The organism is Corynebacterium amycolatum SK46, assembly GCF_000173655.1.
GTDB lineage: Bacteria > Actinomycetota > Actinomycetes > Mycobacteriales > Mycobacteriaceae > Corynebacterium > Corynebacterium amycolatum_A.
Genome location: NZ_ABZU01000010.1, coordinates 57,672 through 105,328 on the forward strand (window position 1 = coordinate 57,672; position 47,657 = coordinate 105,328).

Below are 47,657 nucleotides of genomic sequence, written 5' to 3' on the forward strand. Positions count from 1 at the left end.
GAATGCGTCGGCGCCATTTCCTGCCCTTTCGGCGAGGAGTGTTTCGCCGAACAAGCCCGCCGCGAGGCCTCCAACGTCGACATCGTCGTCACCAATCACGCACTGTTGGCCATCGATGCGCTCTCCGACGCCATGATCTTGCCGCAGCACGACTGCGTTGTCATTGACGAGGCTCACGAGCTCGACGGTCGAATCACCTCTGTTGCCACCGACGAGCTCTCCCCTGCCGGTATCACCATGATGGCCCGCCGCGCCCGCAAGTTCGGCGCCGCAGAGCAGGTCGATGATGTCACCGATGCCACGGATCTACTCGGCGAGACCGTCGCATTGCTTGCCGACGCCTACAGCGGCGCACTCGAAGAAATTCCCGGTGAGCTGGGAGCGGCGCTAGCTTCGCTCCGCGATAGCCTGTGGCAACTGCAGACCACGCTGGGCACCTCTGGCTCAGGCAGCTCCGGCGGGTCGGGCTCTGATGGTTCGGGCTCTGACTCTGACAACACTGAGCGCCAGACCGTCCGAGCTGCTGTGGAGAATATGCACGACACTGTCGTCCGGATTCTAGAGTTCAGTAGCGACGATGTCGTATGGCTTGGCGAGAACAAGACAGTTTATGTCGCTCCCCTGTCCATCGCAGCACTGCTTCGCGAACGCCTCTTCGGCGAATCCACCGTCGTTTTGACCTCAGCAACACTTGCTCTTGGCGGCAAGTTCGATGCTATGGCCGCCGCCTGGGGGCTTCCCTCCGTTGGGTGGGATGGCTTGGACGTCGGCACGCCCTTTGACCCGCAGAAATCTGGCATCCTCTACGTCGCACGCGACCTGCCACGACCTGGACGCGACGGCGCCACACCGGAGCAGTTCGCAATCATGGAACGCCTCATCCGCGCCGCTGGTGGGCGAACGCTGGGGCTGTTTTCCTCCCGCCGAGGTGCCGAGGCAGCGGCGGAGGAAATGCGCAAGCGCCTGCCTTACGACGTCCTGTGCCAAGGCGATGACTCTATCGGTGCTCTGGTTAATCGCTTCGCAGCTGATCCGCAGACGTGTTTGTTTGGCACGCTGACGCTGTGGCAAGGCGTCGATGTTCCTGGCCCATCGCTATCGTGTGTCATCATCGATCGCATCCCGTTCCCCCGCCCCGATGACCCGCTACTGTCCGCGCGCTCCGATGCGGCTAATGCTGCTGGCCGAAACGGTTTTATGGAGGTCTCAGCGACACATGCAGCGCTGCTGATGGCGCAGGGTTCTGGCCGTCTGCTACGTCAAGTCGATGACCGCGGGGTTGTTGCGGTGCTGGATTCACGGTTGGCGACTGCGCGCTATGGTTCCTGGATTGCCGCGTCGATGCCTGACTTCTGGCGGACGACCAACCTGGATATTGCGGCTGGAGCGTTACAGCGGCTGACCCAAAGCTGATTCAGAGGGGGCTGTCTGGCCTCACTAGGTGATGCTGGATTAGGCATAGTTTCTTGAAAAACCCACGCTTTTCTATCCAACACATTATTGTGATGTGAAACACAGCACTGCTACAGTGCCCGAGCTAATGAAGCAGGACACTTGGCAGCCGTGCACGAGATTAGAAAGGCGATTTCCTGCATGCCCCTTTCCAGCAACCTCCCCGACATCGACATCCCGGAGACCTCACTCTTTGAGTTCCTCTTCGGAGAAATTTCGCCACGTCACCAGGACAAGCTTGCAATCGTTGACTCAGGCTCCGAGGTCACCTTCGGTGATCTGAAGGCCAGCATTGAAAAGTTCGCGGGTGCGCTGGCAGCACGTGGGATTAAGAAGGGCGATGTGGTGGCACTCCACTGCCCCAACTCGACAACTTTCGCCGTCGCCCTTCACGGTGTCCTGCGCGCGGGGGCTGTCTGCACGACCGTTGCATCGCTGGCAACTGCCGAGGACGTTGAAAAGCAGCTGCGTATCTCTGACGCCAAGATGATGCTGACGACTTCGTCGATTGGCTGGGCCGGTGCTAACGGCGCTGAGGCCGCTGGCCTCCCGGAAGAGATGATTATCGGCCTGACGGGTCTCCACGGCATGGGCGAGCTGCTTGCGGAAGGCCACGCTGCCCCGGACGTAGTAGTTTCGCCCGACGATGTTGCTGTGATTCCTTTCTCTTCTGGTACCACTGGTGTACCGAAGGGCGTCCAGCTCACTCACCGCAACTTGGTGGCCAACGTCGCTCAGGCGGGTGGAGCTACAGTCAACGCGCTGACCGAGGACACCCCGGCTGTCACAATCCTGCCGTTTTTCCACATTTACGGCCTGACTGCGCTGCTGAATCTGTGCCTGTGGCGCCGCACGACGCAGTACACCATGGGCAAGTTCGACCTCGTCGATTTCCTGTCCATCATCGCCGAGAACAAGGTGAAGTTCGCGTTCATCGCACCGCCTGTAGCTGTGGGCCTGGCCAAGCACCCAGCTGTCGATTCCTTTGACCTGTCCAGCCTGGAGACAATCTTCTCGGGTGCCGCTTCTCTCCAACTTGACCTCGCGGAACAGGTGGAAAAGCGCCTTGACTGCGTGGTCGCACAGGGCTTCGGCATGACCGAGTCCTCGCCAGCAGCCCACATCCGCATCGGCCACGATAGTCCGCTGGACTCGATCGGTCGCGCAGTCCCCAACACTCAGTACAAGATTGTCAACCTCGACTCCGACAGCTTTGAGGAAATCCCGGTTCCCGCCGAGGGGCGCTCGGAGGCAGGTGAGCTATGGATTCATGGTCCACAGGTGATGAAGGGCTACCTCAACAACCCGAAGGCGACGGCAGAGACGCTTGTCGACGGTTGGCTGCGTACCGGCGACGTTGCGGAACTCGACGAACACGGGAATGTGTACATCGTCGACCGCTTCAAGGAACTGATTAAGTACAAGGGCTACCAAGTTCCACCGGCTGAGCTCGAGTCCGTGCTGCTCAGCCACCCGGATATTGCCGATGCCGCCTGCAGTGGTGTCGTTCGCTCCGACGGCGAGGAGATTCCTAAGGCCTACGTCGTCCTCAAGGCGGGCAAGCAGGTGACTGAAGACGAGATTATGGACTACGTCGCCGACCGCGTCGCACCGTACAAGAAGGTGCGAGCAGTCGAGTTCATGGATGAAATCCCGAAGTCGGCGACGGGCAAAATCCTGCGCAAGGACCTCAAGGCCATGGAGGCAGCACGCGCTCAGTCGTGAGTTACTGCCCCAGGGGTCACAGCGACAGTCACTGAACCGGGAGCAATCTCGGTAAACCCGGCATCCTGAACCTCGACCGCGCGAAGCTCTGGCGCTGGCCACTGCTCCCGCGGTACTTCTTTCACATCCAGCGCGTAGCCACTTTGTGCCCACGCCCAGGCATCCTCAACCGACAGGGTGGCCGCATAGAGCATCGACCCGTGTCCAACCTGCGCGGCCACCTTTCCTACGGACATATTCAGGTTTTTGTCCACCCAAATCACTGGCGGAGCAAAGGTATCAGCGCTCCCATGGCCGCCCGAGTTGTCGGAAGATGCGTTCTCCGGGTCGTCGTAAGGCAAATCGGTGCCGGAAATTTGTAGTTTGGCAATCTCCGGATAGGTTTCGTCGACAGGAGTTGGCACTAGTGCGCGAGCTTGCGCGCCGTCGACCTCCATGGTGACGCCCGGTGCAAGCTGAGCGCGTTGCCAGCCGATATTGCGAGCGCGACGTGTGAGCTTGCGGATGCGCGCCCCATACCAAGACGCCAGACCTTGTTGATAGGCAGAAGTGTCATCGCCTGCGCGTTCGTCCAGGCAACAAGCAACCACAGCCATCGCGGTGGCGCGGAGCAGCGCAGTGCGCGAGGGGCGTTCCTTCTTCGGAACCTCAAGCACAATAGCCATTGCCCACGGCACATCCTCACCACGATCTTCCCTATCGGGTTGTGGCAGGAGATTATGGGCGATGCGGAACCACTCCGGTACCGATGATGCGTCCGTGACAGCTGGATTCTTGTGATCCTCGCGTTGCACTACTGCTCCAACGGCACGCGGCGGAAGGTGCCATCTTCGCGGTCGGCATCGTCGATTTCATCGCGGGAAATGCCCAGCATGAACAGAATCGAGTCCATGAATGGAACGTTGACCGACGTGTCAGCGATTTCCTTCAGCGCTGGCTTGGCGTTGAAAGCAATACCAAGGCCTGCGACCGACAACATATCGATGTCATTGGCCCCATCGCCGACCGCGACGGTCTGATGCATCTGAAGCCCCGACTCTGCGGCGAACGCCTTGAGGCTGCGGGCCTTCTCCTGCCTATCGACGACATCGCCGACCACACCTCCAGTCAACTTTCCGTCCTCGACCTCAAGGGTATTGGCCTTGTAAAAGTCCAAACCGAGATCCTTTGCCAGCGGCTCCAAAATCTGGATAAAGCCACCGGAGACAGCACCACACTTGTAACCGAGGCGCTTCAGCGTGCGGATCGTGGTGCGGGCGCCTGGAGTCAGCTCGATGGAGTTAGTAACTTCCTCCAGGACGCTGACCGGCAGGCCAGCCAGAGCCTTAACTCGCTCGTGCAGTGACTCAGCGAAGTCCAGCTCACCGCGCATAGCGCGCTCTGTAACCGCTGCGACCTCCGCCTCGCGACCAGCGTGGGCGGCCAGCATCTCAATGACCTCACCGGTAATCAAGGTTGAGTCCACATCGAAGCAAATCAAGCGCTTGGAGCGGCGCTGCAAACCGGCGCGTTCAATTGCGATGTCGATGTCCTGGGCCTGTGCAAGCTCGGCCAGCGCCTTACGCAGCGGAATGCCCGCGCCCGGCTTCGGGTCCGGAATAGAGACCAGCAATTCCAGACCAGTAACTGGGTAGTCAGCAATACCGCGAATGGAATCGATGTTTGCACCGTAATCAGCAAGAGTGCGGCCGATACGGGAGATATCCTCAGCGTTGACCGGATTGCCCAACACGACAAGTGCGTGGGTAGATCCATCGCTGCGCTCAATCGGAGCATCCAGCTGGAAACTGACAGTCATGCCGTGAGGCTTCAGTGTTTCAATGAGCCCCTCACGGAGAACGCCTACCTTTTCTTCTGCGACACCAACAAGCGCACCGAGGCTCAGATTAGAGCGGAAAACCGACTGTTCCACATCCAGAATTTGAACTCCGTGGGCCGCGAGCACGCGAAAGAAAGCTGCGGAGACACCCGGGCGGTCTCGGCCAACAGCGGTAATAAGCACCGGAGCTAGTCCCGGTGCCAACGAAACCGACAGAGCATCGGTATCTACAGACTGACTGGGAGAGGTAATTACCTGTTCATTCACTAATCCAGTATCGCATGAAGCCCCGGCGAAGTGCTCATCGCATAGCGAGATTCCGCACTTCAGTGGGTGGCCAGTGGAGCCGCTAGCTCGCCCCCCCCTGCCCTCCCGCTGCCCATCCCCCAGGAAAGACTCTCAAAGACAAGACTACGGCCCCATCACGGGGAACCGTGATGGGGCCGTAGCTTCGCGTAGTTATTAACTCAGAGTTGCATCAGCCATGTAGCCACTAGCTCTTAGAGCTGACGACCAACGTGGGCCTCTGCGCGCTGACGCTCAACCATGTGCGGGTAGTGCAGCTCGAACGCCGGACGCTCCGAGCGGATGCGCGGCATCGAGGTGAAGTTGTGGCGCGGCGGCGGGCAAGAAGTAGCCCACTCGAGAGAGTTACCGTAACCCCACGGGTCATCAACAGTGACGACCTCACCGTAGCGCCAGGACTTGAAGACGTTCCAGACAAACGGGATAACGGACAGACCCAGGATGAACGCACCAACGGTGGAAATCATGTTCAGGGTAGTGAAACCGTCAGTCTCGAGGTAGTCGGCGTAACGACGTGGCATACCCTCGTTACCCAGCCAGTGCTGGACCAGGAAGGTCAGGTTGAAGCCGATGAAGGTCAGCCAGAAGTGAACCTTTGCCAGCTTCTCGTCGAGCATACGACCGGTCATCTTCGGGAACCAGAAGTAGACGCCCGAGTAGGAAGCGAAGACCAGGGTACCGAACAGGGTGTAGTGGAAGTGTGCAACGACGAAGTAGGTGTCGGAGACGTGGAAGTCCAGCGGCGGGGAAGCCAGCATAATACCGGTCAGACCACCGAACAGGAAGGTCACGATGAAGCCGAGAGCGAAGGTCATCGGAGCCTCGAAGGTCATGTGGCCACGCCACATGGTGCCCATCCAGTTGATGAACTTAACACCGGTCGGGACCGAAATCAGGAAGGTCATGAACGAGAAGAACGGAAGCAGAACGCCACCGGTCACGAACATGTGGTGTGCCCACACAGCCATGGACAGACCTGCAATAGACAGGGTTGCAAAGACCATACCTGCGTAGCCGAACAGCGGCTTACGGGAGAAGACCGGAACGACCTCGGTGATGATGCCCACGAACGGCAACAGCAGGACGTAGACCTCTGGGTGACCGAAGAACCAGAAGAGGTGCTGCCACAGCATTGCGCCACCGTTAGCCGGGTCGTAAATGTGGCCGCCCAGCTTACGGTCGTACAGAACACCAAGAGCAGCTGCAGTCAGAATCGGGAAGATCAACAGAGCCAGGATCGAGGTAACCAGGATGTTCCAGGTGAAGATCGGCATACGGAACATGGTCATGCCCGGTGCACGGAGGCACAGAACAGTAGTGGTCATGTTAATAGCGGAAGCGATGGTACCGACACCACCAACACCGACACCGACAATCCACAGGTCAGAACCGACACCCGGAGAGTGAATCGGGTCAGACAGCGGAGAGTACATGGTCCAACCGAAGTCAGCAGCACCACCCGGGGTCAGGAAGCCCGACAGCATCAGGATGCCACCAATGGTGGTCAGCCAGAAGCCGAAAGCGTTCAGGCGCGGGAAAGCCACGTCCGGAGCGCCAATCTGAAGCGGCAGAATATAGTTAGCAAAACCCCAAACGATCGGGGTACCGAACAGAAGCAACATCACCGTGCCGTGCATGGTGAACATCTGGTTGAACTGCTCGTTGGAAAGGAACTGGAGTCCTGGGGCGAAGAGCTCAGCACGGATCAGCAGAGCCATCAGACCGCCGACAAAGAAGAACGAGAAGGACATAATGATGTACATAATGCCCAGCTTCTTGTGGTCAGTCGTGGTCAGCATTTCCCACGCCCAGCTGCCCTTACGCTCATGTCCGAACGGCTGCGGCCGTTCCGGCGCTACAACGCCATGATCTGGACGAGGCGCTACTGCAGTCATTCTTCCTCCTTACTACGCGAAGATTTCCTGTAACTCACTACAGGGATTTCAAGTTTTGTCCTTGTGAGAATAGTGCAGGCGAGTACGCGACGGCGAACCCACCTACCGCTATGTGCCAGATTCTAGTCTGAACCTTGGAAAAAGTTAAGGCTAAGGGATTTTCCGGCTCACTTCCCCACTCAGCTAAGCACACTATTAGTTTCCTGAGAATTGTCTTAACCTGGGCTAACGCCTTTTTAGCAAGAACCGTCGAGGCTAGGACTACTACCCCCGTGTGTGCTGTTACCAGAGTAGGTCTCAGTGCGGAATGTTCCCTACACCTGTGCTTTTAGAAGTCCCAGTCCTCATCCTGGGTTACTTCAGCCTTACCCATAACGTAGGAAGAGCCGGAACCCGAGAAGAAGTCGTGGTTTTCGTCAGCATTCGGCGACAGGGCCGAAAGGATCGACGGCGAAACGCGAGTCTCGTCGGCCGGGAACATACCTTCATAACCCAAGTTATTCAGAGCCTTGTTGCCGTTGTAGCGCAGGAAACGCTTGACGTCCTCGGTCCAACCGAGTTCGTCGTACATCTCTTCGGTGTACTGAATCTCGTTGTCGTAGAGATCAAACATGAGATCGAAGGTGTAATCCTTCAGCTCGTCACGTTCGGCCTGGGTCAAACGCTCCAGGTTGCGCTGGTACTTGTAACCAATGTAGTAACCGTGAACTGCCTCATCACGAATAATCAGGCGAATAATGTCCGCGGTGTTGGTCAGCTTGGCGTGGCTGGACCAGTACATCGGCAGGTAGAAGCCCGAGTAGAACAGGAAGGACTCCAACAAGGTGGAAGCGACCTTCTTCTTCTGCGGATTATCACCCTCGTAGTAGTCGAGGATGATCTTGGCCTTCTTCTGCAGGTACTCATTCTCCTCGCCCCAACGGAACGCATCCTGGATTTCAGGGGTCGACGCCAGCGTCTGGAAGATCGACGAGTAACTCTTTGCGTGTACCGATTCCATAAAGGCGATATTGGTATACACAGCTTCCTCGTGCGGAGTCAGCGCATCCGGGATGAGCGATACTGCGCCAACTGTGCCCTGGATGGTGTCCAGCATGGTCAGACCAGTGAACACTCGCATCGTGGTGCGCTGCTCCAGTGCGTTGAGCGTATTCCAGCTCTTGATGTCATTCGACAGCGGCACCTTTTCCGGCAACCAGAAGTTACCGGTCAGACGATCCCAAACCTCGAGATCCTTGTCATCAGGAATCGTGTTCCAGTCAATAGCCGCAACTGGGCATGCACGCGACTCTGGATTCTTCTCACGGTGGGCCGGAGTCGAGGGTGGGCAATCATCGAAACTCACGTGGAAACCTCTCCCTTTTTTCATTGATATTGCCGTTTTTCGAACACACCTTATATATAAGGAACGCCCTTCACTCTTTACGAGTTCAAAACAGCGGCTGCAGCGGTGGCTATTCCAGCCTTGTCCCACTACAAAACGTCAGGCTCCCGATAAAAGGAGCCACTACCCTTAGCAGCTTACCCACACTGCCCTCTTTCAGCACACCGCTGTTGGCCAACTCTCCAATGAACGCCTTTTATTTGCACCCCTCCCCGTCAGGCGCCCACGTCATACAAAGAAAAAGGTGCTTGACGACGCAACGTCCGTCGTCAAGCACCAAGCGCAAAATGTTGCACGAACCTAGGCGTGGACCTTCTCTCGGTTTTCAGCGGTGTCGTTGATGATACGGTCGGAGATGACGTACACCAGCAAACCTACGACAGCCATGAGCGCCAGCAACCAAGCGATGGTAGCGGAGACCCCCTCTGCTTCAGACTGCGCGATGGAGAGAGCGCTGAAGAAGGCCGGTCGAGAATCAACAAGCATGGCCGTTAACGCAATACCAACCGGGACGGCGATGTTGATAGTCAGATTGTAGAAACCGATTGCGACACCGGACTTGGCCGCGGGAATGCTTTGCAGTGCGGTCGCGACCAACGGCGCATACATGAGCGCGAACCCTGATGGGAACAGAATCATGGAGACGATAACCGTGGCAACACCGGCCCCCGGCAGGACTGCGGGGATGAGCAACGCCACGATGATGATGCTGATAGCTACGACAATGGCCTGCTTCGAGGGCAGGAACTTCGCAACCTTGCCAGACATTACACCGACGATGACAGCGCAGAGATAGCCCGGCGCGAGAATATAGGCAGCACCGTCGAGATTGATGCCATAGAGCTCGTCGACCATATACGGCAACAGAATGGCCGAATACCCCAACTGGACCATGTAAACCACAAGCACAACAATCAGCGCGCAAACGTAGCGGGCATTGGTAAAGAACGACGGGCTGACCACGGCGTTGTCGTGCGCCCGGATATGCCAGACAAAGAGCGCGACACCCAGCGCAGCGACCACCAGCCACCACCATTGGAACTTCTGCATGAACAGCATCACCGCAGTGGCGATGACCGCGATGAGGAACAGGCCAAAGATATCCAGGTGGCTCTTCTGCTGCTGCTCCTCCGGAACTGTCTTGATCAGGAACGGAATGGCAACTATCAAAATGAGCGAAATCAGGAACATAGCCGGCCAGGAAACGTAGGTAGCCACAATTCCCGAGGTCAACGTTCCAATCAGCAGCGCAGCTTGGAAGGCCGCGGTGGAAAAGCCGAGGTAGGTTTTCTGATCTTCTGGGCTTAGGTACTTGGTGACATAGATGACGTAGAGTGTCTCAGCCGCCGCCAGACCGGCAGTTTGAATAATGCGGGCAGTAAGCACCATTGGCCATACTCCCTGGAAGAAATAACCCAGTAGAGAGCCCACGGCGACAAAGCCGATACCGACAATCATCAATTTGCGGATACTGATACTGTCCGCCAATGCGGCATACACCACCGCCCCGATGCCAATCAAAATACCGGCGAGTGTCGCCTGCAGACTGGCCGTGGAGACACTGAGATCCAGAGATTCCGCAATCGGCTTGGTCATGAACTTAAAGCCATTGTCCAAGACCAAACAGAATACAAAGGAAAACAGCAAGACCGGGACTGCGGCCTTAGGGTTTGGCGCGGCAGCCTTGGATGCTGCGCTTTCACGGGGATTCACGTTCAAGCTGGTATTGCTGGCGGGATTGCTCATCGCACTTTACCTATTTCACACTTCAAGCCAATTGATTGCGGACCAGGACACTAGAGTCGAGCCAGCGGCAATGCCAGCTCCATCATCGTCGTGAAGGCCTTCTCACGTTCTTCCGGAGTGGTCTTTCCACCGGTGACGATGTTGTCCGACACGGTGAAGATTCCCATGGCCTCCACACCGGCCTCGGCGGCTGTGGCATAAAGGCCAGCTGATTCCATCTCCACAGCCAGCACGCCCATGCGTGCCCAACGGTCGTTCACATCATCCTGGAAGTTGTAGAAAACATCGCTGGACAAGATGTTGCCGACGTGCGTAGTGATGCCCTGCTCGCGGGCACGATCGCGAACATCTTCAATCAGACGGAAAGATGCGGACGGGGCGAATGTTCCCGGCAAGTTGTACTGCGATAGAAAACTGGAGTCAGTCGACGCCGTCTGGCCGATAACCACGTCATACAGGTCCAGCTCCGGCTGCAACGCACCGCACGAACCGACGCGAATCAGCTTCTTGCAGCCGAAAACATGGATAAGTTCCCAGGAGTACAGCGAGATAGACGGAATACCCATACCGGAGCCCATGACGGACACTTCCTGCCCCTGGTAGGTGCCGGTAAAGCCCAACATGTTGCGAACTTCGTTGAACTGAACGACATCGTCCAAATAGGTCTCCGCAATGAACTTCGCACGCAGCGGGTCACCTGGCAACAAAATGGTTTCTGCAATCGGCGCACCCTTTGGGTTGATGTGTGGAGTGCTCTTACCAGTGGTATCGGACATGGCTTCCAGCCCCTTCTCCCACTAGCCGTGGGTGAAAATTATGCGAACATTGGTGTACCACCGCCAAGGTTAATTACCTGCATTACAACCGTCAATAGTAATATTTACATTTGTTCCCAATCGGGTGGAGTGACGAAAAAGGCGCGAGAACCTCCCGTCAAAACTCGGGGAAATTCTCGCGCCTTCCATGCGCTACAGCTGAAGCATCAGATGCCTAGCCCTCAAGCACGCTTGCTTAAAGCATGCAGGATACGCAACCCTCGACCTCAGTACCCTCCAGCGCAACCTGACGCAGGCGGATGTAGTACAGAGTCTTAATACCCTTGCGCCATGCGTAAATCTGCGCACGGTTGAGGTCACGAGTGCTCACCGTGTCCTTGAAGAACAAGGTCAGCGACAGTCCCTGGTCAACATACTTGGTAGCGACCGCGTAAGTGTCAATGATCTTCTCGTAGCCGATTTCGTAGGCATCCTGGAAGTATTCACGGTTGTCATTGTCCAAGTGCGGAGCCGGGTAGTAAACGCGACCAATCTTGCCCTCCTTGCGAATCTCAATCTGAGACGCAATCGGGTGAATCGACGAAGTCGAGTTGTTGATGTAGGAAATCGAACCGGTCGGCGGCACTGCCTGCAGGTTGCGGTTGAACAGGCCGTACTCCATGACGTCGGCCTTCAGCTGCGCCCAGTCCTCAGCGTCCGGAATGTGCGCGGTGGAGTTCTCGAAGATCTCCTTGACGTGCTGAGTCTTCGGTTGAAACTCTGCCGGATCGAAGTTATCGAAGTACTTGCCGCTGGCGTAGTCGGAGTTCTCAAAGTTGACGAACTTCTGACCGCGCTCGCGAGCAATCTTGTTGGATGCGCGCAGGACAGCGTAGAGCACTGCCGCGAAGTAGGCGTTGGTAAAGTCCAGGCCCTCTTCCGAGCCGTACATAATCTTCTCGCGGCCAAGGTAGCCGTGCAGATTCATCTGCCCCAGGCCGATCGCGTGAGATCCGTCGTTGCCCTTGCGAATCGATGGCACCGAGTCAATAGAAGTCTGCTCACTGACCGCCGTCAGGCCACGGATGGCAGTCTCTACAGTGCGACCGAAGTCCGGCGAGTCCATGGTCATCGCAATGTTCAGCGAACCGAGGTTACAGGAAATATCCTCGCCCACGTGCTCGTAGGACAGGTCCGCGTTGTAGGTCGACGGGGTGTTGACCTGCAGAATCTCCGAGCAGAGGTTCGACATGTTAATGCGGCCCTCAATCGGGTTCGCGCGGTTAACCGTGTCCTCGAACATGATGTACGGGTAGCCGGACTCAAACTGAATCTCAGCGATGGTCTGGAAGAACTGACGCGCGTTAATCTTCTGCTTACGAATACGCGGGTCCTCGACCATATCCGCGTAGTTCTCGGTGATGTTAATGTCCGCGAACGGCTTACCGTAGACGCGCTCGACATCGTACGGGCTGAAGAGGTACATGTCGTCGTTACGCTTGGCCAGCTCGAACGTAATGTCCGGAATGACAACGCCGAGCGACAGCGACTTGATGCGAATCTTCTCGTCCGCGTTCTCACGCTTAGTATCCAGGAAGCGCATGATGTCCGGGTGGTGCGCGTGCAGATACACAGCGCCAGCACCCTGGCGAGCACCCAGCTGGTTAGCGTAGGAGAAGGAGTCCTCCAGCAGCTTCATAACCGGGATGACACCGGAAGACTGGTTCTCGATGTGCTTAATCGGAGCGCCCTGTTCACGCAGGTTACTCAGCAGCAGCGCTACACCACCGCCGCGCTTGGACAGCTGCAGCGAGGAGTTGATGGCGCGGCCAATGGACTCCATGTTGTCCTCAATACGCAGCAGGAAGCAGCTCACCGGCTCGCCGCGCTGGGCCTTACCAGAGTTAAGGAATGTAGGAGTAGCAGGCTGAAAGCGTCCGGCGATGATCTCATCGACCAGGTGCTGCGCGAGCCCCAAGTCACCGTCGGCAAGCGTGAGGGCAACCATGCAGACACGGTCTTCGTAGCGCTCCAAGTAACGCTTGCCGTCGAAGGTCTTCAGCGTGTATGAGGTGTAGTACTTGTAAGCACCCAGGAAAGTCTGAAAACGGAACTTGTGGGCGTAGGCCTGCTTGAACAGTGCCTTGACGTCCTCAAATTCGTACTTCTCCAGAACCTCGGCCTCGTAGTAATGGTTCTCTACCAGGTAATCGAGCTTCTCCCGCAAGTTATGGAAGAACACAGTGTTCTGATTGACATGCTGCAAGAAGAACTGCCGCGCAGCCATGCGGTCCTTATCGAACTGAATCTTGCCGTCTTCACCGTACAGATTCAGCAGCGCATTGAGCGCGTGGTAATCCAGCTTGTCCTCGCCCACCGGCTCCGCGACCTGCTTGCCCATTTCCGACACGTTGACTCCTTTAATATTCATTTGCCTGCGCAGGGTCTGTTCAAACACTGCCCAGAGCAATCCAATCTAGCTATTTTCCTCGCGCACCGCTTTACGACGGCTTCCGCGAGCGTTCCCATTCGGTTGTCCTCAGTGCCCCTTCCCTCGACACTGAGGCTAGCCAACTTAAGCGCTGGCCCTACCGTGGAAGAACTCCTCTAGCCCTTCTCGGACTCGCTGCACATCGTGGTCGGTTCCCATCAGCTCGAAGCGATATAGATATGGAACCTTGCACTTGTAGGAGATCACATCCCCTGCTTTACAGAAGTCCTCACCGAAGTTGATATTGCCGGCAGCAATCACACCTCGGATGAAAGAGCGGTTGTGCTCGTTATTAAGAAATTTAATGACCTGCGGTGGAACTGGCCTTGAGTTACCACCGCTGATGGAAGCGCCGCCACCATAAGTCGGACAAATGAGGACATAGGGCTCATCGACGATAAGCTCCGGCTCATTACGACGGATGGGAATGCGGGCATTTTTGATACCTAGCTTTTCAACAAACTTGTGTGTATTCCCCGTCGCCGAGGAGAAATACACCACCAGCATGAGAGCTTCACCCTTTACATCGCAAAACCCCCGCAATCTTCGTTTCCCGGGTGGTCAACGAAATCTGCGGGGAGGTGTGTGAATCTTAAGCTGCCTGGAGAGCCTTAATGCGGTCCGGGCGGAAACCCGACCAGGTCTCAGTGCCAGTGTCAACGACCGGCGCCTGGAGGTGACCGAGAGCCATGACGTAATCCCGAGCCTCATCATCCATGGTGATGTCGACGATATCGTAGGCAATTCCAGCCTTATCGAGGGCACGAGTGGTAGCGCGGCACTGGACACATGCAGGCTTGCTGTAAACGGTAACCATGACTCTCACAAACTTTCTGGCTTTGGGTAAGACCAATGAATCAGATCGACTTCGTACAAACAACGGAAGCGGCCGAGGAATCAGCGGATTGATTGAATGACTGAAAGCTCCCGGAGGTTCATGAGAAACCGAGTACGGGTGGCCGACAGATCCTTTTAGCTATCCTTGGCTCGACATCGAAAACACTACACTTGGTGCCTAAAAAACTCTAGTCATACTAGATGTAGTACTCACAACCATGGTATTCCCTGTTCGGAGATCTCTGGCGCACAAGATGTTGTACACAGACGCACCACAACCTTGTAATTTCACGCTAAAAATTCTAGAAAATCGTAGAAAAACAACTATCGGTGCTTTTTGGTTAACCCAATTACTGCAAGACGACCCGAGGCCGAACCCACCAATGCCAGACACCGCAGCACCCCTCCCCTCCCTGCCCGCCCCTGCCCAACTTCGGATCCAGCAGCGAACTCAAAATCACGGTCTGCACATGTGAACACGGGCTGCACATGTGAAACTGTGCGAGTCTATGACACTTTCAAGCCATTTTTCGGGCAATTTTTGCCATAACCGTAGTCAGTAACTTCCATCGCCCCACCGCCGCCAGACATAAACGCTGTCACCGCCTGAACCTACCCCTCTAAAAACCAAAAACCGCAACCTTTAGCCACAGTAAAACTGCGGCTTCAGATTGCGGTTTTGGCAATAAATGAGGAAGCTATTTGCTTCGCGCTAGCCTGAATAAGGCTTAGCCCTGGCGGGCCTTGAAGCGCGGCTCCTTCTTGTTGATCACGTAGACCTTGCCACGACGGCGCACGACCTGAGCGCCCGGCTTGTTCTTCAGCGACCGAAGGGACTTGCGGACCTTCATTCGGGCGCTCCTTTCTACTCGGCTCCGAAACGGGAATGTGCACACTGCACTCTCCCCGGACAATCACCCCAGTGACTGCCTGGCAACGCACCCTTCCTGATAATCCGAAGAATTATCAAAGAGTATGCGTTACGACACGAGTTACCATACTACCTAATAAGCGGAATAACTCCAAAAATCCGGGGAAACATGTCCTTTGACGGTCAACCCCAAGATTGCGACTCCCCACGTTGCAACTGCCTCCGCTTCCCTACTTGGCAGCGGCAATCATGTACTCGCGGACCTCGGCAAGCGTTTTACCCGAGGTCTCCGGCACCGCCTTGATGGTAAATACCAGCGCAATTGCGCCCGTGATGGCAAAGAAGAAGAACGACCACGCACCACCGACAGCATCCACCATCGGAAGAAATGCCTGCGCCACAAACCAGTTCGCAACCCAGAGCGCGAGTCCTGCCAGCCCCATCCCCAGACCACGGGCCTCTGTCGGGACGATCTCGGAAATCAGGAGCCAGGTCGCCACTGACACAGCCGCCTGCTGAAACACGATAAATACAGTCATCAGCAGTAGCGACATCATGGCACCGGTCGATGAGTTACTCGACAGACCATAGACGGGCGCCAGCACGAGCAGCGAGCTTGCACAGCCCACCAAACCGATAATCAGCATTCGCCGGCGACCAACGCGGTCAATAATGCTCATACCAATTGCACACGAAATCACCGAGGCGATACCGATGATGATGGAGGTATAGACAGAACTTTCCGTCGACAAGCCAACCTTGTTCATCATCGTCGGCGCGAAATACATAATCGCGTTCGCGCCCGTGACCTGCTGCGTCACGCCAATAAGCATCGCAATGATGACGGTGCGTCGCACCCACGGGATTTTCACGGCCCGACGCTCTGCTGCACGCTGATCGGCGCTTGACGACGCCTCACCAACGGCAACCTCAGCCAACGTCGCCTCATCTCCCTGCATCTGACGCAGCACGTCCAGCGCCTTGCCCTCCTGCCCTCGACGGACGAGATAGGCCGGTGTGTCCGGCAGAACCAGCATGCCGATGAGCAGCACGATGCCGGGGACAGCGCCGAATCCAAGCATGAGTCGCCAGTTACCGGAGGAGGCTAGGGCGGAGTTGGTGAGGAACGCCACCAGCTGACCAATCACGATCATCAGCGAGTTCAGGCTGACCAGGCGTCCACGCACATGCGGTGGTGCCATTTCGGAGATGTACATCGGTACGACGATGGAAACACCACCGATACAGACGCCAAGCAAAGTACGCGCAGCACCCAGCGAAAACGCACTAGTAGCGAAAGCACACCAGATACTGCCGATGATGAAGCCGATCGCTCCGAGCAGGATGGTGCCACGGCGCCCCAGGGAGTCCGCTACGCGACCGCCCAGGAACGCACCGATAGCCGCACCAACCAAGAGCATGGCGGTGACAGTGGATTCCTGTCCTGGAGTCAGTTCAAACGAGCGCTGGATATACAGCAGCGCGCCCGAGATGACACCGGTGTCGTAACCAAAGAGGAGGCCGCCCAGAGCGGCGATGATAGCCACGGCTATCGACCGAGTTGTGGTGGTTTCCCGGTTCGGTCCAGTCTTATTCTGTTCGGTTATACTCACGCTGGAAATCTTGCCACCGTCCGGTCAAAGACCCCCTATCCGAACAGCACTTACTCGATAAAGATGAGAGTTTTGGCACTCTTAGGGGAGGAAAATCATCCCTTTTCCCGTCCGGAACTAACGGTAGAGTGAGGCTCATGACACCAGTAGGCACACAGGCTTTCCCACACCCCCTCCAGCCGGAGATTATTAACGACCTCCACGTCCAGCCCACCATCAATGCCGCCGAGGAAATCAGCCGCCGAGTCGATTTTCTCTGCGATTATTTCCACGCTGCGCACGCCAAAGGATTCGTGCTCGGAATTTCTGGCGGTCAAGATTCCACACTGGCCGGGCGTCTAGCGCAGTTGGCCGTCGAAAAGCTTCGCGACGGCGGTGAGGATGCCACTTTCATTGCCATTCGCCTCCCCCACGGCGTGCAAGCCGATGAGGACGACGCACAGGTGGCACTGCAATTCATTCAACCTGACCAAAGGCTAACTATCGATATCGAACCGGCCACTGCCGCGATGACCACCCAGGTCACCGATGCCCTGGCCGGCAGCGCTATCAGCGATTTCAACAAGGGAAATATTAAGGCCCGCATGCGAATGATTGCCCAGTACGCAGTGGCGGGTGTTGACGGCGCTTTGGTCATCGGCACAGATCACGCCGCGGAGGCAGTCACCGGCTTCTACACCAAACACGGCGACGGCGCATGCGACCTCGTTCCGCTGCAGGGGCTGAACAAGCGCCAGGGCGCGGCCTTACTCCGTCACCTCGGCGCACCAGCCAGTACGTGGGAGAAGGTGCCGACGGCCGACTTGGAAGAAGACCGCCCTGCGCTTCCCGACGAAGTTGCACTCGGGGTGACCTATACCGCCATCGACGACTACCTCGAAGGCAAGGCCGTCTCAGATGAGGATGCCGCGCGAATCGAGCACCTCTACTCCATTTCCCGGCACAAGCGAGCCGTCCCTCCCGGGCCGGTCGATTCCTGGTGGTGCTAGGTTACTGTCCAGGGCCACCGATCCAGCACTGTCATACTGCCCAAAAACTTCCTCGCCTGCTATCGCCCACCTGAGCGGGCTGGACCAACGTCCTGGGCAGAGCAGCAAAACCTCTAAAGACAAAACCCCTTAAGAGAAGGCTTCCGCGCCAGCGTCCCAAATAGCTCCAACTGCGGCCAAGCTGTCTGCCGCACCGGCTTCAGCGCTGGGTTCCAGCACAGGTGAACCATCCTGGACGAGCTCGGCGGTCACCAAACCATGGGCGAACGCCCACATGGCCAATCCCTTAGACTCATCGCCGGCAACCTTAATGAATGCATCGCGAATCCAGGCGTCCAACGACGAAGGCGAGGCGACATTCACGAAATTTGTGCGACTCATCAGCCGGTAACCATGCGGATCGTCGAGAACTGCCTGGCGGTACGCCTGCAGCAGAGATGCCGAAGTGCATTCCTCATCAATGGCAGCATGAATACGCTTGCCCAGGTTCTCGAGGCTCTCGGTCAGCAGCAGCTGGAGGAGCTCTTCTTTGCCACTGATGTGCTTGTACAGCGATGGCGCTTTCACATCGAGCCGCGCCGCTAGGCGGCGCATGCTGATAGCACTCCAGCCCGATTCGCGCAGCATCGCGCGCGCTTCATCTACGATCTTCTGCATACGTGGGGACTGCCTGCGCACATCGGGCTGCGCTGGCACCCCATCGGTCGATTCTATGGTGCACGTCACATTTGCGACTGTAACGGGTTGAATCTCGCTTAGGGCGCTTTTGGGTAATTTAACCCAACAATTTTTAAAAAAACAGCTAACGGCGGTGCTCAGTAACGAAAAGCTGCGTTTGCACGCCGCAAGCTTTGCTTTACGACGGAGCCCCCAACGTCGTAAAGCAAAAGTGCCGGATGTCGCCGCTACACTTCGTAGCGATTCGGCTCCTCACCGAGGTGGAAATGGCGACCCGAAACATCATTCGGGGTAATGCGCACGTAGTTGTACTTCAACGTCGGCAGCCAGGGCTTCAGCGGCAGCTCATCTGCAGCGTTAATATCCGCGCGGGAGGTGAGAACCTCTGCGTCACCCTTTACGATGACCGACCATGCCTTCTGAGCATCCTTGTCAACAAAGTCGGCCTCAAAAAGAACATCGTGGTTCAGAGAAACAGTAAAGAGCTTCGACCCCTCGGCAGTGCGGAAGTAAATGCTCCCCTCATGAACAACGTAGTTCAGCGGGAAAAGATCCATATCGTCTTTACGACGAACGACCAGGCGCCCAAAAGTCTGCGAAGCCAGCAGCTCAAGGGATTCTTCGGTGGACAGTTTCTGAATAATGGAGTCGTTGTGTGCCATACCCCCAGTATTCCACCGTTCAGACAAAGTTGCTACAGCCATACGGATTACCAATCATTGAGGTAAACGGCGAGCACCCCCAGGGGTAGATACAAGAAACCCCCCGGTCATAACGACCGAGGGATTTCATACTGGTGGAGCTAACGGGATTCGAACCCGTGACCCCCACACTGCCAGTGTGATGCGCTACCAGCTGCGCCATAGCCCCAGAATCAACATCGAAGTGGCTTTCACCCTCCGCTGTGGACTCCTCAAAGGCTACATGGCACTGTCATGTATCACCAAATCCGCATGTAGAACACTCTTTTACGTATTCGCCGAGTGCCCCAGAGCGAATCTGCCGAACATGAACTGAAGATGAATCGTGTGAGCGTGCACGGAACCTAGCGCAGGGCCACCTTGACCCACTGCCCCAGTCCGCCATCACCGGAAATGTTCTCCAGAATATCCTTGCCATCGACAAAGACGTGTGGCGAGGAAACCTTGCCCAGGCGCTTCTCAAGGTCATCGAAGTTGGCATTTGCACTTGCCTTGGCCTCGGTGGTGTCGATGCCGGAACGGACCTCGCTGACGATTTCGTCAGCAACACCGAGCTGCTCCAGGCGGTCAGCCAGCTCATCATTGCTCCACGTGACGGAGTTCTGCTGGTCAGCCATCATCATTGTGTGGAAGTTCCAATATGCGCGAGCATCGCCGGTCTCAGCAATCTTGCGGGCAATCGCGTAGACGCGAGTGGAGTGACCGTCACGCTGCTCCTTCTCCTGACCATCCAGGAAGTTCAGCGTGCGGTATTCAGCGACAAGCTTGCCGTCGTTTAGCGCCTTGAGCTCATCACCGTGGCCCTCTTCGCTCATCTGAGCACAGTAGTGGCACGAGAAGTCCTCAAAAATCGTGGCCGTTTTAGCCCCTTCGGCGCCGTCCTTGCTTAGTCGGATGACATCGCCGTCGAGTGCGACGGCGAAGTCGACGTCCTCATCTGGCAGTCCCTCAATCGGCTGCGACCGACCGATGTAAATAACGCCACCAATAACAACTGCAACGACAGCAAGAAGAGCAATCAGGCCGACGACGAAACCACTGCCCTTTTCATTTGGATTCTTAATCTTCTGACTCACACCGCTTACGATAGCGGTGTTTTCTTGCCAATGGCACAATTGCGCCTGAGAAAACGGAAATGGTTGTTAGGCTTCCCCTCTAGCCAGCGGACTAGGCGTAAATGGCAAACTTCTTCCACGGCCACACGTACACGAATACAGCCAAGGCCAGAAAACCAATATCTCGGGCGATTTCCGTCAGATACGTAGCGGGGCCAGCGTTCTCGTCGTAGCCACCGCCACCAAAGCAACCGCAGTCAATCTGCAGGCCGCGCGCCCACGCCGAGATAATGCCGCCTATAAACACCAGCAAGAGCGCGCAAGACAACACTGCTACCGGGCGCAGGAAAAGCCCCAATACCAGCAGGAGTCCAAGGATGACTTCGAAGGCGGGCAGCGCAACCGCTACCATCGGCACCAAATCGCTCGGCAGCAGCTCATAAGCTTGCACTGCCTGACGCGATTCCAGCGGGTTCAGCAGTTTGATAAGACCCGAGTACAACCAAACTGCAGCCAGGCCGAATCGTGCTACCACGCCTACGAAATTCTTCATACACAGAAATGTTAATACAGGCTAACTGTTTACAGCTAGCCCAACGGCTACCGATTACCCGTTCAGAACAGCCGAGACCACGTCCTGCGCCTCAGCCTGAACTTGCGCCAGGTGATCTGCGCCCTTGAAGGACTCCGCGTAGATCTTGTACTTATCTTCAGTGCCCGACGGACGTGCCGCGAACCAAGCGTTCTCCGTAACCACCTTGAGGCCGCCAATCGCAGCGCCGTTGCCCGGTGCTTCGGTCAGCTTGGCTGTGATGGTCTCCCCTGCCAGGGTGTCGGCCTTGACCTGCTCCGGCGAGAGCTTCTTCAGGATTGCCTTCTGCTCACGGGTTGCGTCCGCATCGGTGCGGGCGTAAGCCGGGGCACCGTACTTATCGGCGAGCTCTGCGTAGAGCTGCGATGGAGTCTTCTCGGTCACGGCCTTAATCTCGCTGGCCAGGAGGTCCAGGATGATGCCGTCCTTATCGGTAGACCACACAGTGCCGTCGTGACGCAGGAACGATGCACCAGCGGATTCTTCACCACCGAAACCGATGGTGCCGCCGAGCAGACCCGGGACGAACCACTTGAAGCCGACTGGAACCTCCACGAGCTTGCGGCCCAAATTGGCGACGACGCGGTCAATCATCGACGAAGACACCAGCGTCTTACCGACCGCGGTCTCCTGCGACCAGCCCGGACGATGCGCGAAGAGGTAATCAATGGCAACGGCCAGGTAGTGGTTCGGGTTCATCAGACCCGCGTCCGGTGTCACAATTCCGTGGCGATCGGAGTCCGCGTCATTGCCGGTGGAGATGTCGAACTTATCGCGGTTACCAATCAGGGACGCCATCGCATTCGGCGAGGAGCAGTCCATACGAATCTTGCCGTCTGTATCCAGCGTCATAAAACGCCAGGTCGCGTCAACCAGCGGATTGACCACAGTCAGATTGAGGTTATGCGCATCGCCAATTGCGCCCCAGTAATCCACCGACGCACCACCCATGGGGTCAGCGCCGATACGCACGCCGGCATCACGGATGGCGTCGAGGTTGACAACATTCGGCAGGTCCGACACGTATGCGTTGAGGTAGTCGTGCTTTACGACGAGGTCTCCGGCCTTGTCCACCAGCTGGCGCTTAACCCCATCCAAGCCCTTAGCCAGGTATTCATTGGCACGAGCTGCAATCCAGTCCGTCGCATCCGCGTCCGCCGGACCACCGGTCGGCGGGTTGTACTTAAAACCACCATCCCGTGGCGGATTGTGGGAAGGGGTAATCACGATACCGTCGGCACGCGCGGAACTACTCCCCGTCGGGCCTCCCTCCACGTCGCGGTTGTACGTCAGAATCGCGTGACTGACGGCCGGAGTCGGCGTGTAGCGATCCTGAGCGTCAACCATCACGGTGATGCCGTTGGCGGTGAGGACCTCGAGGGCGGAAATCATTGCCGGCTCGGACAGGCCGTGAGTATCGCGGCCCACGTAAAGCGGACCTTCAATGCCCTGGCCCTTGCGGTAATCCACGATGGCCTGAGTGGTGGCGTGAATGTGGTCTTCGTTGAAAGCGCCGTCGAGAGAGGAACCGCGGTGACCGGAAGTACCGAAGACGACCTTCTGGTCGGGGTTATTCGGGTCCGGGTGCTTTGTGTAGTAAGCAGTCACCAGTTCCGCGACATCGATAAGGTCGGATGGCTGGGCCAATTGCCCGGCGCGCTCATGAGCCATTGTGGGTATCCTCCTGCTGAATCGGCGAACTGCGCAACCACCGATTTCACCGCCGACGAGCCGGTCGGAATGGGGAAACCGGATTTAAATGCGCTTCCTCTTCCCCAGTGTCCCCGTTTTAGGGTCAGCGCGCATGGCAAGAACCACTCGGTAAGGCAAACTCGCCCCTGCAATAGGGTGCAGTAGGTAGATTTTCGCGTGCCGACGGAAACACCTTCTCGTGAAAGATTCCGAATTGTCGGCGCCTACCTCCCCTTTCGCCACTGTGCTAGCGTCTTCACCGTGAATGAGGAATCTGTCGCTGCGAAACTGCCATCAGCAGGACGAGCGCAGGTTCTCATGGCCCTGGTTGTGGCCGGCGGAGCCGCTATTGGCGCAGTGAGTCGCTTTCTGCTCGGCGCGGCAATTGATGCGATTGTGAGTTCGGGAATTAGCGCAGTTTCGACCACTGTCATCAACTTGTTGGGATGCCTTCTCTTTGGTCTGGTCAGCAGTATCGCGTTTGCTAATCCCCGGCTTGCCGCTTTCTGCGGTACCGGCTTTTGTGGTGGTTTCACCACTTTCTCCGCATTTGTCATTCTTTTGTTGGCGCAGGCGGACGCGTCAGTCATGCTGATTGTGAGCGTTGGACTTATTCACCTGCTGTGCTGCCCTCTCGCCTACTGGCTGGGCACCAAGTGCGTACGGGAGGTCGCGGAATGACCGGCGATCTCCTCAGTTCTTTTCCCTCGGCGCTCTCTGCCATCCTCGCTATCGCAGCTGGCGCCGCAGTAGGTGGAGCGCTGCGCTATGCGCTGGCCGAACTTGCGGTGAAGTGGGCTGATTCCAAACTGCCCGGAACGTGGACCGCGAATATGATTGCCTGCTTCGTCGCCGGTGTCGCTGCTGTGGTGTGGCCGCGGGGAACGTCGATAAGCGATGGCATGACGTCTGCCCTGGCCTATGCGGCGGTAATGATCGGCTTCGCCGGCGGCCTGTCGACGTGGTCGACGCTCGCTGGAGAGATCGTACGCCTTAAGAACCAACACTTTTGGAGGGCATGCGGGTACGTTGCTCTCACACTGATTGGCGGAATAATCTTTGCTTTCGCCGGAATGTGTTTACCCCCACTTGTGGCGAATTAGTAGCACATAATCGTTTTCTGAGAATTTAATGATCGGATTTAGGCTTTCTACCAGTAAAGTTCCACAGCATGGAAAGCTTCAGCGATTTTGCCTCAGCGGCGGATAGTTTTATTTGGAGTCCGTATCTCCTCATCCCCGCGCTGATCGGCACCGGAATCATTTTGACCATTCGCCTGGGTGCAATTCACCTGGTCAAACTCGGCCCGGCACTGCGCCTCGGACTCATCGACCGTAACGACGAAGATGCCGAGGGAGATATCACCAACTACCAGGCGCTTGCGACGGCTCTCGCGGCAACAGTCGGTGTCGGCAACATTGTCGGTGTCGCCACCGCGATCGGCCTGGGTGGACCCGGTGCGCTGTTTTGGATGTGGGTGACCGGCCTGCTAGGTATGGCATCGAAGTACTCCGAGGCATTCCTGGGTGTGAAGTACCGTCAGGTCGATGCGGCTGGCGAACAGTCCGGCGGTCCGCAGTACTACCTGCGCAAGGCCATCCCGAATGGTTTTGGTAAGACGCTGGGCATTCTCTTCGCCGTTTTCGCTGCGCTGGCAGCGTTTGGTATCGGCAACCTGACCCAGGGCAATGCCGTGGCCTCGAACCTGGAAAACAGCTTCGACATCGAACCGACGCTCTCCGGCATGATCATGTTCATCCTGGTAGGCGCAGCTCTGATGGGTGGCATTAAGTCGATTGGCCGCATCACCGCCGGCTTTGTGCCGATGATGATTGTGCTCTACATCGGAGCGGCAGTGTGGGTGCTCGTCGCCAATGTCTCGGCGCTGCCCGAGACCTTCAAGCTCATCTTCACCGATGCTTTCACCGGCACCGCGGCCGTTGGTGGGTTCGCAGGCTCCACGCTGATTCTCGCCCTGCAGATGGGTGTTGCCCGCGGTCTGTTCTCCAACGAGTCGGGCCTGGGTTCCGGCGCTATCGCCGCTGCCGCCGCATCGACCACTCACCCGGTTCGTCAGGGTCTGGTCTCCATGACTCAGACCTTCATTGACACCATCATCGTCGTGTCCTTCACCGGCCTGGTTATCATCAGCACCGGTGTTTGGCAGGATGGCAACGTCGACACTGGCGCTCTGACTGCTGAGGCATTCTCCCGCGGTCTGCCTGGCCACTGGGGTGGCACTATCGTCACGCTGTCGGTTGTCTTCTTCGCATTCTCCACCATGCTGGGCTGGTCCTACTACGGTGAGCGCGCCTTCGAGTCCCTGGTCGGTCGCCGCGGCACCGGCCTCTACCGCGCGGTCTTCACCTGCGTGGTCTTCGTCGGAGCTGTTACTCATCTGGAAACCGTCTGGTCCGTCGCCTCGGCACTCAACGGTCTGATGGCACTACCGAACCTCATCGGTCTGGTTGTCCTGTCCGGACTCATTGCACGCGAGACAAAGGCCTACCTCAGATTTGACCCGCAGCTGCGCGCAACGGCTGCGGAAATCGATAAATGGCAGGCTCAGCAAGACTTCGAGGCCTTCAGCAAGAACTAGCTGCAACTAGCAGCTGCCCGTAGGGGCTACGGCAAAACTACGAGCAGGTCTGCGCGGTCTCCGGCTTTTCGATTGCCGCAAGCGCGTCGTCAAGCACAGAGACCTTTACCAACTTCATATCGCCTCGGTCGGCAGTCACAGCCTCTGCGCAATTGCCTTCCGGCACGAAGAACATCTCGGCGCCCTCATCTCGGGCGGCCGAGATTTTGTGTGTAATGCCACCGATTTCGCCGACGTTCCCGGCAGCGTCAATAGTGCCGGTGCCAGCAAGGCGCTGCCCCTCGGTCAGATCGCCAGGACTCAGCTTGTCGATCACTCCGAGCGTCATCATGAGACCCGCCGACGGACCTCCAATGCCGCTGAGCTGGTACTCAACCTTGGTGTCGTCCGCGGATTGTGCCCCCATCCCAACGCCGAGCAGCGCGGTATTCTTCTGATGCGGGTTTTCCGCCAGTGTCACCGAGATATCGACGGCTTTCTCGGGGTCAGAGTCCTCGCCCTTAGCAGTCTTCTGCTTATCGACGGTCGCAGGTTTGACCCTCAACGTGACCGTATCGCCCGGGTTGCGTCCGGCAATAATCGCCTTGACCTGCTCGGGCTTGCTTACTGCCACCCCATCCACTGCGAGAATCACATCGTCTTCATGCAGTCGGCCATCGACGGGACTATCCGGCACTGTGTAGGCGACGGTGACTTCCATCGGCAACCCGAGATGTGCCAGCGCGGCGGACGTGGCGTTGGCCTCCGACTCGGTGAATGCAGCCTTGTTCTCCTCTTCCACCTCGTCCTGGCTCTGGCCCGGAGGGAAGACCGCCTCAATGGGGACGATATCGTTGTCACGATCGAACCACAGGCCAATGACCTGCGGCAATGTCAGGTTATGCCTGACTGCAACGGTTGTCATATCCAGCGTGCCCTTAGAACGTTCGGAGTCCGCAGCACTGCCACTGACCGAGATAATGTTCTTTCCTTCGACATCGCTGAGGACATCGAAGACCGGGCCAGGCCCCTGCGCTGCATAGGGCACTGTCAGCGTTGGCAGCGAAAGCACAGTTGCCAACGCGGCGATGGGCACAGCGCCCGCAACAAGAGTTTGGGTACGACGATTCACAAATAACACCCTACATTCTCGATATCTGCCTACTGGACACCTGATGAATCTTGTCCGTGTCTGTTCGCTGGGCGCGAAGTTGCCAATAAAGTGGTGCTTTTAAGTACTCACGCGGGTCATTGCCCGGTACGGTGGGAGCATGAGTTCTAACGGATTTGGCTTTGGTCCGAACGACAATGATGACGATCGCGACGACGCTGGCAACAATGACTCCGGCCAGGGCGGTCAGGGCGGCCAGGGCGGTCCTTTCGGTTTCTTCGGGTTTCCCTTCGGTGGCATGGGCGGCGCCGGTGGCTTCGGTTTCGGCGGCCCCGGGCAGCCCGGCAGCGGCGCCTCTGGCAAGGGAGACCAGCCGAACTTGGGCGATATTCTCAACCAGTTTGGCGAGATGTTCTCCGGCATGGGGCAGCGATTCCAGGAGTCTAACTCTGGCCCTGTCAACTACGACGCGGCCGAGCGCGTTGCGCGGACCCGTCTTGGTAACCCGGCTCCGGTGAAGGACTCGGCTCGCGAGGCGCTGACTGATTCCTTGCGCCTGGCCGAACTGTGGCTAGATGATGCCACCTCCCTGCCGGCTGGTGTCAACCGCGTGGAAGCGTGGAATAGCCTGCAGTGGTTGGAGAACACCAAGTCGACATGGACTCGCCTTGTCGATCCCGTCGCCAGCCGCATGAGTGATGCCTCCCTCGAAGGCGTTCCAGAGGAAGCTCGCGAGATGATGGGCCCGATGCTGGGCATCATGCGCCAGATGAACTCGATGAGCTTTGGTACTCAGCTAGGAAATGCGCTGGCTGAGTTGGCACAGACGAGCCTGACTGGTTCTGACCTCGGGCTGCCGCTACACACCACTGGTGCGGCGGTACTGCTGCCAACGCATCTCGTAGCTCTCGCGGAGGAACTCGAGGTTCCAGCGCGCGATCTGTTTATCTACGCCACTGCCCGCGAAGCTGCCCACCAGCGTCTCTTCGACCGCGTGCCATGGCTGGCTGAACGCATGATTTCCTCTGTCGAGGAATACGCTGCCGGCATCGTCATCGACTATTCCGCAATCGAAGAGGCCGCCCGCGGTCTGGATATTGAGAACATGCAGGATCCGCAGCGTATGCAGGAAGCTATGAGCGAGCTGCAGAATATGGATCTGAGCCCGAAAATTCGTTCTCGTAACGAGAATGCTCGTACTCGTTTCCAGACGCTGCTTGCACTGGTCGAAGGGTGGGTGGACATGGTTGTCACCGATGCCCTCGGTGAGCGTCTACCAGGTGCCGCACAGCTGGATGAAGCCTGGCGTCGTCGCCGCGCCACCGAAGGTGCTGAACAGGCGCTGGAGAAGGCCACCGGCATTGACCTCGGCTCCCCCAAGGTGCGTGAGGCAACCAACTTGTGGCACCGTCTGACCACCGCTGTGGGCATCGAGCGCCGCGACAAGGTCTGGGATCACCCGGACTTTCTGCCCGTGGCAGAGGATTTGGATGAACCCGCGGCCTTTATTGACTCGGTTCTTGGCGGCTCGGACAACGATGACTTCGACCCGATCGCAGAGCTTGAAGAGCAGCTGCGCAAAGAAGCCGAAAAGCGCGCGGCTGAGGGCAAGGACAGCGACACCGACGAGGACAATTCTGGCGACACCGACGACGATAAGTAGCGAGTTAGCTCTGGGTTCCCCAGCGCTGATACGCCTCTAGATAGCCCCGTGCCCGTTCGTGGTACGGGGCTTTTGCCGCCCAATACCAGAACTCTTCGGTATGACCACCGTCGACGAAGGTATGGACCAATTCGTGCACAATGACATCGTCGAGGACGTACCCCGGGACGTCGGCAAGCCGGTGTGAGATGCGAATGCGCCCTGGACTATCGACGCCGCCGGTGACCGATGCCCACCTGCGCGACATGTTCTTGACCCATTTGATTGACTCGAACCGCGGGCGATCTTCCAGCACCGTACGAGAGAGCAGCCGTGCGCGGCGCTCAAGGTCGGAATTATCCAGGTTGCTGCCAACTTTTTTCCGCACTCGTGCAACAATTTCATTGACCTGCTGTTTTTCCGCAGCGGCGCTGAGGTCGTCCGGAACCATGACAATGATCCGGTTTCCCTCTGCGCGGGCGGACACAGTACGGCGGCGGCGCTTCGAGCGCCGAACCTCAACATCCGGGCCGTACTCAGGTCGCTTGGTGCTCATGCTTTTTAAGCGTATATGCTCTGCCCTGCGATTGCGCAAAAGTTGGCCCCGGGGTAAAAGATATTTTCATGGGGGAATACAGGGATACGTCTCGGGGGCGGGATGGTACGGCTGGCGTAATGGGTTCGGACGCACCCGCGGCACAAACACTTTCCGCGCCTGCCACGGACTACGCGCTGCGACCGGAGATACCGATTGTCATGCGCCCAGGCGCGCGGATTCAGTTCGGCGTGGAACCGGAGCGCAGCATGGTTCTGCCGCTTTCCGACGGCACCCCGCCGGGGCCTGTCTTCTCGGCGCTTCTTGCAGCGCATAGAGGTAGCACCTTAGGCGAGGTCTTTGCTGACAGTCACGACAAGCTGTCACCGCAGTTCATTACCGCACTTATCTCCGACCTTCACCGAGCCGCACTGGTCCAAAAACCACCGACCCGGCGGAGGATTACGCTAATCGGTCGGGACAGTTTGCGCACCGGACTTTTAAAAGAGCTTCGTCGCACGGGCTGTGGTAGTTGGACGACGTCAATGTCACCCACTCGCAATGCGACGCTGAAAATATCTCAATCCACGCCGGAAGACATCGGACTCGCGGTGGTCACGGGCATGGAAGTACCGAGCATGCCCTTGGTTCGCGCTCTGTTTCATCGTGGAATTGAGCATCTGCACACACATTTCCGCGATGGGGCACTGATTCTTGGGCCGCTTGTTCGGTCAGGTCAAGGACCCTGCTCGATGTGTTTCGAAGCTTATCGACGAGACCGCGACCCCGTCCGGGCACTGATTGCGCTACAGCTTCGCACTTTTACGCCGGTGGCCGCACCGGAATGGCTGAACACAGCGGTGCCACTGTTGGTTGGGCAGCTACGGCGGCCGGATCTCTCAGATCTATGTGCAACGGAGGTGCGCATAGATTTGGAAAGCCTCGATATCACCCGCACTACTGTTGCTCCCCACCCGCAGTGCCCAGTGTGTGGTCATGGCAACTCGCAGATGCAGTTCATGTAATTCGAAGTGCCTTGAGCAGAATTTGACTAGGAATTCACAAAAGAATTGACGATTCCCAAGATTCCTTCGCCGAAATGATTGAGCTTCGCTTCTCCGATTCCGGGAATTTGCAGAAGTTCCTCCGGCGTAGTCGGCTGCTGCTCACCGATGGCCAGAAGAGTCGCGTCGGAGAAGATCACGAATGCGGGGACGGTCATTTCCCTCGACATTTCCAGACGCCATGCACGCAATGCTTCCAGTAGTGCAGGATCCGCACTGACTGGGCACTCTTCACAGCGCCCTGAGATCCGCTCCGCATCGGTGTGCAATGGCTTAGTGCAGCCCTTGCACTGTTTGGACTGCTGACGCTTACTGCGGGAGCTAGAGCTCCTTGAGCTTCGGTGTGCCGCAGCCGAGTAGTCAGAGACATCAATGTCGAGTTCATCGAGGAATCGTGTGCGGCGACGTGACCTGCGGCCGCCTTCTGTCCGCGACAATGACCAAGATAGCTCCAGATGTTCGCGGGCTCGCGTAATGCCGACATAGAACAGACGGCGCTCTTCTTCGATGGCTTCCGCCCCCTGCGCAGGAGAACGGTCGAATTTATTCAGCGCATGTTGGATAGGCAGCGAACCGTCGGTAAGCCCAACGAGGAACACCGCATCCCACTCCAGCCCCTTGGCTGCATGCAGGCTAGCCAGCGTCACCCCATCCAGCGTCGGTGGGTGTTTGGCCTGCTGCCGGGTGTGCAATTGACCGAGGAGCGCCTGGATATTGACCTCGGTGTTGGCATGAACGATGTCCTTACACAAGTCAAATAGGGCGCGGAGTGACTGCCAACGTTCCCTGGCACCAGCGCCTTCCGGCTCTTGGTCAGTCATGCCAAGCCCCGCGAAAACCTGCTTGACCAAATCCAATAGATTCGTGCCCTGCAATGTCGGAACAGTCCGTGAGGAACGGGAAACTCGCACAAGTGCTGCGATGGCATCGCGGATCTCGGGACGCTGGTAGAAACCGTCCCCGCCACGAACCTGGTAGGCGACTCCTACCTCGGACAAAGCCTGCTCAAAAACTGCGGACTGTGCGTTGATGCGGTACAAAACGGCAATCTCCGATGCCGGCGTACCCGCGTCAATAAGTCGCTTAATGCTTCGCGCGGTCGCGCGAGCTTCCATCGGCTCATCGTCGTACTGGTTGAAAGTCGGCTCCGGGCCGTCTTGACGCTGTCCAATTAGCTTCAGCCGCGAGCCGGCGATACGCCCCTGCGCACGGCCGATGACATTGTTGGCCAGCTCAACGACCTGTGGGGTCGATCGGTAGTCCCGCTGTAGGCGGACCACTGTGGCTTCGGGGTAGTCCCGAGAGAAGTTCATCAGGTATTGCGGAGTCGCACCTGTGAAAGAGTAAATCGTCTGGTTGGCGTCCCCGACAACTGTGAGGTTGTCACGGTCTCCCAGCCAGGCGTTGAGAACTCGCTGCTGCAACGGGGTGACATCCTGGTACTCATCGACGACGAAGCACCGATACTGGTTGCGGAATTCCTCCGCCACTGCACGGGAATTCTCCATCGCACCGGCGGTGTGAATGAGCAGGTCGTCGAAGTCAAGTAATAGCCCGTCAGGAGTGGTTTTGATGTCCTCGTAAGCGCGATAGCAATCGATAATTTTCTCCGCAGACAGAGGCGCCGTGCGCCCATGCTCCCGCAGCGCGGCTTGGTACTGATCCGCACCGGCCAGAGTGGCCTTCGCCCACTCAATCTCGCCCATGACATCGCGGATTGTTTCCTTGGAGGTGTCCAGGCCCACCCGACGTACTGCTTGGGCGACAACACGGAATTTCTTGTCATCCAACAGCTGCCAAGGCATATCACCGGCGACTTGGGGCCAGAAGTAGCGCAGCTGGCGGAGTGCTGCCGAGTGGAAAGTACGCGCCTGGACTCCAGGCGTGCCCATCTTTGCCAGGCGGTCGCGCATCTCCCCTGCTGCACGCGAGGTAAATGTCACCGCTAATACCTTCTGCGGCTGCACAAACCCCTGGTCAATGAGGTACTTGATGCGATGAGTAATTGTTCGGGTCTTACCTGTACCGGCTCCGGCAAGAATGCACACCGGCCCCATCGGAGCCGTGGCTGCCTCGCGCTGATCTGGATCCAGCCCAGCTAGATAATCCGGCTCGTTCACATCCGCCTCTGAGTAAGTCAAAAGTTGTTAGACCCCATTTTTAAACTGGTCGAGTGCTATTCGTCATTGCTGTAGACACGGCGGACGTACAGCAACCGGTCGCCTGGCTCCACCGACTCACACTCCGGTGAATCAATTCGGTACAGCTCACCAGAGCGCACCACGCCGAGTGCAATATCCGCGAGGTGCCGTGGGCTGGCACCGATTTCCTCTTCGGTGACCAGCCTCTCTGCAACAGAGAATCCTTCATCCGGGCTCAGGAGGTCTTCCATCATCTCCACCACCGAAGGAGTCACCGTGGCCAGCCCCAGCATTCGGCCGGCGGTTTCAGAAGAAATAACCACTTGGTCTGCACCTGACTGTGTCAACAAGTGGCGGTTTTCTGATTCACGCACTGAAGCCACAATGGAGGCACCCGGTGCCAGCTCACGGACAGACAACGTGACCAACACCGCTGTGTCATCTTTGTTCGGTGCAACGACAATAGAGCGAGCACGCTGAATACCAGCTAACTTCAGCACATCGGATTTAGTAGCCGACCCATGCACCGTCGCCAAGCCTTGATTCGAAGCGTGGTCGAGTGCTTCCTTGTCCGTATCAATGACAACGATTTCTGCCGGATCTACGCCGTCCGCGAGAAGCGCTGCAATGGCAGAACGCCCCTTGGTGCCGTATCCGATAACGACGGTGTGGTTGCGCAACTGTCTCCTCCAGCGCTGAATTTGCAAGGTTTTCCGAGACTCTTGGGTCAAAACGGTCAGAGTAGTACCGACCAAGAGAGCAAGGAAGGCCACACGCAGTGGCGTAATGATCAAAATATTGAGTAATCGAGCCCTCTGTGTCACCGGCGTGATGTCACCGTAGCCCGTCGTGGACAGGCTGACAGCCGAGTAATACACCGAATCGATGAAGGTAAGAGGCTCCGTATATCCGTTGCGGTCGTAGTAGACCACGACGGATGCAATCAGCAGCAAAAATACGGCGTAGTTCAAACGACGTATGATTAGCCGCCAAGGATTCTTCGGCGCGGACTCAGGCAGGCCAATGACTCCCAGCAGTGCATGCCCGGGAAGATCATTGAGCCCGGTTTCGTATCCCGAAGATTTCCGAGTTGGATTACGCAACCGCTCCTCGCCTGCCTTTCATAAAAACTCCTCCCGGTGAAAAATAGCGCATACAAACTGCTGCTTTCACCTGGATAACTGGCCACGGCCACGCGGCAGTTACATACGTAGATGATTATCCAATCAGCTCGCGCATTTTCCTGTCCAACTCTATCCTGCTTGGCAGCAGCGCTTCATCTGGTATTAGCGTCCGTCCTGCCGAAACGTAGAAGAACCCGGCTTCAATTTCTTCGGGGGCAGTTTCCATTCCCATCTCGCGCAGCCTATCCGACCACGCCAGGCGGTAAATCGCCAGCTGTAGCGCCGCTACTTCCCTTTCCTTTCCGCGCGGCATCTGGCCTGTCTTCCAGTCAGTGACGCTCCACTTCCCGTTGTCGTTAAACACCGCGTCGATTCGGCCGACGACCCTCCGCTGCCCGATGGCAATTTCAAACGGCACCTCCACATGCGTTGGCGTGCGGTCAGCCCACTCAGATGCCTCGAAATTCGCCTTCAATTTCTCCAGTTCGCGTTCGGACGCGACTTGTTCTGTGCCGAGGAAGTCATCCAGTTGATCCCCGAAGAGATCCTCATCGTCCAGCAGACTGTGTGCACCGAAGCGATTCTCCAACCAAGCGTGGAATGCCGTACCTCGGCGCGCGAATCGGTTTGGCTTAAACGGCACCGGGCGTGCTTTCCGACGAGCAAACGCGACCGGATCCGCAATCATGGCTTGGTATTCGCTAGTGGACATGCTTGTCGGCATTGGTAGATGAATCTCCGCGGCCTTAGCTCGAAGGATTTCATCCACGAGAATGGTCGTTTCCGTTTCCCATACCTCAGACAGGTCACCTGCAATGGGGCGCTCATCCTGGTCCTCGCCCATATAGCGCATGACGCTTTCGGCTGCTCGCTGCACACTATCTCGACGGTTCCCCAGGGTATCGACGGGCCAGACCACCCCATCAACCGCAGTGTCGCAGTCCAAATCGACTTCGGTGTCCTCTACCTCAGGGTCCTCGCCATCTGTCCAAGACACCACATAGTCACTGAATTGCGTGGCGATGGCTCCGAAGTCTGCCGACACGTCAGTGGGATGCTTCAAGCTCGGATTAGGCCGCCTGCTTGCAGTAACAATGAGCTTTTTTGCAGAGCGAGTCATGGCAACGTAGAAGAGGCGCTGTTTCTCTTCCCTTTCCACTTCTCGCAGCTCTTCCTTGTATGCTTTGATCACCTTGTTGAGGTCCGTCTGGTTATCTGCGCCTGATATGTCCAGTTCGGGGGCGTTGCTATCGACAGAATCAGCGACAGGAGCCCAATCGCCTGCTGCAAGCCGTGTTGCATCCTCTGTTGGTTCTGCACTAGCCGTTAGCGGATCCACCTGGGTAATTGCCCCGGGAGGAAGCTGAACTGAATTGGTGAGCCACGATGACAAATCAACTTTATCGAACTTGCTGGTGGTGATGCCCGGAACAGCAACCGTTTCCCACTCCAACCCTTTTGACTTGTGCATAGTCATGATTTGGACGCAGTTTTCCGGCATGTTCATAGGTGCCCGTTCCAAACCATCATCGTGTTCGACGGCGAATTCCAGATAATTTAAAAACCCTGTCACATCGTCCGAGATATTTTGAGAATACGTCGCAGCGATATCGACAAACCTATCCAGATGCGCGGTCGTCGGCCTGGTTATCGCAGTAGCGGAACCGTACTGTCCAGCCGCTGCTTCTACGCGAATTCCGAACTCAGTAGCGATGTCCTCGACCAGTTCCGGCAGAGGCTTATTCAGCGAGAACCGACGTAGTTTTCGTAGGCTTGCACCCAACTGTGCGATGCGCACCATTGCTTCATCTGTATAGTTCAGTGACTCGCTGCAGACCAACCGCCCATTTTTCTCCACACTGCCGCGCGCCAGCGGGGTGCCGTCGTAAAAACGAATATCCGGGTCGGCGATGGCGTGCCCCAGCCCCACCGCGGACGATGCCGCTTCGGCATCTTCCACAAGCTTGTCGTACTGGCGAGCGAGCTGGGAAAGCGGTGAGGAGTCTGAAGTCTCTTCGACGTTGCCCATCTTTCGGGCCAACTCGTCCTTTCCTGCCATTGCCAGCTGGTCTACACGAGTACGAAGTGCCTCCACGTCTGCGGCACCCAAATTGAACTGTGGGCTGAGCAGCAGACGCAGAGCATCCTGGTCTGAACTGGGGTCGACCAATATCTTCATCGCCGAGGTGATATCCATAACCTCGGGCAAGTGCAGTAATCCAGCGAGTCCCACAATGATTGCAGGCACACCCCGCTCAGACAGTGCATCTAAATAGACAGCCGATTCAGCATTTGTCCGAACCAGGATGGCGGCATCGAGCTTGTTGCCAGCTGCTTCACATTCGCGTAATTGCGCCTCCATGCAATCTGCGATGTATGCAACTTCTTCCTCACCGGTTGCGGTGAAAGCAAGCTGCACTTCACCCTGACCTGCTTTTGGACCGGCATCCAGTGCCTCTACCGTACGAGCCTGTCCCGCGAAAGCACGGTCGGAGACTGCGTTAGCAAGCTGCAGCACTGACTGCGGGTTTCGCCAAGAAATGGTCAGTTGCTTTTTCTCCGCTGGCTGCCCATCCGACCGCGGAAAATCATTCACAAACTGCACAAGGTTTTCGGCAGTTGCTCCTCTCCAGCCATAAATTGCCTGCATCGGATCGCCGACAGCGGTGACACAACCACCGGAGAACAGCGCACGCAGGAACAGCCGCTGTGTGTGCGACGTGTCCTGGTACTCATCGAGCATGATGTTCTTAAAGCGACGCCGCTCCTCCTCCCCGACTTCCGCGAAGTCGGTGGCTAGCCGGGCCGCACGAGCCATCTGCATACCGAAGGTGGCGACATTTTCTTCATTGCACCGAGCTCGAACCTGCTCAACCAGCGGCAAAATCTCTAATCTCTCTCGCTGCTTATCGACGATGCCCTGTAGATCGCCAATTAGCCCCTCGCGTTTACCCTTCTGCGGGGTCTGCTCAATATTGCTGATGAATGCTTCGGTTTCCTCGCGAATCGCCTGCGGTGAAGAAAGGTTTGAGTCGATGTTCGACCCCAGCTCAATAATGCGACTAGCCAGCGTCGATGGTGCAATGTCGACATCAATTTCGGTCACATTGCGAGCGGTTTCCCAGGCCAACTGCCACTGCGTCGCGCCATCCATAATGGTGACCCCCGGCTCCGTCGGCAGCAAAAGACCATAATTGCTCACGACTTCAGAGGCATAGGCATCGTAAGTAAGCGTGGTTGGGGCAATGACCTCGAGGCTTGCTAGTACCTCTGGTGAAGCTTGTGCACGAAATGCAGCGGAGGAAGCAAGCGCATTGAGCTGCTGGCGGATACGGACACCGAGCTCGCGCGCTGCCTTCCTGGTGAAGGTCAAACCTAGCACTTCTTCTGGGCGGATAAAGCCGTTGGCGACCAACCACACAACACGGGCAGCCATTGTCGCTGTTTTACCAGCACCGGCACCGGCAACAACAAGCATTGGTTCCATCGGTGCACCGATTACCGCCGCTTGTTGCGGGGTGGGCGGAAAGTCCTGCCCCATCATCTCCGACAGCGTGACGGGATCAATGATGGTTCGTTCCTCCGACATGACTACCGATTCCCTTCTGCTGCCGGGCACGCCTTCGAAAGCGTGCAGAACTTGCAATGATCACCAGCGAGCGCCAAGGCACGAGGGCCAGACGTCGCACGTGCTACCTGCTCCACGCGACGCTCCCAGTCAGCCAATTTGTCTTCCGTAAGCTTTGACTGTTCGCGGCTAGTGATAATGGTCTTATTGTGTGACTTTCGCGGAAATACCAGGTATGCCCCAGATTGTTCAATGCCTTCGCCGTTGTTCACAGCAAGCCCATCTCCGCTTTCAACGAGCTTCCCTTTCGACAACGCCAGCTGATATGTAGCTAGCTGTGCGTGTCCTTCTACTTCTTTACCGGAGGGCGCTGTCTTACCGGTTTTAATATCGACGATTTGAACTGCCCCATCAGCGTCTTCAATCAACCGGTCGATTCGTCCGACAATCACGATGTCATCGTTGATGTTGACTTTTACTGGAACCTCGGTTCCGATATCTTTCTTGGTCTCAATCCACCGCTGCCAATCCTCCAGCCCGGTCAACCAGGTCTCTTCCTCAGTACGCTTACGCCACTCCGGATCATCGGACAGGTCACCAAAAACACGCCGGATCTCGGACTGCGCCTCAGGCACAGTCACTCCCTTGGCTACTGCTTCTACCGCCTGATGCAGTAGAGAGCCCAAATACATGGCCGATGTCGGTGCTGATTTATCCAACATGGCCTTCAGCGGGCAATTCAGGGTTGCTTCCACCTTGGAGGGGTTGATTCTCATCGGCTTCTTGTCATTTACCGGCTTCGAAGTCGACGGTGCACGGAGCCCCCACCAGGTGTCTGGATGTGCGCCAGCAACCTCAACCTGCGCCAATCGTGCGAGTTGACGTGCAGCTTGTCGACGCCGCGTCTCAGTCTCCGCATCGTCCACAACGGCTGCACGCAGTTCTGCCAGCAGTGACTCCACAGAGAGCACCCGTGGCAGGCCTTCACCGGCCCATGCGACATCTTCTGCCTCTGCAACATCCGGTTTGCCGACGTTTGCTTCATTAGCCGTAGCCCCGACTCCATTCGCAGCCGACGAGGCTTCCGACTGTTTCGCCAGCTCCGTCGCCGAATTACCGAGCTTTTCAACGAGCTCGATAATGAACGGACTGGGAACTCCAACATCATCAGGAGAATCGACTGCGGTCAGCAGTACCCTGTCGCTAGCCCGTGATACCGCGACGTGCAGCAAACGACGTTCCTCCGCCAGCGCATCCGCCATGGAATTGATGTACTCCCGCGGCTCAATTCCGTGGTCGACGAGACCGATGAACTCGTTCTGCTTCATCACCGAACCAGTCACACCGAGGCTGGGCCACTGGCCTTCCTGGACTCCAACAACTGCTACTGCTTTCCACTGCCTGCCCAGAGCCGCATGCGCTGAGAGAATGCGCACGGCATCGCGCTCTACCCCGCTACGGTCACGTGCGCCGATGGGCAGCTCCTGCTCTTCCACCGAAGCGATAAAACCGTCAACCGTCAGTTTTGGATTCAGCTCCACACGGTCACCAGCAAAGTCGAACAGTGCCATCACAGCATCCAAATCGCGGTCAGCCGATGCTCCAGCTGTACCGCCGCGCAACGATGCCGCCACCAGATGGTCTGCCAAACCAGTGGACTGCCAAATAGCCCACAAAGTTGCTTCCACACCATCGCGCAACGCTTCACGAGCTGCGCTCAACAAATCCAGCGGCACCTGCAGCGCCTGACGTTCACGCTGCGACAGAGACTCAATAAGCTCCAGCTGCTCAGTTGCGAGTCCATCTGCCTTCAAGATTCCGATGAGCTGAGTCATCGCGGCCCCGCCGAACAGATCCGCCTTTCGAATTCCGCGCAGCAGACGCTCTTTGACAATCGGATCCATGTTGACCAGTGGGCCGGAGAGGAACTCGTCCCACTCCACGTCATCGAGCTGGTTCATAGTTGCCCGCAACGCCACCATCAGCGCTCGCACCAATCGCTGATGACTTAGCACGATGTCCGTTGGGTCAATCTGCACAGGCACACCCGCACGCGACAACGCGCGGAACAGAGAGGACTCCCCTGCACCAGACCGGACGATGACCGCCATATCCTTCCATGCCACCCCCTCGTCAATATGAAGGCGCCGGAAGTAGTCCGCGACTGTGGCTCGCTGTGCACGTTCAGAGGGATGAATAGCTATTTTTACTGCACTTTTAGCTGCGTACGAGTCTTCCGCTGCGGCTGTCTCACTGTTGCTTCCAACTTCGGATTCACGAGCTTCTTGTGTTCCAACTGAACCAGCAATGCCACGGTATGCAGGAGCCTTAGGCAAGCGCTGAGAAACAGCGTTCGCTAAATCGGCTATATCAGCGTTACAGCGGTACGACTGCTGCAAGTGGATTGCCTTGTACTCGGCCTTACCAGTCCCCCGGAGATAGTCATTATTAGCACCGCGGAAGTGGAATACCGATTGATCTTCATCACCAGTAATGACGGCTACCGCCGCCTGCGACACAAACCGATCCACAAGACGTGCAGCCTCCGGGGATAAGTGTTCAGCATCATCGACCAACACCACCGACTTTCCCCACCGAGCCAGTGCTTGCGCGTCTGCATCCAGTTCCATCAATGCCGCAGAGACAATCTCTGCTGCGTTCAGGCTGGGTTCCCACGCCAACCGCATAGTCTGCTGATACTCCGCCATAAACTTGCCAGCCGCGCACCACGACTCAATGCCATAGTCCACGCCGAGCTGTTGAAGCCTCGGGGCATCAATCCCCCGCTCAGCTGCACGCAGTAGAAAGTCACGAACCGCACGGGAAAAACCGACTAGTGGAAGAGCCGGGCGCAACCGCTCTGGCCAATACGCACCACCATCTTCCGCATGACCGGCCAAAAGTTGCCGCACGACAGCATCTTGGCGTGCACCAGTGGTCAACGATGGTTCAGGTTCTCCTCGACTAACGGCGGCATCACGTACTACTGCATAGGCAAGTGAATGCACGGCACGCACCATGCCACCTTGGCCTGCCCCGACCGAACCACCTTCCCCCACTTCACAGGCAAAACGCCTGTCAATATCCCGCCTCAATTCCGCAGCGGCCTCTTTTGACTGTGACACCACCAAAATGCTGTCCGCCGGAATGCCCGCCTGCATGTAGTCCACCGCGAGATCTGCCAGCAGCGAACTCTTACCAGTCCCTGGGCCGCCTAAAACGCGCACAACAGGCTGGTTTACAAGCTTGTTCGCTACCACGAGCGTCTGATTATGGGAAGGGAAAAGCGTCTCTACCGCAGTACCCAACCACTGCCGACGACGAGGCGGTTCCTCCTGGACGAACCGAACCTTCGGCATTCCATCTACGTTCATGTGCACCATTGTGGCACAACCCCCGGACCAGAACTCGAACGCCCATTCGATTTAGGGAGAAAAGTACCCCCGCCCCAAAAACTCCCGCAAATACTGCCCGGCGTTACTTAGACACAAACGCGCGAACTAGCGAAGCCGCGCGGAACAGGCCGCGATACGCACCCGGCTGCGATTCCGGACTAACAGCGTGGACAAAAAGTCGATAACACATCGCACGAACGAGCAGCTGACCGAAATCCGGCAGGTGATCGAAGCGCCGCAGCAGTTCCTCATCAGCACCCATCATGGACAGACAATCCACTGCCGCCAAGGCAGCTGTCCAACCACGAACATGCCATGCTGGCACGATATCGGTGAGAACCGGGGCGGCCGTGCCGTCGTAAAGCAGCGTGCCGACGAGATCTGCGTGACAGACCTGCAGAAGCTCCGTTGGCACTACCATCTCTGCCCTCAACTGGAGAAGATCACCGGAGATTGTGAGCGCCTCGGCACAATCGGCGCGAGGGACGCTATCCGCGTCGAGAAGCTGCTCGAGGATTCCGATTGGGTCAGAGTCCCAAGCTGCGCGATTACACATGACGAAGTAATCGGGCTCCTTATCAAGGAGGAACTGCGGCCGTTCAATACTGGCAAGCGACTCTTCCACGCGACCAGCGGCAACAATAGTTTCATCGGCACGTGGCGCGAATCCCCCCGGGATGAAATGACGAGCCTGCCACCCAGCAATGACCAAGCGGCCGTCACTGGTACGCACGGATTTCGCCACTCGGACGCCATCCACATCTAGCGCGCTGCGAACCTTTGCAGACCACAGCGCCTGCGCCGAATTATGTACCGGCGAAAGGACAATGGAATCGTCGTAGACCCAGCCATTGTCCCAAGCTCGCCCGGCACGATGCGGCTCGCCCTCGGCACCAAAGGCCTCTAAAACACGGTTGGGAGGAGTGGCGATCATAGTCTGCTACTACCTAGCTTTCTGAGTCGGTGCGGCCGTATCGTCGTCCGCCCCAAACGGGTACGGCCAGCCGTTGACAGAACACGTCTTACCATCGACCTGATAGACCTCGCTGCTGTCGATTTCGTGGAGTTCATCGTTCGACACGCTCAGGGTCTGCTGCATCATGATTGGCGCGATACCGCCGTCCCTCGCGCAGGGCTCGTGAACCGCGTACCCAAGTCCGTGACCAACCTCGTGGTTAATAAGGTATTGGCGATACAATCCCAGGTCCCCCTCAAAAGGCAGGGCACCTCGAACCCACCGGGCAATACTGACGACCACGCGCCCAGGCTCACCTTCCCGCTGCCCAGACAGGTAACAGGAGGTCTCCATTCCCAACGTGTTGCCGCACAGCTGATGTGCGGTTCCGGTCGCGGAAAGCTGCACGACAATCGTCGGATCCTGATCGCGAGGCACTGCCTCGAAAGAAAAATCTGGATTGGCTGTCCAGCCACGTGGATCGGCCAGAATGGAGTTCACCGTCTCTGCAAAGGCGCGCTCGCCACCAATCGAAGGAACATCGATATTGTCTTCAATTTCCACGGAATACCTGACCGCATTGCGGTGCCCCTCCCCGACACGGGGATGTGCCACAGTGACATCTTTAAAATTTCCCGAGGGTTCCGTGGCAAAGGCTGGACCAAGTGGCAACTGCCCTCCCTCGTAACCATCACCGTACCCCTCACCGGGCACCGGACCAGAGCGGCCATTGCCACTCTGTGAGGCGACAGTGCCATTGCCGGAACCTGCAGAATCATCTTCGGCAGTGAAGATATCAAAGAGAATGATGACTGTGAGCACCACAAGTACGGGGATGACATAGGCTCGCCACCCCCAACTCCTTGCAATGCGTACGAGAAAGGGTTCTTGCGTCATTAGGCGAAGAAGCCAACCTTACGGTCTGCGTTATTGCCGGTACGGACGTAGGCGACCTTGTCGGCATTAATCAGGTACTCCTGACCAGCGCCGTCGCTGAGCTCAATCACACCTTCGCCGGCAGCCAACTTCTGGGAGATCACAGCCTTGACCTCCTCACCACCAGCGACGTTTTCAATGTTCAGCTCACGCGTATTGTCTGCAAATCCAATAGTGATGTCCATAGGTGACATCATAACCATTCCCAAAGCGGCTAGGATTAGAGAGACCGATTAAGCCGTCGTGTCACGTGAGGTTACAAACAGCAAAGGAGTCGCCGTGGCAGAGTCCCAGTCCCCGACATTCGTCGAATTGGGGGTCGCCGCGGAAATCTGCGACGCACTCGCCGACGAAGGAATCACCCGCACATTTGCAATCCAGGAACTGACGCTGCCCTTGGCGCTCGACGGCACGGACATCATCGGCCAAGCCCGTACTGGCATGGGAAAAACTCTTGGTTTTGGTGTTCCCCTCATTGACCGCGTCTTCGATGACGCCCGCATTCCAGAACCGGATGGCACTGCCCGCGCAATCATCATCGTTCCCACCCGTGAGCTATGCGTGCAGGTCGGCGAGGACTTAGCCCGCGCTGCGCACTCAACCAATCTGCGTGTGTGCACCATTTACGGTGGCCGCCCCTATGAGGAACAGATTGAACAGCTAGACCGCGGTGTGGACATCATTGTCGGGACTCCCGGCCGTCTCATCGATCTTTACCAGCGGAATAATCTAGAGCTGTCAGGCGTAAAGATTTTGGTTCTCGACGAGGCCGACGAGATGCTCGACTTGGGCTTCCTGCCGGACATCGAGAAGATTCTGGCTGCGGTGCCGGATGAACGTCAGACCATGCTCTTCTCGGCAACAATGCCGGGCCCAATTCTGACTCTCGCACGTACCTTTATGAATCGCCCGGTGCACATCCGCGCTGAATCAGGCGAGGAAGAGGCCACAGTCCACGAGACCACTAAACAGATTGTTTTCCAATCGCACCAGATGGATAAGGTCTCGGTCATTGCCCGTATCCTGCAAGCCAACGGTCGTGGTCGCACCATCATTTTTGCTCGTACGAAGCGCGGCGCCGCCTCGGTTGCTGAGCAGCTCGGCGAGCGCGGCTTCCTGGTCACCGCCGTCCACGGCGACATGGGCCAGCCTGCACGTGAGCGCTCGCTGACGGCGTTCCGCAATGGCGACGTCGATGTCCTGGTCGCAACCGATGTCGCGGCTCGCGGTATCGATATCGACGATGTCACCCACGTTATCAACCACCAAGTGCCCGATGACGAAATGACCTATGTCCACCGCATCGGCCGCACCGGCCGCGCGGGACACAGCGGTGTCGCCGTTACGCTCGTCGGCTGGGATGAAACCACAAAGTGGAAAGCTATTTCCGATGCTCTCGACCTGGACATGGCCGAGATTCCGACGTGGTTTTCCACCTCCCCCGAGCTTGCCGAAGCTCTTGACTTCCCCGAGGGGATCGATGAGAAGGTCGGGCCAGCCCGCCCGGTGTTGGGTTCCCGACCACCTCGCGGGCGTGGCGGAAGAGGCCCGCGAAACAACCGCTCACAGTCCCATCATCGCAATCGTGGCCAAGGACGAAGCTCAAGGCGGGACGGCCACTCCAGTTCTCATCGTCGCAGCTAGGCTGCTGCGCGTGCCAACTCCCCCACCTCACTTCACTCCACGACCACTCGTCGACAGGACTTGCCAACCGTGCTGCAGCCACCACAAGCCAACGCTGAGCCCACCACTGCAGAGACCCGACTGCGCCGCAATCGAATCGCATCAGTAGTTCTCATCATCGCCGTAGTGCTAGTCATCGGTTGGACATGGGTCACTTCTCCGGCTCGCAAGGTCGATCGCACTGAATCCACGGCACCGACAAGCAGCACAGCGCAAGCTCCGGCCGCGAACGATCCGGAGGCAATGCCACATTCTCTCCGGCCGGTGTGGTCCACCGAATCGTCGGCAAGCACAAACATGCGCACCGTCTCCCCGGCGCCACTGGTGATGGACAACTCCCTCATCGTTGCTGAGGACCGGGGCGTGCGTGCTATCTCGCTTAACGACGGCACGGAGCGCTGGCACTATCGACGAGATATTCCACTGTGTGCGCTCTCAGGCAGTGATGGCCAAATTTTCGCGACTTTTCGTGGGGCAGCTGGCTGCGGTGAGACCGTTGCACTCAAGCCCGACTCGGGGCAGTATGTCGCGACCCGAAAATCGATTGCGGCTGACAGTCCTGCCGCCGTGCGCTCGAATTCATACGCGGGTGTCTACGACTCTGGATTCCTGGAACTGTGGCGCTCTGACTTGGTCCGAGTAGTCGAGTACGGCAAGATTCCAGCGTCTCCGGAACCGAAGATGCAGCCGCATCCAGAGTGTTCGATTATCAGTGCGCTCACACGCGTGGAGCTGCTGGCCGTCGTAAACAACTGCGATGGTCACGGACGCCTGGTCATGCAGGCTGCAAATCCGGAGGAATCGCGGAAACCAGAGGTCAAGAGCGACATTGACCTTGGTCCAGTAACTGCAGATATGTCGCTGGTATCGATTGGTCAGGACACAGCGGCGGTACTGTCAGGCAATCGCATCCGAGTTTTTCGTATGGACGGCACGATGCTAACTGAATTGGCGCTGGGTGAGACTACCCTGCGCCCAGCACCGGCGGAAGCTAACTCCGACGGCGATGCCCCGGTCGATGCCCCGGGCGATGCCCCGCGTGCGCCTTTTACAACGGACCTTCCCCATCACATGACGTGGTGGTCGTCACGTGGTTTACTTGGCTTCCGCCCGAGCACCCTGGCGCCGGATTTCGAGTTTCCTGAGGCCACAGGAACCCCAGCTCCATGGGGTGAGCATGTTTTCATGCCAGTCGCTGACGGAGTCGCGGTATTGAATGCCAAAACTCTCGAAATTATCGGCACACTCCCATTGCCTGCAGCTGCGAAGTCCACTCATGCAAATGATGCGGACAAGCCGGAACTGCCCGTGCGCCTTGCGGTTGTCGGTGACACGCTGCTGGTTCAGCGCGGTGAGTCAGTCGACGCGTTCGCCATCGAAGCTTAAAAAGAGCGGGCAGCCCAGTCAATCGCCTTTGGACTAAACATGCAGGCCAGCGCAGCAATTGAAGCTGCCGCCGTCGGCAGCGCAAGCAGAAAAGCGCTCGAGCGGAACATGTAATAGGCCACACCCAGCAAACAGAGGTTGAGCATAATAATCGGTCCGCGCCCCCAACGGGCGCCACGCAGCAACATGATCGCACCAGCGAGAACAGCGCCGAAAATGAGAAGGAACCACAGCGCGGTACCCCAACCGGAAATGACTGCGGCCTCGTCGCGGTACCCCATCAAATCACGAATCAGAAGGAAGATTCCGTAGCCCAGACCGAGGGCACATTCGGCGACACCAATCCACGCGCCGACCATGACAACCTGAGGTGCGGCCATCGGCCCGTCGGCTGCCGCAAGCTGGTCGGTAGTACGCGATTTGGGCGCATTGCTGCTATTTTTCTGGTTATTCACGCCCTACATGTTAGCCCGGTGCGAAACGATGAATACACCCTGGAGGCAAGTCGGCCAATGCGCCCATCACAAGTCTGCTCATGCACTAATCTTGGTGCCTGTGCGTGCGTTGCTAATCTCCAATCCGAATTCGACCAGTAACACTGCTCGACGAATGCCCGGCGTTGTGCGGGCGCTTCGCTCGGTCGAGGGGATTCGCTTGACGTCCATGTTTACCGCCTACCCTGGCCATGCTGCGGAAATAGTGGCGGGAATAACGGTTCGCGATTACGACGTCATTATTTCTCTCGGCGGCGACGGAACTATTAACGAGATTGTCAATGGGCTCATGGACTCCAACCCATTCTCCGCACTGCCTGCCACTGAACTGCCTGCCATCGCGACAATTCCCACCGGCAGCGCCAACGTCTTGGCAGGTGCGTTGGGCATTCCCCGCGACCCCGTAGATGCCGCGTGGTACATCGCAAGCCTGCTGCGCTCCCGAACCCGCAGCACTATCAGCGTTGGACATGCAGCGGAACGATGCTTCGTAGTCAATGCCGGTATCGGCATCGATGCGGAAGTCATTTCCACCATGGAACAGCTCCGACAAAACGGCACCCGCGCCAAAGCTGTGCGCTATTTGCCCGCAATTTTCACCGCATGGAACCAGCTGCGCAAAAGCCCGCCACAAATCACCGCAACTATCGACGGCAAGGAATTTGGCCGTGATCTCGCAATGGCCGTAGTGTCCAACTCCAATCCCTGGACATTCCTCGGCGACCTCCCCATCGTCACCAACCCCACTGTGTCCGTACGCAGGGGCCTGGGCTTTTATGGCTTCACTTCCTTGAAGGGAGTGACGGGGCTTATCGCCGCAGCCAATTTGGCCGGTTTCTTCACCCGACTGCGTTCCCCCTTCCACGTAGAAGCCCGCGAACGACGCGTCGACAACGCCCAGCACATCGAACTCACCGCTACTGCCCCACTTCGTCTCCAACTGGACGGCGAGTACATCAATCAGCGTGAGTCCCTCAACATCCGCGTTAAGCAAGGCGCTATCAATTTTGTGGCGCGTGCCGACGATTACACCGAGGACCAGTTCACCAAGAAAGTCGCTACCCGCCCCGTGGACGAGCGCTTGCTCGTTGTGGTGACCAAAAGGGTCATGGATCGCACACGCCGACTGTTCAGTGCTAGCCAAAAGACCGAGGCAAACCCGACTTAAGCTGCAACTGTTTACTGACAAGCCAACAAAAATGCGCTATACACCCTCACTACTGCAATTACCAAAACTAAAATTACCCCCACAAGAGGTTAGTTTTGACCTGGCGTTTTAACCAAAATTTCACTTTTCTGTGAGGTTTGGCACTTTTATTCATTTTGCTCTTTACGAACCGCCCCAGTCGTGAAAACATGTAAATCGTCAGCGAGACAGGCACGCAGTTCACTGGATGTGCAACCATGCAAGTCTCGCCTTTTTAGGCGCAAACTCTTTGGTGAGTCCCCACTACCTTTCACGTTGCATAGGCGATGAAACTGGTAGCCCCTCCCAAGATGCCTAATACCCCCTGGGCAACCGGGAATGAACCCCAACCCTCGTTGAGATACGGCGATTTGTCGTGTCTGACGAAATCCATTTCCGGAGCTGCCTTCCCGCAAGGAAATTTAACTCTGCCCTCACCCGGGGCTCGTAATGTTTTAGGAGTTTGTCATGGATTGGCGTCACAAGGCCGTTTGTCGTGAAGAGGATCCGGAGCTGTTCTTCCCGGTCGGTAACTCCGGCCCAGCTCTCGCCCAGATTGCTAAGGCCAAGGTCGTTTGCAACCGTTGCCCTGTTACTGCTCAGTGCCTGGCTTGGGCACTTGAGACCGGCCAGGATGCAGGAGTCTGGGGCGGCATGAGCGAGGACGAGCGTCGCGCACTGAAGCGTCGTCGCAACCGTGGCCGCACTCGACGCACTCGCACCAGCACCGCAGTCTAATTAAGAGACTTACTTCTCACCGTGTAATCTATACCGGTTGATACCTGTTTAACCCGATAGAAAGAGAGCCCAACTATGAGCAAGCGTGGCCGTAAGCGCAAGGATCGCCGTAAGAACAAGGCTAACCACGGCAAGCGTCCGAACAGCTAAGTTGCCCTCAGTTGCAGAAGTCTTGGCCATCACCAGCTAAGACATCTCACTCCACCCCGACACAACCCGGTATTGCACCGAGGGACGGGGTGGAGTTTTTTATGCCTCCGCCAGATCACTACCAGCGAGTTTGGAGCCCCAACCCCACCGGAGTAACGTCTGAAAACAGAGCTTTTACAGCAGCTCCAACTAGGTTGCTCGAAAGGCAATGGGGCTATAGCTCAGTTGGTAGAGCGTCGCGTTCGCAATGCGAAGGTCAGGGGTTCGATTCCCCTTAGCTCCACAAATAGCTCCACAAAAATATCCCAGGCCACATCACCGTGACCTGGGATTTTCCGTATTTCGCATTACCGCATTAGACAACATCGCA

39 protein-coding genes and 2 tRNA genes (1 of these 41 only partly in view) are annotated in these 47,657 nt (G+C 57.4%); 14 read left to right on the forward strand and 27 right to left on the reverse strand.

Annotated elements, in window-relative coordinates; translation table 11 throughout:
* A protein-coding gene (locus tag CORAM0001_RS07550) for an ATP-dependent DNA helicase (RefSeq protein ID WP_208854649.1) crosses the window boundary here: on the forward strand, nt 1-1,413 show its 3' portion. It extends 567 nt beyond the left edge of the window; the window shows 1,413 of its 1,980 coding nt (coding positions 568-1,980); the start codon falls outside the window, past its left edge; its stop codon occupies nt 1,411-1,413.
* Between the two features lie 180 nt (nt 1,414-1,593).
* Nucleotides 1,594-3,177, forward strand: coding sequence for an AMP-binding protein (locus tag CORAM0001_RS07555; protein ID WP_005511169.1), 1,584 nt, complete (start codon nt 1,594-1,596; stop codon nt 3,175-3,177).
* Here CORAM0001_RS07555 and CORAM0001_RS07560 read toward each other — a convergent pair.
* The 11 genes from CORAM0001_RS07560 to CORAM0001_RS07610 form a co-directional block, all read right to left on the reverse strand.
* On the reverse strand, nt 3,168-3,971 hold the full coding sequence (locus CORAM0001_RS07560) for an aminoacyl-tRNA hydrolase (RefSeq protein ID WP_005511179.1): 804 nt from the start codon (nt 3,969-3,971) through the stop codon (nt 3,168-3,170). The two genes, CORAM0001_RS07555 and CORAM0001_RS07560, sit on opposite strands and share 10 nt — an antisense overlap.
* Nucleotides 3,971-5,263: a phosphoserine phosphatase SerB gene (serB, locus tag CORAM0001_RS07565; RefSeq protein WP_005511219.1), complete on the reverse strand. Its 1,293-nt coding sequence runs from the start codon at nt 5,261-5,263 to the stop codon at nt 3,971-3,973. The genes CORAM0001_RS07560 and serB overlap by 1 nt, the downstream gene beginning before the upstream one ends.
* A gap of 233 nt (nt 5,264-5,496) precedes the next feature.
* Nucleotides 5,497-7,197 (reverse strand): aa3-type cytochrome oxidase subunit I, encoded by a 1,701-nt coding sequence (ctaD, locus tag CORAM0001_RS07570; protein WP_005511131.1) that lies wholly within the window; start codon nt 7,195-7,197, stop codon nt 5,497-5,499.
* A 328-nt stretch (nt 7,198-7,525) separates the two neighbouring features.
* Nucleotides 7,526-8,542 carry a class 1b ribonucleoside-diphosphate reductase subunit beta gene (gene nrdF, locus CORAM0001_RS07575; protein WP_005511160.1) on the reverse strand — a complete coding sequence of 339 codons (1,017 nt, stop codon included), beginning with the start codon at nt 8,540-8,542 and terminating at the stop codon, nt 7,526-7,528.
* 339 nt (nt 8,543-8,881) lie between these two features.
* Nucleotides 8,882-10,327 (reverse strand): MFS transporter, encoded by a 1,446-nt coding sequence (locus CORAM0001_RS07580; RefSeq protein WP_005511142.1) that lies wholly within the window; start codon nt 10,325-10,327, stop codon nt 8,882-8,884.
* Nucleotides 10,328-10,377: 50 nt separating this feature from the next.
* Complete coding sequence (deoD, locus tag CORAM0001_RS07585) at nt 10,378-11,103, reverse strand: purine-nucleoside phosphorylase (RefSeq protein WP_005511204.1); 726 nt, start codon at nt 11,101-11,103, stop codon at nt 10,378-10,380.
* 235 nt (nt 11,104-11,338) lie between these two features.
* Complete coding sequence (gene nrdE / locus CORAM0001_RS07590) at nt 11,339-13,483, reverse strand: class 1b ribonucleoside-diphosphate reductase subunit alpha (RefSeq protein ID WP_208854651.1); 2,145 nt, start codon at nt 13,481-13,483, stop codon at nt 11,339-11,341.
* 174 nt (nt 13,484-13,657) lie between these two features.
* A complete protein-coding gene (nrdI, locus tag CORAM0001_RS07595; RefSeq protein WP_005511178.1) occupies nt 13,658-14,080 on the reverse strand; it encodes a class Ib ribonucleoside-diphosphate reductase assembly flavoprotein NrdI in 423 nt (140 codons plus the stop codon).
* An 85-nt stretch (nt 14,081-14,165) separates the two neighbouring features.
* Nucleotides 14,166-14,390, reverse strand: coding sequence for a glutaredoxin-like protein NrdH (nrdH, locus tag CORAM0001_RS07600; RefSeq protein ID WP_005511161.1), 225 nt, complete (start codon nt 14,388-14,390; stop codon nt 14,166-14,168).
* A 748-nt stretch (nt 14,391-15,138) separates the two neighbouring features.
* The gene (ykgO, locus tag CORAM0001_RS07605; protein WP_005511141.1) at nt 15,139-15,261 is read right to left on the reverse strand and encodes a type B 50S ribosomal protein L36; all 123 of its coding nucleotides are present in this window, start codon (nt 15,259-15,261) and stop codon (nt 15,139-15,141) included.
* A gap of 250 nt (nt 15,262-15,511) precedes the next feature.
* Nucleotides 15,512-16,888: a sugar porter family MFS transporter gene (locus CORAM0001_RS07610; protein WP_050773630.1), complete on the reverse strand. Its 1,377-nt coding sequence runs from the start codon at nt 16,886-16,888 to the stop codon at nt 15,512-15,514.
* Nucleotides 16,889-17,031: 143 nt separating this feature from the next.
* Here CORAM0001_RS07610 and nadE point away from each other — a divergent pair, with 143 nt between their 5' ends.
* On the forward strand, nt 17,032-17,883 hold the full coding sequence (gene nadE, locus CORAM0001_RS07615) for an ammonia-dependent NAD(+) synthetase (protein ID WP_050773628.1): 852 nt from the start codon (nt 17,032-17,034) through the stop codon (nt 17,881-17,883).
* 129 nt (nt 17,884-18,012) lie between these two features.
* On the opposite strand, the gene CORAM0001_RS10915 is transcribed toward nadE, so the two are convergent.
* The 6 genes from CORAM0001_RS10915 to pgm form a co-directional block, all read right to left on the reverse strand.
* Nucleotides 18,013-18,609: a TetR/AcrR family transcriptional regulator gene (locus CORAM0001_RS10915; RefSeq protein WP_005511124.1), complete on the reverse strand. Its 597-nt coding sequence runs from the start codon at nt 18,607-18,609 to the stop codon at nt 18,013-18,015.
* Nucleotides 18,610-18,788: 179 nt separating this feature from the next.
* On the reverse strand, nt 18,789-19,223 hold the full coding sequence (locus CORAM0001_RS07625) for a pyridoxamine 5'-phosphate oxidase family protein (protein ID WP_005511171.1): 435 nt from the start codon (nt 19,221-19,223) through the stop codon (nt 18,789-18,791).
* Nucleotides 19,224-19,355: 132 nt separating this feature from the next.
* Nucleotides 19,356-19,431, reverse strand: a tRNA-Ala gene (locus CORAM0001_RS07630).
* Nucleotides 19,432-19,606: 175 nt separating this feature from the next.
* On the reverse strand, nt 19,607-20,338 hold the full coding sequence (locus CORAM0001_RS07635; protein WP_005511130.1) for a DsbA family protein: 732 nt from the start codon (nt 20,336-20,338) through the stop codon (nt 19,607-19,609).
* Nucleotides 20,339-20,429: 91 nt separating this feature from the next.
* Nucleotides 20,430-20,870, reverse strand: coding sequence for a MauE/DoxX family redox-associated membrane protein (locus CORAM0001_RS07640; RefSeq protein WP_005511211.1), 441 nt, complete (start codon nt 20,868-20,870; stop codon nt 20,430-20,432).
* A gap of 54 nt (nt 20,871-20,924) precedes the next feature.
* Entirely contained in the window at nt 20,925-22,580 is a 1,656-nt protein-coding gene (gene pgm / locus CORAM0001_RS07645) for a phosphoglucomutase (alpha-D-glucose-1,6-bisphosphate-dependent) (RefSeq protein ID WP_005511175.1), read from the reverse strand.
* A gap of 282 nt (nt 22,581-22,862) precedes the next feature.
* Here pgm and CORAM0001_RS07650 point away from each other — a divergent pair, with 282 nt between their 5' ends.
* From CORAM0001_RS07650 to CORAM0001_RS07660, 3 genes are all read left to right on the forward strand, one after another.
* Entirely contained in the window at nt 22,863-23,282 is a 420-nt protein-coding gene (locus CORAM0001_RS07650) for a fluoride efflux transporter FluC (RefSeq protein WP_244262021.1), read from the forward strand.
* The gene (locus CORAM0001_RS07655) at nt 23,279-23,704 is read left to right on the forward strand and encodes a fluoride efflux transporter FluC (protein ID WP_005511192.1); all 426 of its coding nucleotides are present in this window, start codon (nt 23,279-23,281) and stop codon (nt 23,702-23,704) included. Before CORAM0001_RS07650 ends, CORAM0001_RS07655 begins: the two co-directional genes overlap by 4 nt.
* Before the next feature lie 68 nt (nt 23,705-23,772).
* Nucleotides 23,773-25,200, forward strand: coding sequence for an alanine/glycine:cation symporter family protein (locus tag CORAM0001_RS07660; protein ID WP_005511167.1), 1,428 nt, complete (start codon nt 23,773-23,775; stop codon nt 25,198-25,200).
* A 37-nt stretch (nt 25,201-25,237) separates the two neighbouring features.
* Here CORAM0001_RS07660 and CORAM0001_RS07665 read toward each other — a convergent pair whose 3' ends face one another.
* Nucleotides 25,238-26,311, reverse strand: coding sequence for a YlbL family protein (locus CORAM0001_RS07665; protein WP_005511156.1), 1,074 nt, complete (start codon nt 26,309-26,311; stop codon nt 25,238-25,240).
* A 139-nt stretch (nt 26,312-26,450) separates the two neighbouring features.
* Between CORAM0001_RS07665 and CORAM0001_RS07670 the strand changes: the two genes are divergently transcribed.
* A complete protein-coding gene (locus tag CORAM0001_RS07670; RefSeq protein WP_005511181.1) occupies nt 26,451-27,953 on the forward strand; it encodes a zinc-dependent metalloprotease in 1,503 nt (500 codons plus the stop codon).
* 4 nt (nt 27,954-27,957) lie between these two features.
* Here the strand turns inward: CORAM0001_RS07670 and CORAM0001_RS07675 are convergent, their stop codons facing one another.
* Complete coding sequence (locus CORAM0001_RS07675; RefSeq protein WP_005511210.1) at nt 27,958-28,488, reverse strand: YgjP-like metallopeptidase domain-containing protein; 531 nt, start codon at nt 28,486-28,488, stop codon at nt 27,958-27,960.
* A gap of 119 nt (nt 28,489-28,607) precedes the next feature.
* Here CORAM0001_RS07675 and CORAM0001_RS07680 point away from each other — a divergent pair, with 119 nt between their 5' ends.
* The gene (locus tag CORAM0001_RS07680) at nt 28,608-29,492 is read left to right on the forward strand and encodes a TOMM precursor leader peptide-binding protein (RefSeq protein WP_244262022.1); all 885 of its coding nucleotides are present in this window, start codon (nt 28,608-28,610) and stop codon (nt 29,490-29,492) included.
* 26 nt (nt 29,493-29,518) lie between these two features.
* Here the strand turns inward: CORAM0001_RS07680 and CORAM0001_RS07685 are convergent, their stop codons facing one another.
* The 7 genes from CORAM0001_RS07685 to CORAM0001_RS07715 form a co-directional block, all read right to left on the reverse strand.
* Entirely contained in the window at nt 29,519-31,588 is a 2,070-nt protein-coding gene (locus tag CORAM0001_RS07685; RefSeq protein WP_050773631.1) for an ATP-dependent DNA helicase UvrD2, read from the reverse strand.
* A gap of 119 nt (nt 31,589-31,707) precedes the next feature.
* On the reverse strand, nt 31,708-32,775 hold the full coding sequence (locus tag CORAM0001_RS07690) for a potassium channel family protein (RefSeq protein ID WP_005511168.1): 1,068 nt from the start codon (nt 32,773-32,775) through the stop codon (nt 31,708-31,710).
* 115 nt (nt 32,776-32,890) lie between these two features.
* Nucleotides 32,891-36,385, reverse strand: coding sequence for an ATP-dependent helicase (locus tag CORAM0001_RS07695; protein WP_005511112.1), 3,495 nt, complete (start codon nt 36,383-36,385; stop codon nt 32,891-32,893).
* A gap of 2 nt (nt 36,386-36,387) precedes the next feature.
* Nucleotides 36,388-39,738 carry an ATP-dependent helicase gene (locus tag CORAM0001_RS07700; protein WP_244262023.1) on the reverse strand — a complete coding sequence of 1,117 codons (3,351 nt, stop codon included), beginning with the start codon at nt 39,736-39,738 and terminating at the stop codon, nt 36,388-36,390.
* Nucleotides 39,739-39,841: 103 nt separating this feature from the next.
* The gene (locus tag CORAM0001_RS07705; RefSeq protein ID WP_005511152.1) at nt 39,842-40,693 is read right to left on the reverse strand and encodes a TIGR02569 family protein; all 852 of its coding nucleotides are present in this window, start codon (nt 40,691-40,693) and stop codon (nt 39,842-39,844) included.
* A 9-nt stretch (nt 40,694-40,702) separates the two neighbouring features.
* Nucleotides 40,703-41,611: a DUF3152 domain-containing protein gene (locus CORAM0001_RS07710; RefSeq protein ID WP_040361597.1), complete on the reverse strand. Its 909-nt coding sequence runs from the start codon at nt 41,609-41,611 to the stop codon at nt 40,703-40,705.
* Complete coding sequence (locus tag CORAM0001_RS07715; protein ID WP_244262024.1) at nt 41,611-41,835, reverse strand: DUF3107 domain-containing protein; 225 nt, start codon at nt 41,833-41,835, stop codon at nt 41,611-41,613. Before CORAM0001_RS07715 ends, CORAM0001_RS07710 begins: the two co-directional genes overlap by 1 nt.
* Nucleotides 41,836-41,929: 94 nt before the next feature.
* On the opposite strand from CORAM0001_RS07715, the gene CORAM0001_RS07720 reads away from it, so the two are divergent.
* Both CORAM0001_RS07720 and CORAM0001_RS07725 read left to right on the forward strand, forming a co-directional pair.
* Nucleotides 41,930-43,294: a DEAD/DEAH box helicase gene (locus CORAM0001_RS07720; RefSeq protein WP_005511163.1), complete on the forward strand. Its 1,365-nt coding sequence runs from the start codon at nt 41,930-41,932 to the stop codon at nt 43,292-43,294.
* Between the two features lie 69 nt (nt 43,295-43,363).
* A complete protein-coding gene (locus CORAM0001_RS07725; protein ID WP_005511191.1) occupies nt 43,364-44,719 on the forward strand; it encodes an Rv3212 family protein in 1,356 nt (451 codons plus the stop codon).
* Here CORAM0001_RS07725 and CORAM0001_RS07730 read toward each other — a convergent pair.
* Nucleotides 44,716-45,174 (reverse strand): hypothetical protein, encoded by a 459-nt coding sequence (locus tag CORAM0001_RS07730; protein WP_244262025.1) that lies wholly within the window; start codon nt 45,172-45,174, stop codon nt 44,716-44,718. The two genes, CORAM0001_RS07725 and CORAM0001_RS07730, sit on opposite strands and share 4 nt — an antisense overlap.
* A 100-nt stretch (nt 45,175-45,274) precedes the next feature.
* On the opposite strand from CORAM0001_RS07730, the gene CORAM0001_RS07735 reads away from it, so the two are divergent.
* The 4 genes from CORAM0001_RS07735 (at nt 45,275) to CORAM0001_RS07745 (ending at nt 47,570) form a co-directional block, all read left to right on the forward strand.
* Complete coding sequence (locus CORAM0001_RS07735; protein WP_244262026.1) at nt 45,275-46,381, forward strand: diacylglycerol/lipid kinase family protein; 1,107 nt, start codon at nt 45,275-45,277, stop codon at nt 46,379-46,381.
* A gap of 486 nt (nt 46,382-46,867) precedes the next feature.
* Nucleotides 46,868-47,137, forward strand: coding sequence for a WhiB family transcriptional regulator (locus CORAM0001_RS07740; protein WP_005511107.1), 270 nt, complete (start codon nt 46,868-46,870; stop codon nt 47,135-47,137).
* 75 nt (nt 47,138-47,212) lie between these two features.
* Nucleotides 47,213-47,287: a 50S ribosomal protein bL37 gene (locus CORAM0001_RS11700; protein WP_014300525.1), complete on the forward strand. Its 75-nt coding sequence runs from the start codon at nt 47,213-47,215 to the stop codon at nt 47,285-47,287.
* A 210-nt stretch (nt 47,288-47,497) separates the two neighbouring features.
* Nucleotides 47,498-47,570: transfer RNA gene (locus CORAM0001_RS07745), tRNA-Ala, on the forward strand.
* Nucleotides 47,571-47,657: the final 87 nt, after the last annotated feature.

Excerpts from the sequence above, each read along its gene's own strand:
- pgm (WP_005511175.1), bottom strand. The coding sequence starts at position 22,580 with ATGGCTCATGAGCGCGCCGGGCAATTGGCCCAGCCATCCGACCTTATC.
- CORAM0001_RS07555 (WP_005511169.1), top strand. The coding sequence starts at position 1,594 with ATGCCCCTTTCCAGCAACCTCCCCGACATCGACATCCCGGAGACCTCA.
- ykgO (WP_005511141.1), bottom strand. The coding sequence starts at position 15,261 with ATGAAGGTCCGCAAGTCCCTTCGGTCGCTGAAGAACAAGCCGGGCGCT.
- deoD (WP_005511204.1), bottom strand. The coding sequence starts at position 11,103 with ATGTCCGATACCACTGGTAAGAGCACTCCACACATCAACCCAAAGGGT.
- nadE (WP_050773628.1), top strand. The coding sequence starts at position 17,032 with ATGACACCAGTAGGCACACAGGCTTTCCCACACCCCCTCCAGCCGGAG.
- nrdE (WP_208854651.1), bottom strand. The coding sequence starts at position 13,483 with ATGGGCAAGCAGGTCGCGGAGCCGGTGGGCGAGGACAAGCTGGATTAC.
- CORAM0001_RS07715 (WP_244262024.1), bottom strand. The coding sequence starts at position 41,835 with ATGGACATCACTATTGGATTTGCAGACAATACGCGTGAGCTGAACATT.
- CORAM0001_RS07640 (WP_005511211.1), bottom strand. The coding sequence starts at position 20,870 with ATGAAGAATTTCGTAGGCGTGGTAGCACGATTCGGCCTGGCTGCAGTT.
- CORAM0001_RS07710 (WP_040361597.1), bottom strand. The coding sequence starts at position 41,611 with ATGACGCAAGAACCCTTTCTCGTACGCATTGCAAGGAGTTGGGGGTGG.
- CORAM0001_RS07625 (WP_005511171.1), bottom strand. The coding sequence starts at position 19,223 with ATGGCACACAACGACTCCATTATTCAGAAACTGTCCACCGAAGAATCC.
- CORAM0001_RS07655 (WP_005511192.1), top strand. The coding sequence starts at position 23,279 with ATGACCGGCGATCTCCTCAGTTCTTTTCCCTCGGCGCTCTCTGCCATC.
- CORAM0001_RS07660 (WP_005511167.1), top strand. The coding sequence starts at position 23,773 with ATGGAAAGCTTCAGCGATTTTGCCTCAGCGGCGGATAGTTTTATTTGG.
- CORAM0001_RS07700 (WP_244262023.1), bottom strand. The coding sequence starts at position 39,738 with ATGAACGTAGATGGAATGCCGAAGGTTCGGTTCGTCCAGGAGGAACCG.
- CORAM0001_RS07695 (WP_005511112.1), bottom strand. The coding sequence starts at position 36,385 with ATGTCGGAGGAACGAACCATCATTGATCCCGTCACGCTGTCGGAGATG.
- CORAM0001_RS07670 (WP_005511181.1), top strand. The coding sequence starts at position 26,451 with ATGAGTTCTAACGGATTTGGCTTTGGTCCGAACGACAATGATGACGAT.
- CORAM0001_RS07740 (WP_005511107.1), top strand. The coding sequence starts at position 46,868 with ATGGATTGGCGTCACAAGGCCGTTTGTCGTGAAGAGGATCCGGAGCTG.
- nrdI (WP_005511178.1), bottom strand. The coding sequence starts at position 14,080 with ATGCTGGTGGTGTATTTCTCCTCGGCGACGGGGAATACACACAAGTTT.
- CORAM0001_RS07580 (WP_005511142.1), bottom strand. The coding sequence starts at position 10,327 with ATGAGCAATCCCGCCAGCAATACCAGCTTGAACGTGAATCCCCGTGAA.
- ctaD (WP_005511131.1), bottom strand. The coding sequence starts at position 7,197 with ATGACTGCAGTAGCGCCTCGTCCAGATCATGGCGTTGTAGCGCCGGAA.
- CORAM0001_RS07705 (WP_005511152.1), bottom strand. The coding sequence starts at position 40,693 with ATGATCGCCACTCCTCCCAACCGTGTTTTAGAGGCCTTTGGTGCCGAG.
- CORAM0001_RS07680 (WP_244262022.1), top strand. The coding sequence starts at position 28,608 with ATGGGTTCGGACGCACCCGCGGCACAAACACTTTCCGCGCCTGCCACG.
- CORAM0001_RS07675 (WP_005511210.1), bottom strand. The coding sequence starts at position 28,488 with ATGAGCACCAAGCGACCTGAGTACGGCCCGGATGTTGAGGTTCGGCGC.
- CORAM0001_RS07685 (WP_050773631.1), bottom strand. The coding sequence starts at position 31,588 with ATGGGGCCGGTGTGCATTCTTGCCGGAGCCGGTACAGGTAAGACCCGA.
- nrdH (WP_005511161.1), bottom strand. The coding sequence starts at position 14,390 with ATGGTTACCGTTTACAGCAAGCCTGCATGTGTCCAGTGCCGCGCTACC.